Genomic DNA, 56701 nt, shown 5'->3' on the forward strand with positions numbered 1-56701 from the left:
CTCCCCCACCGCCGCCGGAGAAGCTGCTGCCGCTGCTGCTGCTACTGCTCGACGACGACGCCTGCGAGGCGGTGTAGGCGCTGATCGACGAGGACAGGGCGGACTCGAAGCTGTCGAAGCCGCCGCCGGAATCACTGGACGAGCCATCCGCCCACGGCGTCGACGACTCGTACCACGTCGGTTGCGGCGCAGGCATTCCCACCGCCATCGCGTACTTCTTCGCCCACAGCGCCGCGACGCCCGCGGCCACCGCGAACGGCAGGTACGCGGTGTAGAGGTCCTTGCGGGCGGCGAAGTCGAACCGCGCCTCGGCCGAATCGGTGGCCAACATCCGGTGGAACCCGCCGATCTGTGACCACAGTCGCCTGCCGGATTCGGTGCGCCGCGTGCCCAGACCGGAGAACCACGACACGAGCGTGACGAGGAAGAACGCGACGAACGGCAGCGCGGCGAGCGTGCTCGCGAACCCCCACCCGACGAACGCGCAGACGGCGAGGATCGCGGCCAGCACGTTGGCGACCTGCAGCCAGCCCTCCCGTTTCCGGTCGACGATCAACCCCTCGTCGCGGGCCCACTTCTTCACCGCCGCCGCCATGTCCACTCGGGCCTTGTTCAGCTTCTCACCGGATTTCACGGTGTGCTTCGCCTCGAACTCCATCCCGGTGCCGATGATCTTCAGCGCCGATCCCACCGCGACGGCAACCGGGTCGACGTCGACCCACCGGCTCTTACCCGCGGTGCCGCGCACCTGCCACTGCTTGGAGTTGATCTGCCGCAGAGTGATCAAGTCCAGTTCGGCGAGGTGGAACAGTGTGGCGGTGACGCCGTGGCGGGTGATCTTCTCGGTGCGGATGTACTCGGCCTGCACCGGCCCGATCCCGGGCGGCGGGGCGTACTGGAGCGGGAACGCCGGCGGCCGTTCGACCACCCGCCAGACCCACAGGTATCCGGCGAGGACGGCGAGCAGCGTCAGCCCGGCCTTCCAGAGCACGCCGTCGACGTCGCTGCCGAGGATGCGGTCCCACCGCTGGGTCCATGGCAGTTCGGCGCGCGGTGGGGGCGGCATGTCCACGCCGGCGCGGACGGTGACCGGGGTGCGCGGCGCGAGGCCCGTCGCCTCGATGCGGACGGTGTTCCCGTTGGTGGTCAGGCCGCAGGCGCGTCCAACGCCGGTGCCGATGCTGCACTGCGCGCCGGTGACGGCGGCGGGCAGCGTCACCGTGATGTCCGCGCGGTCGATGCGGTTGTTCCACGACGGTGCGATGACGTTCCAGAAGAACGCCGACGGCGCCTCGGGATCGCCGGTGCCGGTGGCGAATCGGCGGTCGGCGCCGGTCTGGCCGGGGTCGAGCACCCCCGGGATGCGGTAGCGGATCTCGAAGACGTGGGTGGCGGGGGTGAGCGTGACGTCGGCCGACCCGACCTTCGCGACGCGGAAGCGGACCCCGTTCTCCCACAACAGTTCGTAGGGTTCGGCACGGCCGTCGCGGGTGATGGATTCGATCTCGGGGCGCTGGCGGATCTTCGGGTTGTTGGGGTTGGCGACGTCCCAGTACCGGAAGATGCCGTGCCGGTCGGACGGGAACTCACCGGTGATGGTCTCGACCGCGGTCAACTCTCCTGCCGCGTCGACGCTGTAGCTGGCGCGGTAGTCCCGGATCACCATCGGGTCGTCGGCCACGCCACCGCCCCCGGATCCGCCGCCGGACAGCAGCGGCCACAGCACGCCGATCGCGGTGAGCCCCAGGGTGATCGCCCAGGCGAGCAGCCGTGCCATGGGCCTCACCCTATGTGCAACGGGTCGATCTGCACGCGAACCGGCTCGGAGTCGTGCCGCGCGCTGAGCACGCCGGTCCCCCGCCGCAGCGCCGCGGCCAACGCCAGGCCGCGGTCGCGGGGCACCCGCACCAGCATGCGGTTCACCGGCGCGTCCGGTGCCATACCCGGCGGCCGGCGCGCACCGACGGGCAGATCGACGGGGCCGAGGGGTTCGGCGTCCTCGGGCAGCCCCGCGACGTCGAGCAGCGCGGTCACCGCCGCGGGGGCGCCGTCGAGTGCGGCGATGTGCACCGCGGGCGGGAACCCCACCTCCGCTCGGGAGTCGAGCTCGATCTCCGCGTGGCCCACCGGGTCCCAGCGGATGAGCGCCTGCACCGTCGGGATCGCCGACTCCGCGATGACGGCGACCACACCCCCGTCGGCGCGGGGGCGGACCAGCGTCGCCGCCGCCATCCAGCGCCGCAGGGTGTCCTCGGCGGCGCGCAGATCCTGCCTGCCGAGCAGCGCCCACGCGTCGAGCAGCAGGGCTGCGCCGTAGCCAGCGGCGGGTTGGGGTTCGGCGCCCGGGGTGGCGACCACGAGTGCGGGTTCGTCGGCGACCTGCGCGACCATCGCCTCACCGCTGGAGGTGACGACGGGGGTACCCGCGAATGCCCGGCCGAGTTCTTCGGCGGTGCGCCGCGCACCGACGGCGACCGCCCGCACGGCTTCGGAACCGCAGACGCTGCACCGCAATCCGAGATCCTCACGGCCGCACCACCGGCACTTCGCCGCGCCGCCGCGTTCGAGCAGCGACAGCGGGCCCGTGCAGTGCCTGCAGCGGGCGATGGCGCGGCATCGCGCACACGCCAGCGCGGGCAGGTAACCCCGTCGCGGCACCTGCACCAGCACCGGCCGGCCGGCCTGCAGCGCGGCGCGGGCGGCGCGCAAAGCCATCGACGGCAACCGTGCGGTGTGCGCGGCCGGATCGCGTTCCTGTTCGAATCCGCTGTCCTCCAGGGCGACCACCCGCGGGGAAGCGGTCCGTACCGCGGGCCGCGGCGCCACCAGGTCGTGGGCCCACCTACTGCGGACCAGGGCCTGGGCCTCCGCGGTGCGCGCGTAGCCGCCGATCATCGCCGCGCACCGCAACTGGTGTGCGCGCAGCATCGCGACCTCACGCGCATGCGGATACGGGGCGCGGGGTTCGGACAGGCTGTCGTCGCCGTCGTCCCACACGATCACCAGCCCGAGGTCGGACACGGGTGCGAAAACCGCGCTGCGCGTGCCGATGACGAACCGGGCACCGCCGCGCAACACCGACAGCCATCGCCGGTACCGCTGCGAAGGCCCCAGCCCGGCCGACAGCGCCACCACCCGCTCGGGGGCAAGCTGCTTCACCGCGGCCGCATGCAGGGTGTCGATGTCGCGCTGATCCGGCACGATCGCCAGCACGCCGCGCCCGCCCGCCACGGTCAGCGCCGCAGCCTCCGCGAGGCGGGTCGCCCAGTCCTCACCGGGCAGTGCCTGCCACACCGCGCGGGCGGCGCGCCCCTGGCCGACGGCGTCGAGGAACGGTTCGGCACGCGGATAGGCCCGCCACCCGGTGAAGTCGACCGGCGCGACCTCGACCGGCGCCAGTTCCTCGGCGGGTTTCTTCTCGACGTTGGCGTGCCGCGGCGGGACCGCCAGACGCAGCACGTCCGGACGGGTCCCCGAGTAGCGCGCGGCCACCGCGTCGACCAGGCGGCGCACCTCGGGGGTCAGCACCTGCTCCGGCGAGACGACCCGGTCCAGGTAGCCGAGCTGGCCCGGGTGGTCGGTCTCCGAACGCCGCTCGAGCAGGAACGCGTCGACGAGACGGCCGTGGAAGCGCACCCGCACCCGCACCCCGGGCTGCGCGTCGTCGGAGCATTCCGCGGGCACGAGATAGTCGAATTCCCGGTCGAGGTGGGGCACCGTCAGCATCGGCAGCACACGCGCGATCGGCTCGTGTTCGGCCGGCTGCCGGGTTTTGGTCACCGCACACCTCTAGCAGACGGCGCGGACAGGCCGGCTACAGGGTGAAGTGCTCCTTGTGGATCTGCCCGTGCACGCCGACGGTCCGGTCGACCACCTGGGAGATCGTGAAGTCGCCCGCGGCCGACAGGTAGGCGTAGGCGGTCGCGCGGTCCATCCCGCGGTCGTGTTCGAGGTAGTCCAGTGCGTTGACCACGGCGCGGCGCATCGCGACGTCGAGGTCGCTGGTCTGCCCGCCGACCGCGCCGTCGGGGTCGGAGAGCCCGATCGGGATCCACGCCTGCTCGGTCTCGGCGAACGGATACCGGTAGGCGACGCCGGGCGCGTCGCCGGACCCGGGTTTGCACACCGTGAGCCGGAACGTGCCGCGCAGCGACCCCTCCATCGCGGTGAGCGCCACCTCGCCGTCGCCCATCGCCATGTGCGGATCCCCGACGTAGAACAGCGCGCCTGGCGCGAACACGGGAAGGTACAGGGTGGACCCGGAGCCCAGCAGTTTGATGTCGATGTTCCCGCCGCCGATCGTGGGCGGGATCGAGTTGGCGTTGGGGGCGTTGAGGCCTTCATCCTGGGCGAACGCGACACCCATCACGCCCATGAACGGGTTGAGCGGGAACCGCACCGACCCGTCCGCGCCGACGGGCATGACACCGCGGCCCTGCTCCACCGGCGTGAACACCGACACGCCGCCCCATTTCATGGGGTCGGGGTCGGCGCGGCCGTCTGTCGCCACCGGCGGCATCACCTCGGCCATGGAGATCCCGGCCGGGGCGGCCTTGTCCGACGTCAGCGCGAGCGCCCCCTTGCCGTGGCGGCTCGACACCACCCCGTAGGGCACCCGCGGCGTCGTCTCGAGCGTCTCGATCTTCAGCACGTCGCCGGGTTCGGCGCCCTCGACGAAGATCGGGCCCGTGATGATGTGCGGACCGTCCTTGGCGAAATCGCGTGGCGTCCGGTTGTATTCGGCAGCAATGACTTTCGCATCGTCGAGCACGTCGGCTTCGGCGACGCCGAGGCCGCCGAAGTACTCGACCGGGTCGCGGCCCTGGTCTTCGAGGATCCCCTCGTGGGAGACGGTGTCGATCGTGATGGTCTGCCCTGACCGCATCCGCAGCACCGGGGTGGCGTGCACGGTGGGGACGTATCCCCACAGCACCTGATCGGGGAGCGACGCCAGATAGTGGTCGCCGCTGCGGTCGCCCTGTCCCGGCTGCAGCACCGGGATCGACGAGTACGGCGGTTCGGCGGCGGCGTCGGCCGACGGGGTGTTCCTGCCGCACCCCGCAACCACCGCGCCCGCCCCGACACCGACCATTGCTGTCTGCAGGAAACTCCTGCGTCCAATGCCCATGAGCGCGACGTTAGCCACGCTACGTTTCGGTGCGGTTAGCTGGAGTTTCCGCACGGATTACCGCGGCCGAAGAACAGTCCGGCGGTGATCAGCAGCAGCGACGCGGCGTACACCCACCAGATGGGCACCGCGAGCGCCTCGTTCCCCAGGACGAACCGGCCGATGCCGATCATCGCGTCCGACACCGCGAAGCACACCGCCCCGAGCGCGGTCCACGGCGTGGGCAGCCGCGCCAGCAGTGCGGCACACACCATCCCGCCGAGCACGGTGATGTACGCGGTGACCGGAACGGCCATCCCGTCGGCGACCAGTCGCGGCCAGAACCACACGAGCAGCGCCGCACACGCCAAGAAGGTGACGGCGACGGCGACGAGCCGACCCGGGGTGCGGGTCGCCAGCGGGATCAGCGCGCCCAGGAAGCAGAGGTGCGCGACGAGGAAGGAGGCGAGCCCCAGCACGAACGACGGCTCCCACCACGGGATGGCGAGCAGGAAGTCCCCGCACGCGGAGAACACCAGCGCGGGGACCAGCCAGCGGCGCTCCCGGCGGATCGAGTGCCCGGAGGCCGCGACCGCGAGCAGCACGGCGGCCAGCGCCTTCACCGCGGGCTGGGCGGGGAACTGTCCGGTGAGCTCCGCACCGGCGGGTGACCGCAGCGCGGCGACGATCAGGAAGACCCCGTAGATCGCCGCGACCACGGCGGCGGCGATCCACAGGCGGGGTGTCCGCCGATGTGCGTACGGTGAGGTCGTGTCTGTCGCTGACGAGAAGCCGCCTATCGACGCCATTCTGAGAAAGGTACTGGACGCCGTGCCGTTCCAGCTGTCGGTCGACGAGGGTGTGGAGGTGGCGCGGCAGCGGCTGCGGGACCTCCCGCGGCGCGAGGTCCATCCCGAGGTCGACACAGCGGACCGGCGAATTCCCGGCCCCGCGGGCGACATCGCGATTCGGGTGTACCGCCCCGAGACGGCGGAGTCGGCGCCCCCGGTCGTCGTGTTCTTCCACGGCGGCGGGTTCGCGCTCGGCGATCTCGACACCCACGACGGGGAGTGCCGGCGGCACGCCGCGGCGGCCGAGGCGGTCGTCGTGTCGGTCGACTACCGGTTGGCGCCCGAACATCCGTACCCGGCCGCGGTCGAGGATGCGTGGACGGCGCTGCAGTGGGTCGCGGCCCACGGCGCCGACCTCGACGCGGACACCGCACGGCTGGCGGTGGCCGGCGATTCCGCGGGCGGCAACCTGGCCGCGGTGGTGGCCCAGCGCGCCCGCGACCACGGCGGCCCGCCGATCGCGTTCCAGCTGCTCTGGTATCCGGTGACGATGTGGGATCTGTCGCTGCCGTCGGTGAGCGAGAACGCCGAGGCGCCGATCCTGGACCGCGCCGCGATCACCGGGCTGTCGCGCTGGTACGCCGCCGACCTGACCGATCCCTCCCCCGACATGGCGCCCGGCCGGGCCGACGACCTGCGCGGCCTGCCGCCGGCCTACATCGCCGTCGCGGGTCACGACCCGCTGCGCGACGACGGCATCCGGTACGCCGAACTGCTCACCGCCGCAGGGGTTCCCGTCGAACTGCACCACGCGGAGACGTTGGTGCACGGCTACCTCGGCTACGCCGGTGTCGTGCCCGCGGTGACGGACACCGTCGACCGTGGGCTGGCCGCCCTGCACGCGGCGCTGCGGAGCACCCGATGACGCCCGACCACCACACCCTCATCGTCGGGGCCGGGTTCGGTGGCATCGGCGCGGCGATCGCACTGGACCGGGCCGGGTTCGGCGACTACCGCATCATCGAGGCCGGTGCCGAACCCGGCGGCACCTGGTACTGGAACCGCTACCCCGGCATCGGCGTCGACATCCCGTCGTTCTCCTACCAATTCTCGTTCGAGCAGAGCGCCGACTGGTCGCGCACCTACGCACCGGGCGACGAACTGCGCGCCTACGCCGCACACTGCGTCACCAAATACGGTCTGCGCGAACGCATCCGGTTCGGCACCGAGGTGCTCGCCGCCGCCTTCGACGACACCGCACAGCTGTGGCGGGTGCGCCTGGACAGCGGTGACGTCCTCACCTCGCGGTTCCTGATCAACGCCAGCGGTGTGCTGACGGTCCCGAACCTGCCCGACATCCCCGGCGTCGACTCGTTCGCCGGTCCGACCATGCACACCGCGCGGTGGGATCCCGAGGTGGACCTGCGCGGTAAGCGGGTCGCGATCATCGGCACCGGCGCCTCCGCGGTGCAGGTGATCCCCGAGATCGCCCCGATCGTCGAACGGCTCGACGTCTTCCAGCGCACCCCGATCTGGTGCTTCCCGAAGTTCGACGTGCCCCTGCCGCACGCCCTGCGCCGCGCGATGCGGCTGCCCGGCGGCAAGGCCGTGCAGCGGCTGCTCAGCCAGGCCTACGTGGAGCTCACGTTCCCGCTGGCCGCCCAGTACTTCACGATGAACCCACTGGCGAAGCGGATGGATGCGATGGGCAAGTCGTATCTGCGTCAGCAGGTGCGCGATCCGGAGACCCGCGAGAAGCTGACGCCGAACTACGCGGTGGGCTGCAAACGCCCCGGCTTCCACAACACGTATCTGGCGACGTTCAACCGCGACAACGTCCGGCTGATCACCGAACCGATCGACAAGATCACCGGTTCGGGCGTGAGCACCGCCGACGGGGACAGCCACGACGTCGACGTGCTGATCCTGGCCACCGGGTTCAAGGTCGCCGACAGCGACGCCCAGACCTTCGCGATCCACGGCTCCGGCGGCATGTCGCTGGCACAGTTCTGGGAGACCCACCGGCTGCAGGCCTACGAAGGGGTCAGCGTGCCGGGGTTCCCGAACCTGTTCTCGGTGAGCGGGCCGTACGGCTACGTCGGGTCGTCCTACTTCGCGCTGATCGAGACCCAGACCCGCCACATCGTGCGGTGCCTGCGCGAGGCCCGGCACCGCTCCGCCCTCCGCGTCGAGGTCAGCCAGGCCGCCAACGACCGCTACTTCGACGAGATGATGCGCAAGCGGCACCGGCAGATCTTCTGGCAGGACAGCTGCCGCAACGCGCGCAGCTACTACTTCGACCGCAACGGGGACGTCCCGCTGCGGCCGGCGAGCACACTCGAGGCGTCCTGGCGCAGCAGGCGCTTCCCGCTCGACGACTACGAGTACTCGGCGTAGCACCGCGCCGAGAATGCGCTGAGGGTCGTGATCCCGATGGAATCACGACCCTCAGTGCAATCTTTGCGGTCCTAGACGGCGGTCTTGAGCGCGTCGGCCTTGTCGGTGCGCTCCCACGGCAGATCGATGTCGGTGCGGCCGAAGTGGCCGTACGCGGCGGTCGGCGCGTAGATCGGGCGCAGCAGGTCCAGATCGCGCACGATCGCGCCGGGGCGCAGATCGAACACCGTGGTGATGGCCTTCTCGATCTTGGCCGGGTCGACGGTCTCGGTGCCGAAGGTCTCGACGAACAGCCCGACGGGGGCGGCCTTGCCGATCGCGTAGGCGACCTGGACCTCGACGCGCTCCGCGAGCCCTGCGGCGACGACGTTCTTGGCCACCCAGCGCATCGCGTACGCGGCCGAACGGTCCACCTTTGACGGATCCTTGCCGGAGAAGGCGCCGCCGCCGTGGCGGGCCCAGCCGCCGTAGGTGTCGACGATGATCTTGCGGCCGGTCAGGCCGGCGTCACCCATCGGACCGCCGAGCACGAACTTGCCGGTCGGGTTGACCAGCAGGCGGAAGTCGGAGGTGTCCATGGTGTCGTGGTTCAGGTCCGACAGGACGGTGTTGACGACCTTCTCCCGGATGTCCGGGGTGAGGGTGCCCTCGAGGTCGATGCCTTCGGCGTGCTGGGTGGACAGCACGACGGTGTCCAGGCGGACCGGCTTCACACCGTCGTACTGCACGGTGACCTGCGTCTTGCCGTCGGGCCGCAGGTAGTCCAGGACGCCGTTCTTGCGGACCTCGGTCAGCCGGCGCGACAGGCGGTGGGCCAACGCGATGGGCAAGGGCATCAGCTCGGGGGTGTCCTTGATGGCGTAGCCGAACATCAGGCCCTGGTCGCCGGCGCCCTGCAGGTCCAGCGGGTCGCCCTTGCCCTCGACGCGAGTCTCGTGCGCGGTGTCGACGCCCATGGCGATGTCGGGCGACTGGGCGCCGATCCCGATGTTCACGCCGCAGGTGGTGCCGTCGAAACCCTTCTCCGACGAGTCGTAGCCGACCTCGAGGATGCGGTGCCGCACGGTGTTGGTGATGTCGGCGAACGCCTCTTTGGCGGTGGTGGTCACCTCACCGACGACGTGCACCTGTCCGGTGGTCACGAGGGTCTCGACCGCCACGCGCGACCGGGGATCCTGCGCGAGCAGCGAGTCGAGTACCGAGTCGCTGATGGCGTCACAGATCTTGTCGGGGTGGCCCTCGGTCACCGACTCACTGGTAAACAGCCGACCATTACTCACGTGTGATCCTCACTTGTCGAACTCATGCCTCTTGATTAGGCCGTCAAATTGTATCGATGCCCTGTTGCACCCAAGCGTGTCCCCGAGCGGCGCGCAACCCTTTGATGCAGCCGATTCCCCCCGCGGTCACCCGTTGCTGCTGTGCAGGAAGGCGCCGATCGCGTCCACGATACGGCTGGCCATCAGAGTTTTCGAACCGTGCTCCAGTGCGGACTCCGTTCCGTCGGCCGCCAGCAGCCAGCCGTCGTTGTTGTCCACCTCGAACGCGCGGTTCTCCCCCACCGCGTTGACCACGAGAAGGTCGCACCCCTTGCGCTTGAATTTGGCGCGCGCGTGGAACAGCACATCGCCGTTGGCGTCGCCGGTCTCGGCGGCGAAACCCACGATCGCGCGCATGTTCGGCAGCTGACCGTCGGCGCGGGCGCGGACCGCCCCGGCGAGGATGTCGTCGGTGCGGGTCAGGTCGATGGTCGGCGCGTCGACGTTGGGATCGGCCGATTTCTTGATCTTGCTGGTGGCGGCCGTGACGGGGCGGAAGTCGGCGACCGCCGCGGCCATCACCAGGACGTGGGCTTCCGGGGCGTGTTTGGACACCGCGTCGCGCAGCTGGGCGGCCGAACCGATGTGGACGACCTCGACGCCGGCGGGGTCGACGAGGCCTGCGGTGTTGCCTGCGATCAGCGTGACGTCGGCACCGCGCTGGGCGAGCACCCGCGCCATCGCGTAGCCCTGTTTCCCGGAGCTGCGGTTGCCGATGAACCGGACCGGGTCGATGGGTTCCCGCGTTCCGCCCGCGGTCACCAGCACCTTGATCCCGGCAAGGTCGTAGGGCAGGGCGTCGCCGCGGACCAGCAGCAGTTGCGCGAGGGTCGCGATCTCCTCGGCCTCGGGCAGCCGGCCCGCACCGCTGTCGGCGCCGGTGAGCCGCCCGGATGCGGGTTCGAGCACGACGGCACCGCGGCTTCGCAGCGTCGCGACGTTGTCGACGGTCGCGGGGTGGAACCACATCTCGGTGTGCATCGCCGGGGCGAACAGCACCGGACACCGCGCGGTCAGCAGCGTGGCGGTCAGCAGATCGTCGGCCCGGCCTGCGACCGCGCGGGCCAGCAGGTCGGCGGTGGCGGGGGCGACGACCACCAGGTCGGCCTCCTGGCCGATCCGCACGTGCGGCACCTCGTGGACGTCATCCCAGACGCCGGTGTGGACGGGGTGGCCGGACAGCGCCTCGAACGTGGCGGCGCCGACGAACCGCAGCGCCGACTCGGTCGGCAGGACGCGGACGTCGTGGCCGGCTTCGGTCAGCTGGCGGACCAGCGTGCACGCCTTGTATGCGGCGATGCCTCCGGCGACGCCGACGATGATCCGCTTGCGGTCCACGGGAGGGTGCTTACTCGCCCTCGGTGTGCTCGAGCAGGTCTTCGTGGATCTCGCGGAGCGCGATCGACAGCGGCTTCTCCTGCAGGCCGGGCTCGACCAGTGGGCCGACGTACTCGAGGATGCCGTCGCCGAGCTGGTTGTAGTAGTCGTTGATCTGGCGGGCGCGTTTGGCGGCGTAGATCACCAGCGCGTACTTGCTCGACGCCCGGTCCAGCAACTCGTCGATGGGCGGGTTGGTGATGCCCAACGGCGTGTCGTAGGCGCCGGCGGCGGCCGCATCGATGGTGAGGTCGGCGGTCAACTGCGCGTCGGCGTGCGGGGTGCTCACGTAAAGAATCTCCTGGCGATGTGCGGAAGGTGAGAGGTTCACCTCTGCTTGGGGCGGGATCAGGCCGGATTCGTGCCGGCCGGCGTATGGCCCACCAGCAAGGATACCAATTCTGAGCAGGCAGATTCCAACTGACTATTGACGACCACGACATCGAAGTCGCTCTGCGCGGCCAATTCGGTGCGCGCGGTGGCCAGCCGTCGGCTCATCACCTCCGGCGTTTCGGTGCCGCGGCCCACCAGCCGGCGCTCCAGCACCTCCCAGCTGGGTGGCGCGAGGAACACCGAGAGGACCTCCGGCATCGCGCGTTTGACCGCTCGCGCGCCGGCCAGATCGACCTCGATCAACACCGGCCGGCCTGCGGCGGTCGCCTCGCGCACCGGCTGCGCGGGGGTTCCGGAGCGGTGCAGGCCGCCGTGGATCTCGGCCCACTCCAGCAGCGCGCCGTCGTCGATGAGCTGCTCGAACGCCTCCGGGGTGACGAAGGAGTAGTCGACGCCGTCCACCTCGCCGGGCCGCGGGGCCCGCGTAGTGGCGGAGACGCTGAAGTACAGGTCGGGAATCTTCTCGCGCAGACAGCGCACGACGGTGGACTTCCCGACAGCGGAGGGGCCGGACAGGACTACAACCCGTCCGACCCCTCGGCCGGTGTTCAAAGCGTGCGTCCTAGGACTGATCGAACTTCTCGAGCAGAGCCTTGCGCTGACGGTCGCCGAGACCGCGCAGGCGGCGGGTCGGGGCGATCTCGAGTTCGGTCATGATCTCCTGCGCCTTGACCTTGCCGACCTTCGGCAACGCCTCCAGCAGCGCGGAGACCTTCATCTTGCCCAAGACCTCGTCGGTCTCGGCGTCCTTGAGCACCTGCTTGAGGTTGGTGCCGCCGCGCTTCAGCCGATCTTTGAGCTCGGCACGCGCTCGACGTGCGGCAGCAGCCTTCTCCAACGCTGCCGCGCGCTGTTCGTCGGTCAACTGGGGAAGGGCCACGGGGTTCCTCCGTCTCTGGCGATAACTTCGGCCATCTGTTTCTGTCTCGGCTGGTAGAACCAGCCAGCGACGACGACCGTACCCACGCATGCCGACGAAAGCGAACCCCACCCCCGCGTTTCTCAGACAAAAGCCCAGCGTGTAGTGGTGCCGGCCGGTCGGACGAATCGGCGCGTCGCGGCGTGGGACACCCGGGGTGAGCCGCCGATCTGCCTGTCCAACAGGGGTTTTGCGATTTCGGTGGCCGCCGGGGCCCCGCCAGGCGGGTCTGAAGTGCAGGTCGAGAGTTCAGCGGCCGCCGGTGTGAACTTAAATTTTCGCTGGTCACGGCGTGTCGGGCGTGTCGGGACACCGGTGTGAGCCGACGCCGCCCAGTCGACACTCAAGCTCCGTACAGCCAGCGCTTAAGTAGTCGGCCTAACGTTCGCGGTTTGGGTCGGGGGTCGTCGAAAGGGAGTGCCATGTCCATCACTCGTCGGATCGCCACCTCGGCCGTCGCCCTCGCGCTCGGCGTGTCCGCGGTCGGGGTCGTCCCCGCGATCGTCGGACCGGCCGTCGCGGGCGCGCAGCCAGGAGGAGGACCCGGACATCCGGGCGGACCGGGCGGACCAGGCGGTCCCGGTGCGCCGGGTCACCCCGGTGGTCCGGGCGGGCCCGGTGGCCCGGGTCCGGGTCGGTGGAACGCACCGCCGCCACCGCCGCCAGGGCAAGCGTGGCGCGGCATCGACCAGGGCCGGTTCGACCACCAGCCGTTCAACTACCGCGGCGCCTGGGTGACACCGATCTTCCGCCCCGATGTCCGCAGCTGGGGCTTCTGGTTCCTGGGGCTCTGGATCCCGCTGTAACTCACACAGCCGGGACATACGTCGACCACAGAGCGATCCCACGTCCGCTCCATACCGTCGGTGACGTGAGACGAATTCCCGTCTCACACAATGAGATCGGAGTGACCGGATGAATCTCAAGCGGACTGTCGGATCGACCGCGCTCGCTGCGGGCATCGGCGTGGCGACGCTGTTCGGGTCGGGACTCGGCACCGCGGGAGCCGATCCCGGCCCGGGCTGCGGCGGGCCGGGCAGCCCCGGATGCGCGCAGCAGGCGGCGCCGAACGACTGGCAGCGGCGCGGACCGGATCAGGCCCGGCAGGATCACCGGCCGTTCAACTGGAACGGCCACCAGGTGATGCCGATGCGGGCCGCCAACGGCGACGGCTGGGGGTTCTGGTTCCTGGGCCGCTGGATCCGGCTGTAGGGGGCAGTCGACGGCCGCGTCAGCGTTTGATCTCGACCAGCAGCACCCAGGAGTTGGCGCTGGCCGACACGAACGCCGCGACCACACCCGCGGTCATCCAGTACAGGCCCCCGCCGCGCTCGACGGCCAAAGACACCCCCGCGACGACGAACAGCAGCGACGGGACGAGCAGGAACGCCAGCGTGTAGACCCGGAAGACCGTCGAGCGGCCCTTGCCCTGGTGCCGTCCCGCCCACATCGAGCCGGCCGTCATCGCCGCGCCGAGCGCGCCGATCTCCGCGCCGAGCACCGCCGGCGTCTGGCCCGGTGTGGCGAGGAAGACCGTGACCAGCAGGATCGCGATCGTCAGCGACAGCGTGGCGGCCGCCCTGGCGGGGACCCCGGGATGCCGCAGAACGTCCGAGAGGTTCAGCGAGAGCCCGACGAACAGCAGCCCGGCCAATGCGGCGGCGCCGCCGGACACGGTCTGCGCGAAGTCCGACCAGGCCGCGACGTCGTAGGCCGTCACGCGAGGTAGGCCACCGCGTCGCGCAGCCGTTCGGCGGCGGCGCGCAGTGCGCCCACCTCGGGTCCGGCGCGCAGGACCTCCCGCGACACGGTCGGCAGCAGTTGGCCGGGCCGCGCCCCGCCCAGCCCGCCGAGCGCCTCGGGACGGCCGCCCTGGGCGCCGACACCGGGTACCAGCACCGGGCCCCCGAGCGCGCTCACGTCGGGCGGTTCGGTCACCGTCGCACCGACCACCACGCCGACCGAGCCGGGCCCGCCGGCCGCCCGGTTCACCGCGGCCGCCGCGTCGACGACCGACTGGGCCACCGTGCGTCCGTCGGCGTCGGCGCGCTGCACACTCGCACCTTCCGGGTTGGACGTCGCGGCGAGCACGAACACCCCGCGGCCGTGCGCGGCGGCGGTGTCCAGCAGGGGTGTGAGCGACCCGAAGCCCAGATACGGCGATGCGGTGACCGCGTCGGCCGCCAGTGGCGACTCCCCCGCCCACGCCTGGGCGTAGGCCGCCATGGTCGAACCGATGTCACCCCGTTTCGCGTCCGCCAGCACCAGCACGCCGTGCGAGCGCAACGCGGCGATCGTGCGTTCGAGCACCGCGAACCCCGCCGAGCCGTACGCCTCGAAGAAGGCGACCTGCGGTTTGACGATCGCGAACCCCGCGAATGCCTCGACACACGCGTCGCAGAACCGGCTCAGCCCGTCGGCGTCGACCGACAGCCCCCATGCGGTCAGCAGCTCCGGATGGGGGTCGATGCCCGGGCACAGCGGGCCGCGGCTCGAGACCGCCTCGGCGAGCCGCTGCCCGAACACCGTCAGTGCTCCAGCTCGCTGTGCAACTCCTGCAGGCTCATCACGCCGATGTCGCCGCGCAGGCTGGCCTCGATGCCCTGCACCGCGGCCGAGGCGCCCTGCACCGTCGTGATGCACGGGATGTTCATCGACACCGCGGCCGAGCGGATCTCGTAGCCGTCGATGCGGGGACCGGAGTTGCCGTACGGGGTGTTGATCACCATCGCCACATCCCCGGCGCGGATCGCCTCCACCGCCGAGCGCTCCGGGCGCCCCTCGCCGGGCTCCTCGAAATGCTTGCGCACCTCGTCGCACGGAATCCCGTTGCGGCGCAACATCTCCGCGGTGCCCTCGGTGGCCAGCACGGTGAAGCCGAGGTCGGCCAGCCGTTTGACCGGGAACACCAGCGACCGCTTGTCGCGGTTGGCCACCGAAACGAACACCGTGCCCGACGCGGGCAGCGACCCGTAGGCGGCGGTCTGGCTCTTGGCGAAGGCACTGCCGAAGTCGTGGTCGATGCCCATGACCTCGCCGGTGGACTTCATCTCCGGTCCGAGCAGCGAGTCGATCTGCGAGCCGTCGGCCTTGCGGAACCGGTGGAACGGCAGCACCGCCTCCTTGACCGCGACGGGCGCGTTGCGTGCCGTGGTGGCGCCGTCGCCGTCGGAGACCAGCACACCCTCCTCGCGGAGCTGGGAGATGGTGGCGCCCAGCATGATCCGCGCGCAGGCCTTGGCCAGCGGGATCGAGGTGGCCTTGGACACGAACGGCACCGTGCGGCTGGCGCGCGGGTTGGCCTCGAGGACGTAGAGCACGTCGTCCTTGAGCGCGTACTGCACGTTGAGCAGCCCGACGACGCCGACACCGTGGGCGATCGCCTCGGTGGCCCGGCGGACCGATTCGATGTCGCTGCGGCCCAACGTCACCGGCGGCAACGCGCACGCCGAGTCGCCGGAGTGGATACCGGCCTCCTCGATGTGCTCCATGATCCCGCCGATGTAGACCTCGGTGCCGTCGCACAGCGCGTCGACGTCGATCTCGATCGCGTCCTCGAGGAACCGGTCCACCAGCACGGGGTGTTCCGGGGACAGCTGGGTGGCGCGGGTGATGTAACCCTCGAGCGTCTGCTCGTCGTAGACGATCTCCATGCCGCGCCCGCCGAGCACGTACGACGGTCGCACCAGCACCGGGTAGCCGATGTCGGCGGCGATCAGGCGGGCCTGGTCGAAGCTGGTCGCCATCCCGAATCGCGGGGCGGGCAGGCCGGCCCGGCGCAGGACCTCACCGAATTCGCCGCGGTCCTCGGCCAGGTCGATGGCCTTGGGGCTGGTGCCGACGATGGGCACCCCGGCCTTCTCGAGGCGTTCGGCGAGCCCGAGCGGGGTCTGCCCGCCGAGTTGCACAATCACCCCGACCACACCGGGACCGCCTGCCCCGGAAGCGGATTCGGCGTAGTAGATCTCGAGTACGTCTTCGAAGGTGAGCGGTTCGAAGTACAACCGGTCGGCGGTGTCGTAGTCCGTGGACACCGTCTCGGGGTTGCAGTTGATCATCACCGTCTCGAAACCGGCCTCGCTCAGCGTGGTCGCGGCGTGCACACAGCTGTAGTCGAATTCGATGCCCTGCCCGATGCGGTTGGGCCCGGACCCCAGGATCAGCACCTTGGGCTTCTCGGCCTGCGGGGCCACCTCGGATTCGGCGGCGGGGTCGAGTTCGTAGCTGCTGTAGTGGTACGGCGTCTTGGCCTCGAACTCCGCGGCGCAGGTGTCGACGGTCTTGAACACCGGATGGATTCCGAGGCGCTGACGCAGCGCCCGCACCCCGACCTCACCGGCGAGTTCGGGTCGCAGCGCGGCGATCTGGCGGTCCGACAGCCCGTTGTTCTTGGCCCGCCGCAGCAGCGCGCCGTCGAGCACCGGGGCCTCGAGGATCTCGCCGCGCAGGGCGACCAGCCCGGCGATCTGGTCGACGAACCAGGGGTCGACGCCGGAGGCCTCGGCGACCTGTTCGACCGTGCCGCCCAGGCGCAGCGCGAACTCGATGTCGTAGAGCCGGCCGTCGGTCGCGGTGCGCAGCCCGTCGAGCACCTCGTCGAGGGTCGCGACCGGATCCGGGGCCGTCCAGAACCCGGCGCGGCCGCCCTCCAGCGAGCGCATCACCTTGCCGAGCGCCTCGATGAAGTTGCGGCCCAACGACATCGCCTCACCGACCGACTTCATGGTGGTGGTCAGGGTGGCGTCGGCGCCGGGGAACTTCTCGAACGCGAACCGCGGCGCCTTGACGACGACGTAGTCCAGCGTCGGCTCGAAGCAGGCCGGCGTCTCCTTGGTGATGTCGTTGAGGATCTCGTCGAGGGTGTAGCCGATCGCGAGTTTGGCCGCGATCTTGGCGATCGGGAAGCCGGTGGCCTTCGACGCCAGCGCGCTCGAACGGGAGACGCGCGGGTTCATCTCGATGACGATGAGCCGTCCGTCTTTCGGGTTCACCGCGAACTGGATGTTGCAGCCGCCGGTGGCCACGCCGACCTCGCGCAGGATCGCGATGCCGAGGTTGCGCATGGTCTGGTACTCGCGGTCGGTCAGCGTCATGGCCGGGGCCACGGTCACCGAATCGCCGGTGTGCACGCCCATCGGGTCGAAGTTCTCGATCGAGCACACCACCACCACGTTGTCGTGGCGGTCGCGCATCAGCTCGAGCTCGTATTCCTTCCAGCCGTAGATCGATTCCTCGATCAGCACGTTGGCGCTCGGCGATGCGGCCAGCCCGTGTCCGGCCATCCGCTCGACGTCCTCGGCAGAGTACGCCATCCCGGAGCCGAGCCCACCCATCGTGAACGACGGCCGCACGACGACGGGCAGACCCAGTTCGGCGACGGTGTCGCGAACCTCGTCCATGGTGAAACAGACGCGGGACTTCGCCGACTCCCCACCGACTTTGGTGACGATGTCCTTGAACCGCTGCCGGTCCTCACCACGTTGGATCGCCTCGAAGTCGGCGCCGATCAGCTCGACGTCGTAGCGTTCGAGCACGCCGTTCTCCGACAGCGCGACCGCGGTGTTGAGCGCGGTCTGCCCGCCGAGGGTGGCCAGCAGCGCGTCGATCTTGTTGCCGCGCTCGGCCTGTTGGGCGATCACCCGCTCCACGAAGTCGGGGGTGATCGGTTCGACGTAGGTGTAGTCGGCGTACTCGGGGTCGGTCATGATCGTCGCCGGGTTGGAGTTGATCAGCGTGACCGTGAGGCCCTCGGCGCGCAGTACGCGGCAGGCCTGGGTGCCCGAGTAGTCGAATTCGGCGGCCTGGCCGATCAGGATCGGCCCGGAGCCGATGACCAGGACGTGGCGGAGGTCAGTCCGACGCGGCATTACTTCTCCTCTGCCATCTGGTCGACGAACTGGTCGAACAGGTAGTTGGCGTCGTGCGGGCCCGCGGCGGCCTCGGGGTGGTACTGCACCGAGAACGCGCGCCCGTTGACGAGTTTGACGCCTTCGACGACCCCGTCGTTGGCGCAGGTGTGACTGACGACGGCCTCGCCGAACGGGGTGTCGAAGGTCTCCCCGGCCTCGCCCTCGAGCGCGAAACCGTGGTTCTGCGCGGTGATCGCGACGCGGCCGGTCGCGTGGTCCATCACCGGTACGTTGATGCCGCGGTGGCCGAACACCATCTTGTAGGTGTCGCGCCCGAGCGCCCGGCCGAGGATCTGGTTACCGAAGCAGATGCCGAACAGCGGGATCCCCGCGCCCAAAACCTCACGGGTGACCTCGACGACGTGGTCGGCGGCCGCCGGATCGCCGGGCCCGTTGGACAGGAACACCCCGTCCGGCTTCAGGTCGGCGATCTGGTCGAACGTCGCGGTCACCGGCAGCACGTGGCTGCGGATGCCGCGCTTGGCGAAGTTGCGCGGGGTGTTGGTCTTGATGCCGAGGTCGATCGCGGCCACCGTGAAGCGGTGTCCGCCTTCGGGTTCCACGACGTAGACGGAGTCGGTGCTGACCTTCTCGGCCAGGCTCGCGCCGAGCATCCCGGGCTGGTTGCGGACCCGCTCGAGCAGCTCCTCGGTGGCGGCCAGCGCGTCCCCGCTGAAAATGCCCGCCTTCATCGCGCCGCGGGTGCGCAAGTGGCGCACCAGCGCGCGGGTGTCGATCCCGGCGATGCCGACGATGCCCTGGCGGGTCAGTTCGTCGTCGAGGGTGCCGGTGGCACGCCAGTTCGAGGCGCGCGGCGACGGGTCGCGCACGGCGTAGCCGGCAACCCAGATCTTGTCGCCGCGGCTCTCGGCGTCCTCGTCGTTCCAGCCCGTGTTGCCGATCTGCGGCGCGGTGGCGACCACGATCTGGCCGTAGTAACTCGGGTCGGTGAGGGTCTCCTGGTATCCCGACATCCCGGTCGAGAACACCGCCTCACCCAGTGTCTGCCCGACGGCGCCGAACGGCACCCCGGTGAAGACCCGTCCGTCCTCCAGGACGAGAACGGCCTGGCTCCCGTCGATGCGCGATCCGCTTCGCTTCTCGCTAGTCACGCTTTTTCCTCCAGCCAGCGGTCGTAATCAGTGCGGTCGTCGCCGCGAAAACCGGTGTCGATCTCAGTGCCCGACGGCAGCCGCCACCTGATCGCCAGAATCCCGTCGTGGGTGAGCGCCTTGCCCACCATGCCGCGTTCGGTGCGGATCGCCGTCACCGATTCGGCGGGGATCCAGATCGGGTGCGCGCCGCTGCGCTGCACCATGATCCCTTCGGGATAACGGGTCAGCACCGCCTTCGTGCGGTAACCGAGGTCGCCTACAACGATACGGTCGTGCCAGTTCGGCGCGAACGTGCTGCCCACATAGAGACCCTTGAGCGGCGGCAGGTCCGCCTGCCCGACGGTGTCCGGCAGCGGCGGCAGCTTGCCGATGAGCTCGACCTGTCGCTGCGCCTTCCCGCGCCAGCCCCGCATCATGGCGCGGATCAGCAGGCCGATCACCACGACCAGGATCGCCGCGACGATCAGCGATGCGACGAGCGTGCCGGTGTTCACAGGACCGATCCCCCGGTCGCTTCGCTCCTGCCCGCCGATACCGGGCTCTTCCCGTCGCGTGCGGTCACCTTGCCCCGCAACATGGTCAGCGTGACCACCCCGGGCAACGTCATCTCCTCGTACGGGGTGTTGTCCGAACGGCTGGCCAGCGCGGCGCCGCTGACCGTCCAGGTCGCGTCGGGGTCGACGACGGTCAGGTTGGCCGGCTCCCCCACCTCCAGCGGGCGGCCCTGATCGGGCAGCCCGACGATGCGGGCCGGTGCCTCGCTCATCACGCGGGCGACGTCGCGCCAGGTCAGCAGGCCCGGCGCGACCATCGTCTCCACGACCACCGATAGCGCCGTCTGCAGCCCGAGCATGCCGGGGCGGGCGGAGGCGAACTCGCACATCTTCTCGTGTTCGGCGTGCGGGGCGTGGTCGGTGGCCACACAGTCGATCACCCCGTCGGCCAGCGCCCGGCGCAGTGCCTCGGCGTCGGAGGCCTCGCGCAGCGGCGGGTTGACCCGGTTACGGCCGTCGTAGCTGGCCAGACGGGTGTCGTCGAGCAGCAGGTGGTGCGGGGTGACCTCGGCGGTGATCGCGATGCCGTGATCCTTCGCCCACGTGAGCAGTTCGACGGTGCCCGCGGTGGAGGCGTGGCAGATGTGTACGCGCGCGCCGGCGTCGCGGGCCAGCAGGGCGTCGCGAATCACGATCGACTCCTCGGCGGCGCGCGGCCAGCCGGCCAGACCGAGGCGCGCGGCGTTGGGTCCCTCGTGCGCGACGGCGCCGACCGTCAGCCGGGGTTCCTCGGCATGCTGGGCGATCAGCACCCCGAGCCCGGAGGCGTATTCGAGGGCGCGCCGCATGACCAGCGGATCGTCGACGCAGACCCCGTCGTCGGAGAACATCCGCACCTGCCCGGCGCCGGCGGCCATCATGCCCATCTCGGTGAGCTGTTTGCCCTCCAGGCCCATGGTGATGGCGCCGACCGGGTGCACGTCGACCAATCCGACCTGTTGACCGCGGTGCCACACGTGGTCGGTGACCACCGGGCTGTCGGCCACCGGGGTGGTGTTGGCCATCGCGAACACGGCGGTGTAGCCACCGAGAGCCGCTGCGGCAGAACCGGTCTCGATGTCCTCGGCGTACTCGCGGCCGGGTTCGCGCAGGTGGGTGTGCAGGTCGACGAAACCGGGCAGGAGGATCTGACCGTGGGCGTCGACGGCGTCCGCGTCCTCGGGCAGCTCGAGCCCTAAGCCGATGGCGGCGATCTGACCATCCTCGACCAGCACGTCGACGGGGTCGCCCTCGCCGTAGGGGCGGACGCCCCGGATCACGACGCTCATGCGCTGATCGCCTCCTGTTCGGCACCGACGAGCAGATGGAACAGCACCGCCATGCGGACGTGCACACCATTCGAAACCTGTTGCAGCACAGCTGATTGCGGGGAGTCGGCCACGGAGAACGAGATCTCCATACCGCGCACCATCGGACCGGGGTGCAGCACCACCGCCGAATCCGACAGCAGCGCCTGCCGCTTCTCCGACAGGCCGTAGCGCACCGAGTACTCCCGCGCCGACGGGAAGAACGCGCCGTTCATCCGCTCGGCCTGTACCCGCAGCATCAGCACGGCGTCGGCCGCGGGCAACTCGGCGTCGAGTTCGTGCGACACCGTCACCGGCCACTGCTGCACCCCCACCGGGAGCAGCGTCGGCGGCGCCACCAGCACCACCTCCGCGCCCAGGGTGTGCAGCAGATGCACGTTCGAGCGCGCGACGCGGCTGTGCAGCACGTCGCCGACGATCACCACGCGGCGGCCCTCGATCCCGCCGAGCCGCTGACGCAGGGTGAGCGCGTCGAGCAGCGCCTGGGTCGGGTGCTCGTGGGCGCCGTCACCGGCGTTGATCACGGAAGGTCCGCCCTCGTCGGTGGCCGTCCACTGCGCGAGCTGCTGGGCGGCCCCCGACGCCGGGTGCCGGATGATCAGCGCGTCGGCGCCCGCCGCGCGCAGGGTCAGCGCGGTGTCGCGCAGCGATTCTCCTTTGGAGACAGATGATCCCGATGCGCTGACGTTGATCACGTCGGCGCTCATCCACTTGCCCGCCACCTCGAAGGACACCCGGGTGCGGGTCGAGTTCTCGTAGAACATCGTGATCACCGTGCGGCCGCGCAGCGTCGGCAGCTTCTTGACCTCACGCCCCAGCAGCGCCTGGCGGAACCGGTCGGCGTCGTCGAGGATCGCGGTCGCCTCGTCTCGCGTCAGATCGGCCGCGCTCAGCAGATGTCGAGTCATCGCTTCGGCCCTCCGTACGGTGCGATCCAAATGCCTTCCACCTCGTCGGTCTCGGCGAGCCGCACCTTGACGTTCTCACTGCGCGACGTCGGTACGTTCTTGCCGACGTAATCGGCGCGCAACGGCAGTTCGCGGTGACCGCGGTCGACGAGCACCGCGAGTTGGACGGCGGCCGGACGGCCGAGGTCGCGCAGCGCATCAAGTGCGGCACGTACCGACCGGCCGGTGTACAGCACGTCGTCGACGAGGATCACCAGCGCGTTGTCGATGCCGCCCGCGGGGATCGAGGTGTCCGCCAGCGGCCGTGGCGGTTTGGTGCCCAGATCGTCGCGGTAGAGCGTGATGTCGAGCCCACCGTGCGGAACCGTCACATCCGAGAAGGTCTTGATCCGCTCGGCGAGCCGGGTCGCCAGGGTGACCCCGCGCGTCGGGATGCCGAGCAGCACCACCCGCGGTGCGTCGGCCTCGCCGTCGAGTGCGGTCTTCTCGATGATCTGGTGCGCGATGCGGGAAATGGTGCGGCCCACGTCCGCCGCGGTCATCAATTCCCGGTCAGGGTTGTCAGGACTGCCCACGCGCGATCCAGACCTCCTTCTCCGCCTCGCCGGACGGATCGTTAAAGGATGCCAAACTGCGCAAAGCCTACCAGTCGAGCGACCACGTCCCCGCAGTGGTTAGCCTGGCTTGATGAACCCGGCAGGCAATCTGAATGGCAATCAGGCCTCCATCCGTGAGGCCATCGACGCCGGACTGCTCTCCGGCGCCGTCACGCTGGTCTGGCAGGGCGGGCGCGTGGTGCAGGTGAACGAACTCGGACACCGGGATGTCACCGCGCAGCTGCCGATGCAGCGCGACACGATCTTCCGCATCGCCTCGATGACCAAACCGATCACGGTCGCCGCGGCGATGACGCTGCTCGAGCAGGGGCGCTTGGCGCTCACCGATCCAGTGACGCGGTGGCTGCCCGAACTGGCCGACATGCAGGTGCTCGACGCCCCGGGGGGCCCGTTGGACAAAACCCACCGCGCACGCCGGGACATCACCGTCGACGACCTAATGACCCACCGCAGCGGGCTCGCCTACTTCTTCTCCGTCGCCGGACCGCTGGCCAAGGCATACGGGCGGATCTCGGCACGGCAGAACCCCGATTCGTGGCTCGCGGAGATCGGGGCGCTGCCGCTACAGCACCAGCCGGGTGACCGGCTCACCTACAGCAACGCCACCGATGTGCTGGGCATCCTGCTCGAGCGCATCGAGGGCAGGTCGCTGCAGGAGGTGCTCACCGAACGCGTGCTCGGCCCACTGGGCATGGCCGACACCGCGTTCTACGTGGCGCCGCAGAACCGCGCCCGCGTCGCCACCATGTACAAGCTCATGGACGACAACACGCTCAGCCACGACGCGATGGGGCCGCCGGCCACCACACCGCCGCCGTTCTGCATGGGCGGGGCGAACCTGTTCTCCACCGCCGACGACTACCTGCGCTTCGCGCGGATGCTGCTGGCCGGCGGCGAACTCGACGGGGTGCGCGTGCTGTCGGAGGACTCGGTGCGATCGATGCGCACCGACCGGTTGACCCCCGAGCAGAAGCAGCACCCGTTCCTCGGCATGCCGTTCTGGCTGGGCCGCGGATTCGGCCTGAACCTGTCGGTGGTGACGGACCCGTCGCGGTCGCGTCAGCTGTTCGGGCCCGGCGGGCTCGGCACGTTCAGCTGGCCCGGCGCGTACGGCACCTGGTGGCAGGCCGATCCCAGCGCCGACCTGATCGTGCTCTACCTCATCCAGAACCTGCCCAACTTCGGCGCCGACGCCGCCGCGGCGGTCGCGGGCAACACCTCGTTGATGAAGCTGCAGTCGGTGCAGCCGAAGTTCCTGCGACGCACCTACTCCGCACTCGGAATCTGACGTCACTGCCGCGTCCGCGCGGTTAGCCTGTCGCCATGTCAGCACCGACCGTCCTGATCAGCGGCGCCGGGATCGCCGGACCCGGCCTCGGATTGTGGTTGACCCGCAACGGGTTTCGTGTCGTCATCGCGGAGATCGCCGATGGCATCCGGCCCGGCGGGCAGACCGTCGACCTGCGCGGCGCGGGCGCCGACGTGGTCGAGCGGATGGGACTGCTCGGCGAGATGAAGCGCCGCGCGTTGTTCCAGCGCGGGATCGCGTGGGTGCGGTCGGACGGGCGCCGCCGCTCCGAGATGCCGGTGACGGCGTTCGACGGCAACGGGCCGGTGTCGAAGCTGGAGATCCTGCGCGGCGACCTCGTCGAGGTGCTGTACGAGGCGACCAAGGACAGCTGCGAATACCGGTTCGGCACCCGGATCGCCGCGCTGGCCGAACACGACGCGGGTGTGGACGTCACGTTCGAGGACGGCTCCGAGATGCAAGCCGACCTCGTCGTCGGCGCGGACGGACCGCATTCGGCGGTGCGCCGACTCGTGTTCGGCCCCGAGGAGCGGTTCGTCACCCCGCTCGGCGGCTACAACGCGTGGTTCTCCGCACCCGACACGGTCGGCCTGGACGGCTGGTACCTGATGTACCAGGCGCCGGGCGGGCTCAACGCATCGATGCGGCCGTCGCACGATCCGTCGATGGTCAAGGCCAGCCTGTCGTTCCGGTCGGAGCCGATCACCTACGACCGCCGCGATCTCGCCGAGCAGCGCAAGATCCTGCGGGACCGCTTCGCCGGCGCGGGCTGGCAGTGCGACGCGCTGGTGGCCGCCGCCGAGGAGGCCTCTGACTTCTACTTCGACTCGTTCACCCAGGTGAAGATGGGGGCGTGGTCCAGTGACCGGGTCACGCTGGTCGGTGACGCCGGATATTGCGCGTCCCCGCTGAGCGGGATGGGCACCAGCCTGGCCCTGGTCGGCGGGTACCTGCTGGCCGGCGAATTGGGTCCGGGGACAACCGATTTGACCGTGGACCGGCTGCGGGCGACGTTTCGTCGGTACGACGCCGTCATGCGGCCCTACGTGGACCGCTGCCAGAAACTGAACAACACCCTCGACCGGTACGCGCCGCTGACGGAGAAGGCGATCAATGAGAACGCCGCGGCGATGAAGTGGATGCAACGCTGGCCGCTGCGCCCCGTCGCGTCGCGGCTTTGGTTCCGCACCGCCGACGCGATCACCCTGCCGGATTACGCGCACTCGATGAGCGGGCGGTGACGGCGGCTCAGCCCTCGGTCGACCCCTGCGCCGACTCCCGCACCGCCTGCGAGGCCGCCCGGATCTGCGGCGTCACCAGCATCACCTGGCCCAGCACGCCGTTCACAAAACCGGGCGACTCATCGGTCGACAGCTGCTTGGCCAGCTCGACCGCCTCGTCGACCGCGACGGGTTCGGGAACGTCGCTGGCGTGCAGCAGTTCCCACACCGCGACCCGCAGGATGGCGCGGTCGACGGCGGGCAGCCGGTCGAGCGTCCAGCCCTGCAGGTGCGCGGAGATGAGGTCGTCGATATGGGCTCGGTGGTCGGTCACCCCACGCGCAACGGTCACGGTGTACGGGTTCAGCGAAGTCACGTCGGGCTGGGTTCCGGCCAGTTTGTTGCGCGCGGTCGCCACCTCGGCGGCGGTCAACCCGCGTGCCTCCGCCTCGAACAGCAGGTCGACGGCGCGTTTACGGGCCTGATGTCGGCCCCGGTCGGGCCTGCGGTCAGACATGGTCAGCTGTTGACGCGGCCGAGGTAGCTGCCGTCGCGCGAATCGACCTTCAGCTTGTCCCCGGTGTTGATGAACAGCGGCACCTGGATCTCGGCGCCGGTCTCCATGGTCGCCGGCTTGGTGCCCGCGCTGGACCGGTCACCCTGCAGGCCGGGCTCGGTGTGGGTGACCAGGAGTTCGACGGTCACCGGCAGTTCCAGGTACAGCGGCACGCCGTCGTGGAAGGCGATCTGCACCGGCATGCTCTCGAGCAGGAAGTCCGCGGCGCGGCCGACCAGCGCCTCCGGCAGCGGGTGCTGCTCGTAGTCCTCGGAGTCCATGAACACGAAGTCGGACCCGTCGCGGTACAGGTAGGTCGCGTCGCGGCGGTCGACGGTGGCGGTCTCCACCTTCACGCCGGCGTTGTAGGTCTTGTCGACGACCTTGCCGGACACCACGTTCTTGAGCTTCGTGCGCACGAACGCCGGGCCCTTACCGGGCTTCACGTGCTGGAATTCGACGATCTGCCACAGCTGGCCGTCGATCTGCAGGACGAGCCCATTCTTGAAGTCGGCGGTCGATGCCACGGTCGGTAGATCTCCTAGCTCTCTGTGTCAGAGGATGGCCAGTTCCTTGGGGAACCGGGTGAGTAAGTCGGGGGTGCCTGATCCTGTCCCCGTATCGGGGCCGACGACCAGCGTGTCCTCGATGCGGACACCGCCCCGGTCGGGCAGATAGACACCGGGCTCCACGGTCACCACGGAGCCAGCAAGCAGTGTACCGGCGGCGGCGGAGTTGATTCCCGGCGCTTCGTGGATCTGCAGTCCGACCCCGTGGCCGAGGCCGTGGCCGAAGTGTTCGGCGTGGCCCGCGTCGGCGATGACCTGGCGCGATGCGGCGTCCACATCAGACAACCGCACCCCCGCGGCCAGCGCATCGGTGCCCGCCCGCTGCGCGGTGGCGACCAGGTCGTAGATCTCGCGCTGCCAATCCTCGGCGCGGGCCAGCACGAACGTGCGCGTCATATCGGAGTGGTAGCCGCTGACCAGTGCCCCGAAGTCGATCTTGACGAAGTCGCCCTCGGCCAGCACGGCGTCGGTGGGCCGGTGGTGTGGGATCGCGGAGTTCGCCCCGGTCGCGACGATGGTCTCGAACGACGGACCGTCGGCGCCGTGGTCGAGCATCCGGGACTCCAGATCGCGGCGCACCTCCTTCTCGGTGCGTCCCGGCCGCAGCCCGCCTGCGTCGATGAGATCCCGCAGCGCGGCGTCGGCGGCCTCGCACGCCAACCGCAGCAGCGTGACCTCGCCGGCGTCCTTGACCTCCCGCAGCGCCTCGACGGTGCCCGCGGCGCGGACGAGTTCGGCCTCGCCCGCCGCGTCGAGCAGCCTGCGGTGCGCGTCGACGGTGACGACGTGGCTCTCGAAGCCGACGCGGCGCAACCCGTCGGCGGCGGCCCGGCCGGCCAGGTACGGCCCGCACGCCCGCTCGATGACCACCTCCGCGTCCGGGGACTGCTTGGCGGCCTGGGTGCGGTACCGGCCGTCGGTCGTCAGCACCGGGGTGGCATCGGACACGCGGACGAGCAACGCGGCGTTCGACCCGGTGAATCCGGACAGGTACCGGACGTTGTCCAGGTCTGTGACCAGCATCGCATCGAGGTCCGCGGCGGCCAGCCGGTCGCGCAGCCGGTCTCTACGCTGGGAAAGAGTCACAGCCGCTGACGGTACTCGCTACGCTGTTGCGCCATGAGCAAGTGGTTACTGCGCGGACTGGTGTTCGCGGCCCTGATGGTGATCGTCCGGTTGCTGCAGGGAGCGATGATCAACGCGTGGGAGACCAAGGCGGCGACGATCAGCCTGGTGCTGGTGGCGTTGTACGCGATCGTGGCGTTCCTGTGGGGCCTGTCAGACGGCCGTGGCGACGCCCGCCGCAACCCCGACCCGGACCGGCGTTCGGATCTGGCGATGACCTGGCTGCTGGCCGGTCTGTTCGCCGGGATCGTCAGCGGCTTCGTCGCGTGGCTGATCGGGGTGTTCTACAAGAACCTCTACGTCGAGGGCCTGCTGAACGAGGTCACCACGTTCGCGGCGTTCACCGCGCTGCTGACGTTCGTGCTGGCGATCATCGGCGTGGCGCTGGGCCGCTGGCTCGTCGACCGCAAGACGCCCGATCAGCCGCGCCGCAAAGAGGGTGAGGACGACGACCGCGCCGACACCGACGTGTTCGCCGCGGTGCGCCCCGACGGGCGCGACGACTCGGCGACCACCGAACAGCAGCAGCGCGCTTAACTGTCGGCGAGGTAGCGCAGCGCGAGCAGGTAGCCGCGCACGCCGAGGCCGACGATCACGCCGGTCGCGACCCCGCTCAGGTACGAGTGGTGCCGGAACTCCTCGCGCCGGTGCACGTTCGAGATGTGCACCTCGATCAGCGGCGCGCTCAGTTCGGCGCACGCATCGCGCAGCGCGACCGAGGTGTGGGTGAGCCCGCCGGCGTTGAGGATCACCGGTTCGCCGGCGTCGGCGGCCGCGTGGATCCAGCCGATGAGTTCGGCTTCGCTGTCGCTCTGGCGCACCGAGACTTTCAGCCCGAGGTCGGCGGCCTCCCGCTCGATCATCGCGACGAGGTCGGCGTGGGTGGTGCTGCCGTAGACGGCGGGTTCCCGACGGCCCAGGCGGCCGAGGTTGGGGCCGTTGATGACGTTGACTCTGCTCGTCGGCGCGCTCACTGGCTTCCGCCTACCACCGAGTACGCCGCGGCGAGCAGCGCCGGGTCGGGGCCTTCCAGGCGCCCCGGTTTGGCCAGCCCGTCGAGCACTACGAAGCGCAGCACCCCGGACCGGTTCTTCTTGTCACCGGCCATGTACTCCAACAGCTTCGGCAGCGCGTCGGGGTCGTAGCTCACCGGCAGCCCGAGCGCGGTGAGCACCGACCGGTGCCGGTCGGCGGTCTCGTCGTCGAGGCGGCCGGCCAGGCGCCCGAGTTCGGCGGCGAACACCAGACCCACCGACACCGCCGCGCCGTGGCGCCACTGGTAGCGCTCGCGGCGCTCGATCGCATGCGCCAGCGTGTGGCCGTAATTGAGGATCTCCCGCAGCGCCGACTCTTTCTCGTCGGCGGCCACCACCTCGGCCTTGACGGCGACCGACCGCCGGATCAGCTCGGGCAGAACGTCTTTGGTGGGGTCGACGGCGGACTCGGGGTCGGCTTCGATGAGGTCGAGGATCTGCGGGTCGGCGATGAAGCCGGCCTTCACGATCTCGGCCATCCCCGCGACGACCTCGTTGCGCGGCAACGTCTCCAGGGTCGCGAGGTCGACCAGCACCGCGGCGGGCTGATGAAACGCCCCGACGAGGTTCTTACCCGCGTCGGTGTTGATCCCGGTCTTCCCGCCGACCGCGGCGTCGACCATGCCGAGCAGGGTGGTCGGGACGTGCACGATGTCCACACCGCGCAGCCAGGTCGCGGCCACGAAACCCGCGACGTCGGTGGCCGCTCCCCCGCCGAGGCTGACGATCGCGTCTTTGCGGCCGACGCCGATCCGGCCGAGCACCTCCCAGACGTAGCCGACCACCGGCAGGTCCTTACCGGCCTCGGCGTCGGGGATCTCGATGCGGTGGGCGTCGATTCCCTTGTCGGCCAAATGGCTTCGTACCGCCTCGGCGGACACCGAGAGCGTCGGCTGGTGCAGGATCGCCACCTTGTGCCTGCCCTCGAGCAACCGGCCCAGGTCGCCGAGCAGCCCGGTGCCGATGATCACCGGGTAGGGCGGGTCGACCAGGACGTCGACGGTCACCGGCTCACTCACGTGTTCTTCTCCAGAGTCGTGTCGGGGTCCGGCGTCGGCGGCGTCCTGCGGGGCGCCATCATCGCCGGGGTGGGCGGACTGTCGGGGTCGCGCGGTTCCTTGGCCGCATCCCTGCGCCACGGCGGGCGGCGCCTGCGTCGTGGCCGCTTCGGGGCGGGTTTCACGGATTCCGTTGTCGCGTCGGCCTTTTCGCGACCGTGATCGGCCTTCTCGAGTCGGGTGACGATGTGGCGCACCACCGCGCCGGGGTTGCGGCGGTTGGTGTTGACGCGCAGGGTGGCCACCCGCCGGTACAGCGGGACGCGGGCCTCCATCAGCGATTTGTACTTCTCGGCGCGGTCGGGTCCAGCCAGCAGGGGTCGCACGGTGCTGCCGCCGGTGCGGCGCACCCCTTCGGCGGCGCTGATCTCCAGGTAGATCACGGTGTGCCCGGCCAGCGCCTCGCGCACGCCCGGCGTCGTGACGGCGCCACCGCCGAGGGACAGCACCCCGTCGTGGGTCTGCAGCGCCGAGCGGATGACCTCTTCCTCGATGCGCCGGAACTCCGCCTCACCGTCGGTGGCGAAGATGTCGGCGATCGTGCGGCCGGTGGTCTCCTCGATGGCGGCATCGGTGTCGAGCAGGGTCAGCCCCAGCGCCTTGGCGAGGCGTCGGCCGATGGTCGACTTGCCCGAGCCGGGCAGGCCGACCAGAACCGCCCGCGGCGCCATCAGCCCGACGCCTGCGCCCGCTGCGCCGTGGCCGGTTCGCGCTCGGCGACGGCCCGCAGATAGGACCGCACGTTGGACTGGGTTTCGGCGAGCGAGTCGCCGCCGAACTTGCGCAGCGCCGCACGGGCCACCACCAGCGCCACCATGGTCTCGACGACGACACCGGCGGCGGGCACCGCGCAGACATCGGAGCGCTGGTGGATGGCGACGGCCTCGTCACCGGTGGACATGTCCACGGTGGCCAGGGCGCGCGGCACGGTCGAGATGGGCTTCATCGCGGCGCGCACTCGCAGCGGCTGGCCGTTGGTCATACCGCCCTCGAGTCCGCCTGCCCGGTTGGTCGACCGTGTCACACCGTCGGGGCCGGGGTAGATCTCGTCATGCGCGACGCTGCCGCGGCGCCGGGCGGTCTCGAATCCGTCGCCGATCTCCACACCCTTGATGGCCTGAATACCCATCACGGCGGCGGCCAGCTGGCTGTCGAGGCGGTCGTCGCCGCTGGTGAACGAGCCGAGGCCGACCGGGAGTCCGGACACGACGACCTCGACGACCCCGCCCAGGGTGTCGCCGTCGCGTTTGGCGGCCTCGATCTCGGCGATCATCGACTTCTCGGCGGCCTCGTCGAAGGCGCGCACCGGGCTGTCGTCGATCGCGGCGAGGTCGGCCGGCGACGGCGGCGGACCGTCGTACGGGGTGGACGCGCCGATGGAGATGACGTGCGAGACGACCTCCACGCCGAGCGCCTGGCGCAGGAAGCTGCGCGCGACGGTGCCCACCGCGACGCGGGCGGCGGTCTCGCGGGCGCTGGCCCGTTCGAGCACCGGGCGCGCGTCGTCGAACCCGTACTTGAGCATGCCCGCGTAGTCGGCGTGGCCGGGCCGCGGCCGGGTCAACGGTGCGTTGCGGGCGATCTCGGCGAGTTCGGCGGGGTCCACCGGATCGGCGGCCATCACGGTCTCCCACTTCGGCCACTCGGTGTTGCCGATCTCGATCGCGATCGGCCCGCCGAGGGTGACGCCGTGCCGGACGCCGCCCAACATGGTGATCTCGTCCTGTTCGAACTTCATGCGGGCGCCGCGGCCGTAGCCGAGCCGCCTGCGCTTCAGCTGGGCGCCGATTTCCTCGGTCGTCAGCGAAACGCCCGCGACCATGCCCTCGAGCACGGCCACGAGCGCGCGGCCATGGGATTCACCGGCAGTGGTCCAACGCAACACGCGTGCCATCTTCCCATGACGTGCGGTTCCCGACTAAATCCGCCGATGCGCGCGGAACATCGAGCGCGGGGCCTCGGTTGTGCGTCGCATGAAAGCGATCACCTATGCCCGAACGGGCGACAGCTCCGTGCTCGAACTCCACGACCGTCCGGTGCCCGAGCCCGGCGACGGTGAGGTGCGGATCCGCGTCGTGTTCTCCGGGGTGAATCCCACCGACTGGAAGCACCGCCAGGGCGCGGGGCCGGGCGGCGCGCTCGAGTTCCCTGAGATCGTGCCGCACCACGACGGGGCCGGGGTGGTCGACGCGGTCGGCGCCGGGGTCACCGGGCTTGCGGGCGGTGACCGGGTGTGGGTGTACATGGCCCAGCATCAGCGCGCCGACGGCACCGCACAGGAGTACGTCGTGCTGCCCGCCGCCGCGGTGGTCCCGCTGCCCGAGGGCGTGGACTTGGAGGTCGGGGCGAGTCTCGGGGTGCCCGCGATCACCGCGCACCGCGCGCTCACGGTCGCCGAAGGGTGGCCGTCGCGGTTGCAGCCCGGCGCGCTGGAGGGTGCGACGGTGCTCGTCGCCGGTGGTGCGGGCGCGGTCGGACATGCCGCCATCCAGCTGGCCCGGTGGGCGGGCGCCCGGGTGATCACGACCGTGAGCACCCCGGAGAAGGAGGCGCTCGCAGCCGCGGCGGGTGCCCACCATGTCGTGAACTACAAGGCGGGTGACACCGCGAAGGCGATCCGGGAGATCGTCCCCGAAGGTGTCGACATCGTGGTCGAGGTGGCGCCCGCACCGAACGCCGCACTCGACGCGGCCGTGGTCAAGAACCGGGCGACGATCTCGATCTACGCCAACGACGGCGGGTCCAGCGTCGAACTCGACATCATCCCGAACATGTGGGTCAACGCCCGCTACCAGTTCCTGGTGCTCTACACCCTCGGCGAGGACGCGATGACCAACGCCCGCGACGACGTGGCGGCCGCGGTCCGCGACGGCGCGCTCGGCGTCGGGGAGAGCAACGGGCTGCCGCTGCACTACTTCCCCCTCGCCGAGACGGCGGCCGCCCACGACGCGGTCGAGCGCGGGGTGACCGGCAAGGTGCTGGTGCGGGTCAGCGACTGACCCTTCACGCCGACCGCACGGTTGTTGACGGGGTCTCTCGGGCGATGCGTACAACAACCGTGCGGTCGGTGTGTCAGAACAGCGTCAACGCGACCGCGGCGGCGCTGGCCACACACATCGAGGGCCCGTGCGGCACCGTGCGCACCCGGCGCGACAGCGCGGCCAGTGCGATCACGGCGGTGAGCAGCGGCGCGGCGAGGGCGGCCAGCAGCCAGACGTCGGGTCCGAAGGCGCCGGTCAACCCGCCGACTCCGAGCGCGAGCTTCGCATCACCGGCACCCATCGCGGCGGGGGCCAGCAGATGCGTGACGGCGTAGACCGTGAACAGCGCCGCGGCGCCGAGTACGGCGGGTGTCCCGCGCCCCGTCAGTGCGGCGCCGACGAGTATCGCCGCGGCGCCGGGCAGGGTCAGCCAGTTCGGGAGGCGCCGCCATCGGAGGTCGTACACGCTCAGCGCGCTGAGCCACGCCGCGACGCACCCGACCACCACTCGTCGAGGCTAAGCGGAATCCAGCGCCGCTCTCATCGCCTCTTTCGGGGCGGGCCTGCCGGTGAACTGTTCCACCTGCGCGTAGGCCTGGTTGAGCAGCATCTGCAGCCCGCTGACCACCCGTCCGCCCGCGGCCTGCACCGCCGCCGCCAGCGGGGTGGGCCACGGATCGTAGATGGCGTCGAGCAGGACCGGGGTGCGCGCGAGGGTCTCGGCGTACTGCGCGGCCACGTCCGCCGGAATGGTGCTCACGACGGCGCCGGCCGCGGCGGCCCGGTCGGCCAGGTCGGCGTCGTCGAGACCGCACCAGCGTGCGGGGGCACCGAGCCGCTGCGCGAGTTCCACCAGGGGCGCCGCCTTGTCGGGGTTGCGGGCGGCGACGGTGATCTCGGTCGCGCCGAGTTCGGCCAGCGCGACGACGGCGGCGGGGGCGGTGCCGCCGGAGCCGACCACGATCGCGGCCCCGTCGATCGCGCCGAGCGCACCGGTGACGCCGTCGACGTCGGTGTTGTCGGCCCGCCAGCCGTCCGGGGTGCGGACCAGCGTGTTGGCCGAGCCGACGGATTCCGCGCGCTCGGTGCGGTGGTCGGCGAAGCGCAGCGCCGCGAACTTGCCGGGCATCGTCACCGACACCCCGATCCACTCCGGGCCGAACCCGCCGACCAGGCCGGGCAGTTGTTCGGCGGTGCACTCGATGCGCTCGTAGGTCCAGTCGTGCAGGCCCAGTGCTCGGTAGGCCGCCAGATGCAGTTGCGGTGAGCGGGAGTGCGCGATCGGGGAGCCCAACACTGCGGCCTTGCGCGGGCTACCGGACACGGTCAGCGGGCACTGTCGAGGACACCGTTGCGCAGTGCCAGCTCGATGTTCGCCAGGTGCTCGTTGTAGTCGCGGGTGAACAGCGTGGTGCCCTGCAGGTCGATGGTCACGAAGTACAACCAGTCCCCATCGGCGGGCTGTTCGGCCGCGACCAGCGCGGGCTTGCTCGGTGAGCAGATCGGCGTGGCGGGTAGCCCGGGCCGCACGTAGGTGTTCCACGGCGTCATCTGACCGCGGTCGCCGTCGGTGGTGGCGACCTCGATGCGGTCCAGCGGGTAGTTCACCGTCGAGTCGAACTCCAGCGTGCGGTTCTCGGCGAGCCGGTTGTAGATGACGCGGGCGACCTTCGCGAAGTCCTCCGGTTTGGACTCCCTCTGCACCAGCGACGCGACCGTCAGCACCTCGTACGGCGAGAGGTTCATCGCGTTGGCGGTCTCCAAGAGACCGCTCTGCGCGTACTGGTTACCGCTCGACCGGATCAGGTTCGCGAGGATTTCCTGCGGTTCCGCCGACGGGTCGATGTTCCAGGTACCCGGCGCGATCAGGCCCTCGAGGCGGCGGTGGTCGTCGCCCATCGCGCGCACCGGCGGCATCGCCCACTCGGGCACGGCCAGCACCGAGAGGTTGGCGTTCCCGGCGACCTGTTTGAGTTCCTCGGCCGAGACGCACTGCTGTTGGCCGTCGAGGTCGACACACGTCGCCTTCGAGATCAGCGTGAAGATGCCCTCGGTGACGTCGTTGGTCTTGACGTCGGACACGTCGTCGAGTTGACGGCCCTCCGGGATCACCAGCTTGCCGACCCGGCTCTGCGGATCGATGAGCCGGTCGACGGCGTTGGCGGCGGGGATCTCGGTGCGCACCTTGTAGAAGCCGGGCTGGATCGCCGAGATGCCGGAGTTGCCCTCCGCGGCGTCGACGAACGCCTTGACCGTCGCGACGACGTTGTTGTCGTGCAGGGTCTGGCCGATCGCGGTCGTCGAGTCGCCGTCGTGCACCTGGATCACCACGTCGGTGACGCCGTCACCGGTGAAGTCGGTGTCGTTGCCGCCGAACATGCTGTGCCACAGCCTCGAGCCGAGGAACACCGCGCCGACCACGACCGCGATCAGCAGCCCCAGCGAGACGAAGCCGGCGATCCGGCGCTTCCTGCGGCCGCGTTCGGCCCGCATCCGGTCCGAACGGCTCATCGCCCGCCGCGGCGGGCCCACCGCCACCGGTTCCGCACGGTCGTGACGCCAGTCCTCAGCCATGCTCGCCCTCTCCTGGCGCGGCCAGTGCCGCACGTCGCTGGTCCAGCCAGCTCTGCAAGATCCCCACCGCCGCGACCTGGTCGATCATCGCCCGCTGCCCCTTGGCGCGGACGCCCGCCTCGCGCAGCGAACGCTGCGCGGACACGGTGGTGAGTCGTTCGTCGGCCATCCGCACCGGTACCGGCGCGATCCGCCGGGCGAGTGCCTCGGCGACGTCGATCGCATCGTGTGCGGCGGGTCCGGTGCGGTCAGCCAGGGTGCGCGGCAACCCGACGACGACCTCGACGGCCTCCAGTTCGGCCACCAGTTGCGCGAGCCGCCGGACGTGTCTGCCGGAGCGTTCCCGTCGCACGGTCTCGACCGGTGTGGCCAGCACCCCGTCGGGGTCGCTGGAGGCGACGCCGATCCGCACGCTGCCGACGTCCACTCCGAGACGCCTGCCGCGGCCCGGGTCGCCCTCCCCGGGGCGGTCCGGGAGGCGGTGGTCGCTGTCGGTCACGGAGGTCAGCTCCTGTCGATCTCGGCACGCAGCGCAGCCAATGCTGCGTCGATGCCCGCCGCCCCCTTACCGGAACCCTGCGCCAGATCCACCTTGCCGCCCCCACGGCCGTTCACCGCCGCGCCGAACTGTTTGACCAATTCGTTGGCGCGTAAACCCAAGTCCTGGGCGGCCGGATTGACGGCCACCACGAAGGGCACGGTGTCGTTCTCACCTTCGGCGATCAACGCCACGACCGCGGGCTCGGAGCCCAGCTTGCCGCGGATGTCGCCGACGAGTGTGCGGAGATCGCCCGCCGACATACCTGCCGCCATGCGCTGTGCGACCAGCCGGACACCGCCGACCTGTTCGGCGCCGGCGATGGCGTTGACGGCCGCCGCCCGCGCGTTCGCCAGCCGCATCTTGTCGATTTCCTTCTCCGCGGCGCGAAGTCGTTCGACGAGGCTCGCCACCCGGGCGGGCACCTCCTCCGACGGCACCTTCAGCGTCGAGGCCAATCCGGCCATCAGCGCCCGCTCCTTGGCGAGGTGGCGGAACGAATCGAGCCCGACGTAGGCCTCGACGCGGCGCACGCCGGAGCCGACCGACGATTCGCCGAGGATCGTGACCGGGCCGATCTGCGCGGAGCTGCGCACATGGGTGCCGCCGCAGAGTTCGAGCGAGAACGGGCCACCGATCTCGACCACCCGCACTTTGTCCGGGTAGGCCTCGCCGAACAGCGCCATCGCGCCCATCGACTTGGCCTTCTCGAGGTCGGTGGTGAAGCTGTGCACTTCGAAGTCGGCCTCGACGGCCTGGTTGGTGACCTCTTCGATTTGTGAACGCTGGTCGTCGCTGAGCGCACCCTGCCAGTTGAAGTCGAACCGCAGGTACCCGGGCCGGTTGAGCGAACCGGCCTGGACCGCGTTCGGGCCGAGGACCTGGCGCAGCGCCGCGTGCACCATGTGCGTGCCGGAGTGGCCCTGGGTGGCGCCGTGCCGCCAGCGCGGATCCACGGCGGCGACGACGGTGTCGCCCTCGACGAACTCGCCGGAGTCGATCGTCACGCGGTGCACCCACAGCGTCTTGGCGATCTTCTGCACATCGGAGACGGCGGCGCGGGCGGTCTCCGAGGAGCCGGTGCCCGAGATGGTGCCCTCGTCGGCGATCTGGCCGCCGGACTCGGCGTAGAACGGGCTGCGGTCGAGGACCAACTCGATGCGGTTCTCGGCGGTGACGGTGTCGTGCCCGGCGACCGGGACCCGGCGGCCGTCGACGAAGATCCCGAGGATCTGCGCCTCGGTGCTCAGCTCGTCGAAGCCGGTGAACTCGGTCGGATGCGCGTCGACCAGATCGCGGTAGGCGGTCAGATCGGTGTGCGCCTGCTTGCGGGCGGCGGCGTCGGCCTTGGCGCGCCTGCGCTGTTCGGCCATCAGCCCGCGGAAGCCCTCCTCGTCGACCTGCAGTCCGGCCTCCGCGGCCATCTCGAGGGTCAGCTCCAGCGGGAAGCCGTAGGTGTCGTGCAGGGTGAACGCGTCGCTGCCGGACAGCACCGTGGTGCCTGCGGCCCGGGTGGCGCTGGCCGCCTCCTCGAACAGCCGCGAACCCGAGGCCAGGGTGCGGTTGAACGCGGTCTCCTCGGCCACCGCGATGCGCTGGATGCGGTCGAAGTCGCTGACCAGTTCGGGGTAGGACGGGCCCATCGCGTCGCGCACGGTGGCCATCAGCTCGCCGACGACCGGGTCGTCGATGCCGAGTAGTTTGGCCGAGCGGATCACCCGGCGCAGCAGCCGGCGCAGCACGTAGCCGCGGCCGTCGTTACCGGGGCTGACCCCGTCGCCGATCAGGATCGCCGCGGTCCGGCAATGGTCGGCGATGATGCGGTACCGGACGTCGTCGGCGTGGTTGCCCTGGCCGTAGCCGCGAGGGGCGCGCGCGGCGACGACGTCGATGACGGGGCGCAGGAGATCGGTCTCGTAGACGTTGTCGACGCCCTGCAGCAGACACGCCACGCGCTCGATACCCATACCGGTGTCGATGTTCTTGCGCGGCAGCGGGCCGAGGATCTCGAAGTCCGACTTACCGGTCCCTTCGCCCCGCTCGTTCTGCATGAACACGAGGTTCCAGATCTCGATGTAGCGGTCCTCGTTGGCCTCGGGTCCGCCCTCGACGCCGTACTCCGGCCCGCGATCGACGTAGATCTCCGAGGACGGGCCGCAGGGGCCGGGGATACCCATCGACCAGTAGTTGTCGGCCATGCCGCGGCGCTGGATGCGCTCGAGCGGCAGCCCGGCCACCTCCTGCCAGAGCTCGATCGCCTCGTCGTCGTCGAGATAGACCGTCGCCCAGAGGGTTTCGGGGTCAAACCCGTAGCCGCCCTCGGCGACCGGGTTCGTCAGCAGCGTCCAGGCGAACTCGATGGCGCCCTTCTTGAAGTAGTCGCCGAACGAGAAGTTGCCGGCCATCTGGAAGAAGGTGTTGTGCCGGGTCGTGATCCCGACCTCGTCGATGTCCGGTGTGCGGATGCACTTCTGGATGCTGGTCGCCCGGTTCCACGGCGGCGTGCGCTGCCCGAGGAAGTAGGGGACGAACTGCACCATGCCGGCGTTGACGAACAGCAGGTTGGGGTCGTCGAGGATCACCGAGGCGCTCGGCACCTCGGTGTGGCCCGCTTTCACGAAGTGATCGAGGAAGCGCTTCCTGATCTCGTGTGTCTGCACGTCTGAGGCATCCTTAATCGGCTCGGGTGATTCGACCGATCCACAGTACCCGCCGCCTGCTGACGGCTGTCAGGTCGACGACTCGCTGATGTCTCGGCTCATGCCCCGAGGAAGCTCAACCGCACGTTGCGGTGCGGATTGTCGCTGTTGAGGTCGACGAGCACCACGCTCTGCCATGTGCCGAGCAGCGGCTCGCCCGCCTGCACCGGCAGCGTCACCGACGGGGAGATCAGCGCGGGCAGCACATGGTCGGCGCCGTGGCCGGGAGAGCCGTGCGCGTGCCGGTAGCGGTCGTCGCGCGGCAGCAGCCGCTCGAGCGTGTCGAGCAGGTCGTCGTCGGACCCGGATCCGGTCTCGATGAGCGCCACCCCCGCCGTGGCGTGCGGGACGAAGACGTTGCACAGGCCGTCCCGGCGCGATCGACAGAACGACCGGACGGCGTCGGTGAGGTCGACGAGCCGCCGCCGCGAGGTGTCGACGTCGAGCAGATCGGTGTCCATGTGGCCAGCCTACGAGCGGACGCGCCGGACCATTGCCTGGCCACGGCGGGCGGAGGACAGTGAGGTGTACCGGTGGCGCCACCGGGGCGCTGCCCCGACACCCGAGGGGGTGTGCAGTGTTCGCACGCTCAACCACCATCGACGCCCGCCCGGACGCCGTCGACGCCGGAATCGCCCATGTGCGCGACCACGTGGTGCCCGCCGTCGGCGAGATCGACGGCTGCGTGGGGCTGTCGCTGATCGCCCACCGCGAATCGGGCCGCTGCATCGTCACCTCGGCCTGGGAGTCGCAGGAAGCGATGCGGGCCTCGGCCGAGCGGGTGCGCCCGCTACGCGACGGGGCGGCCGCGACGTTCGGCGGGATTCCCATGGTCGACGAGTGGGAGATCGCGGTGCTGCACCGCGACCACAGCTCGCACGACGGAGCCGCGGTGCGGGCGACGTGGCTGCGGGCCCGGCCCGATCAGTTCGACCGGGCGGTCGACTTCTACCGCAGCGAGGTGCTGCCCGCTCTCGAACAGCTCGAGGGGTTCTGCAGTGCCAGCCTGATGATCGATCGGGCCACCGGGCGGGCGGTGTCGTCGACGTCATTCGCCGACATGGCCGCCATGGAGCGGACCCGCGATGCGGCCCGGTCGCTGCGCACGGCCCGGCTGCGCGATCTCGGCGCCGACCAGCTCGACGTCGGCGAGTTCGAACTGGCGATCTCGGGCCTGCGCGTGCCCGAAATGGTCTGAGTCATTTGACGGAATCGTTTATTACGTCTTTCTCACGGGTATCTCCGCTGCACCCACACCTCTTGGAGGAGCCATGACAGTCACCGGACTTATCAGCGCAATACTCATCGGCATCGTCGTCGGTGTGCTCGCCCGCCTGCTGCTGCCCGGCAAGCAGAACATCGGCATGATCGTGACGATTTTGGTCGGCATCGTGTCGGCACTCATCGGCACCGCCGTCGCGCGCGCGCTCGGCCTGCCGACCGCCACCCGCGGCGTCGACTGGATCGAACTGCTGGTCCAGGTGGTCGTTGCCATGATCGGTGTGGGCCTGGTGGCCTCACTGATGGGCCGCCGCCGCGGCGGGATGATGGGGGGCCGCCGGCGCACGATGATGCGCTAGTACTCGATCGAACAGACCCCGGCGAGCCCGGCTGACATCCGTCAGCCGGGCTCTCGGGGTAACAGGGGTCCCAGTGGGCCGAGGTCGATGTTGAGATCCTCTGGGGTGAGCCCGAAATGCTCCCGCAACTCCTCCATCTTCTCCTCGAGCAGCATGAGCGTGGTGCCGATGCGTTCGATCTGCTCGTCGGTGAGGTCCCCGTTGTCGACCCGTCGGATCGCCTGCCGTTCCATCAGCTGACGCAGCAGTTCGACCAGGGTGAGCACCAGGCTGACGAGCCCGCGCTCCACGCTCTCCGGATCGGAGTTGATGCGTTGGCGGGGCGCCGGTTCCGGCTGCGTCATTCGGAGCCCAGCAGGGTGCCGACCGAGGAGATCAACGTGCGCAGCGAGATCACGACCATGTCGACGTCGGCGATCGACAGCGTGATGTCGCCGCTGATCACCACCCCGCCCGCGAGTACCCGGTCCAGCAGGTCGACCAGGGCGACCTCCCGGGTGTCGTCGGCGGGCACCACCTCGTTCATCCGCTCACCACGTCCCCGGCGAACGAGTACGGCGGCCATGGCCCGGTGATCTCCAGCTCGATGCCCGCGGTGTCGCGGGCGAGTTCGTCGACGAGCGCCCGGAATTCCGCGACCCGAACGTCGTCGACCAGGTAGGTGCCGTTGAGCACGGTCCACCCTGCGCGCTCCGACAACCTGTTGTCGGCCACCGGTTTCCGTTTGCCGTCTGTCGCGCAGCGCAGCAGCAGGGTGTGGATGCGCTCGGCGGCGGCAGCCGCCGCACCGTGGGCGAGCTCCCGGTGCTCGAGGGCCCGTTTGCGCCGCAACAGGTACGCCGTGCCGGACCGTTCGGTCACCGGATCCTCCTGCGGTACCAGCGCATTCGCGTCGGCGCACGCCCGCACACCGAGCTCCACCCGCCCGCTGACGCGCGCCAGGGCCGCGTGGAACTCCGCGCGCCGCCCGGTGAGCAGGTCGCCGACGCGGTCGTGGGTGAGGTAGACCGTCGTCATCCGCACCGGGATCACGGGGCCGGAGCGGGCGACGGCGGTGATCACGGCGTCGTGGGCCCGCGCCTTGGCGGCCAGCCAGTCGAGGTCTTCGAGGTTGCGGCGCAACGCGTCCTGGCCGAAGTCGGCGAGCGGGACGGTGCCGACGACCGCGGCGAGGTCACCGCCCTCGACCGCGCGGACGGGTTCGTCGGCGACGCCGCGCAGCCCGCGGACACGTTCGTCCGCGCCGTCGCCGACGACGATCGCGTACAACCAGACGCCCGTCGCCTCAGAGCTCATCCTCGGTCTCCGCGTATTGCGCGGCGACGGCGCGGCGTTCACCGTTACCCGCCTCGAGCGCCTCGATCCGTTCGCGCAGCCGGTCGTTCTCCACCTGCAGGTTCGACGCCTTGCTGGACAGCCACGGATCGCTCTCCCACCAGTCGATGCCGACCTCGCGTGCGGTGTCGAGTGAGGCGATCACGAGACGCAGCTTGATCGTGAGCAGTTCGATGTCGAGGAGGTTGACCCGGATGTCGCCGGCGATCACGATGCCCTTGTCGAGCACGCGTTCCAGGATGTCGCCGAGGTTGGTCGACGACTGCGAGGCGCCGAGACCGCGTGGGGCCGGCGCGAATGAGTCGTCACCCGCCAGCGTCACCCGAGACCACCCCCGTTGGTCTCGGTGGTCTGGCCGCGCATGTACCGGCGGGTCCGCCGGTAGGTGAGCAGTTCGCCGTCGACGTCGAGTTCGACCTCGTAGAGCGCGAGGATGTCCGACGAGGACGGGATGCGGTGATCCTCCACCACTTCGATCTCGACGACCCAACCGCCGCTCTCGGTCGGGGCCACCGACGTGGTCTGCACCGCGTCGCGTCCCGTCATGTCGGTGATGTGCTCACGAGCCAGATCCACCGCTTCCCGCGCGGTCAGCGGCGGTGGTTCGGTGTCACTCGGCCGCGTGCGCGTGCGTTCTGCCATTCACCTCACCCGTCTTCCGGGGTCGTCGTCTCCGGCGCCTTCGGGGTCAGCCGCTCTTGGAGGATCTCGCGCTGAGCGGCCTTCTCCTCCTCGGCGGAGATCTCGCCGCTCTCCCGGGCCTCCTCGAGCGCTTCGAGTTGACGACGCGTCCGCGCCGGATCGTTGAGTTCCTGTTCGACCTGACGCTGGATGACCTCGGCCAGCGAGATCACCCCGCGGACCGGCAGCAGCGGGGCCAGCGCGATCGCCGAGAACAGACCCATCGCTCACCCCGCCGGTTGGGCGGTGACGACGAAGTCGTACGGCGCCATCGGACCGAGGAGTTTCACATCGACGCGGCCCTCGGCGTTTCCGGCCAGCTCGTCGACGACGGCTTCCAGGTCGGCCTGCGACTTCACCTCGGCCAGCACGGCGACGTTGATCGCATCCCACTCGTGGGTGGGTTCGCGGACGTTGACCGTCAGGCCTGCGGCCTCGAGCGCCTGAACGGCCGTCGCGGTGTCGGCCTGCCGTTTGGCCTCGATCGTGTTGGCGATCAGCTCGCCGAGCGCCATCCGCGAATCGCGGGTCGCCTCTTCGGGTTTGGCTTTGATGTCATCGCGTAACGCCCGCGCCTGGTCGCTCTCCTCGAGGAGGTCGCGCAGGAACGTGTCCTCGTCGTAGCGGCCCTTGACCATGTACTGCGCGTGCCCCTCGAGTTTGTCGAGAGTGCCGCGGAACTCGTCGTGGTGTTCGCGCAGCAGTTCGGCGGCGACGGCGTCGGCATCGGTCACGACCGCACCGAAACGCAGCGGGAGCACCGGCGCGACGGCGGCGGTACCGTCCAGCAGGTTCGCGTGCGCGCGCAGATCGTCCGGGGTGCCGAGTGGATGATCCGTCGGGATCGGGCTGACCAGCGCGGCGATGTCGCCTTCGCGGACGACTTCCACCTTCGCCGGCGGATCGCCGACCCCGACGGCGTCCTCCTCGGCCTCCACGTCACCGGGGACGATGCCGTACACGTAGATCGCTTGTTCCGGCGTGCTCATCGGTCCTCCCTCCGGCTGCGCACCTTCGTCGCCTTGCGTGGCTCGTCGGGGTTCAACAAGCCGCCCAGCTTCTCCCCCGCCGCGTCCAGCACCCCCTGGGTCTTGCCCTTGGCCACGCCGCTGGTGGCGCCTTCGGCGACGTCGCCGACCAGGCTGCCGAGGTCGGATTTGGGGTCCTCGTTGGCGATGTCGAGGCGGTTGACCGCCTCGGCGAAGCGCAGGTAGGTGTCCACGCTGGCGACCACCACGCGGGCGTCGATGGTCAGGATCTCGATGCCGACGATGGAGACCCGCACGTACGCGTCGAGCACCAGCCCCTTGTCGAGGATCGTGTCGATCACGTCGGCGAGGCCGCTGGAGCTCGAGCCGCCGCCCGCGCCTCCGGCCGGCTGTATCGCGGTGGTCATGCCCGGCTCCGTTCTGTTCGCGCTCGGCGTCGCGTCGGGGACGCGCCGCGGCTGCCCACGCGTCGGCGCTTCGGGGGCGGCTGTGTCTCGTCTTCGATGTCCTCCTCGTCGGTGGTGTCCTCGCTCGTGTCTTCCTCGCTCGTGTCTTCGGGCTGTTCGCTGCCGTCCGAGGTGACCTCCCCGTCGTGGATCTCGCCCGGCCAGCCCTGGATCTCCTCGGCGTTGAGGACGGCGTGCGCCATCACGTGCCGCTGGAAGTGCTTGAGTTCCAACCGGACCCGGCGGCCCTGGGCGCGCCACAGATTCCCGGTGCGCTCGAACAGGCCCTGGGGGTGGTATTCCAGCACGACGATGACGCGGGTCAGGTTCGGCGCGAGCTCGTGGAAGGTGATCGCCCCGTCGACGTAGCCCTTGTCGCCCTTGGAGCGCCACACGATGCGATCGTTGGGCACCTGCTCGGTGATCGTGGACTCCCAGCTGCGGTGGGACAGGAAGATCTGCGCCTTCCAGGTCAGCTTCTCGTCCGAGACCTGCTCGACCTGCTCGACCTTCTTCATGAACTTCGGGAAGTCGGCGAACTGCGTCCACTGGCGGTAGGCGAGGTCGACCGGCACCCCGACGTCGATCTGCTCGACGATGTTGGTGACCTTGAGCCCCTTGCCGCCGCCCTTGCCCTTACCGGTGATGGCCCCGGTGACGTTCTGCAGCGTCTCCTTGACCTTCTCCTTGGCGCCCGCGACGCCGCCGGCCACCGCCGACTTCACCGGCGAATCACCCGAGAGCAGTTTGTCGGCGCCGGTGGCCGCGGCGATCAGGCTGCCGCTGCCGCCGCTCTGGGCGTAGTCGCTCAGCCGCTGCGTGGTACCGCTGAGGCGGTTGGACATCGACGTCGCCGCGCGGTTGGCGAACGTGCCCGCCAGCGCCTGCAACGACTCCTGCAACGGCCCCGACTGCTTGGGCGTGTCCTGGACTTTCTGCGCCATCGGTCTCACCGCCCGCGCCGGACCGGAGCCCGCTTGGTGGCCGAACGTCCGTGCCGGGCAGCCGAAGTCGCCGGCTCATCGGAGGCCGTCGCCCGTGCGGACCTGCGCATCGCCGCCTTCGCGGCGGTGGGTTGCCTGCTGGCACGTCGGCGCCGGGGCGGCTCGGGCTCGGGCTCCTCGTCGAGATCGAGATCGTCCTCGTCGGTGTCCTCGTCGAGGTCGAGTTCATCGGTCTCGTCGTACTCGTCGACGTCCTCGACGGGTTCCGGCTCGGCCCGGCGACCGCGGCGCCGGCTCAGTCCCGTCACTCCGCCGAGGGTTTCGCCCACCCCGCCGACATTTTCGCCGACGTCGTCGAGTACCTCGTCGGTGTCGACGACCGAGGTGACGTCCTGAAGGCGGTCGTTGAGCGCATTGACGCGTTGCGTCGCAGCTGCCAATGCGGCGGCCCGTGCGGCGCCCAGCAGCTCACCGCGCAACTGTTCGGTCAGCTGCGTGACGTCTGCGGACGCGCCGAGGGATTTCAGACCCTGTGCGGCGAGTTCGGTCGGTCCGGACGGGAACTTCCCGGTGAGCCCCGCGCCTGCGAGCATCAGCGCCAGCCGCATCTTGCGTGTCCGCCCGAGGAAGTACCCCGCGCCGACCGCCACTGCCACCTTCATTCCGTTGGCCATGGTGTCCTCCTCGAATCCGACATGCCGCCATTCGGGTCGGACCACATCGAACGGTCTGTGAAATTGTTCCAATGAAATCAAACTACCCCGATCACCGAAATCGAATCACCGGAAAAGCCATTCGGCCGAGAACCCGTCAGCTTTGCCGTTGTCGCGCAGCCACGTACCGACACCGACCTCGCCGTCGAAAATACGCAGTTCAGCGCTCATTTGTGCAGGTCCCGTCGCCCTCACCGCCAACCGGCGCGACAACCGACAGACACGCGCTCGCTGCTCATGTATTTGCCATTCTCACGGTGCTGCGTTTCTTTCCATGGCGGGTGCGCTTATTTGCGGCAAATTGCGATGATCATGACGACCTTCAGAATTGTATGCTTTTCGATTGCCGACCGCTGATCACCACGGATTCCAATTCGAAATACAGGCGGAATGGCGGTCACTGTGGCCACATAACGCACGCTCACCATTAACCTGCGCGAGGCCCGATACGGCGCGCCCGGCCCCGCCTCCTGGCGGCCCCCTTGTTCCGTTGCGCTGCAACGACTTCCGTGAACCCGTCAACGCAGGGTTCGCAAGAAGTCCAACAAAGCCCCGCTATCGACTTCGCCCGCATACCGCTGGACCACCACGACGCGAGTCGGCCGCCGCACCGCCGGGAAGCACAGTCAGTGACCCAGATCACACGGACCGCGACGCGATCCCGTCCTCGGGAGCGGCCCGTCTGAGCCCTTTGCGGGACGACCGGCCCGTTTTTGACGTCACCGTCTATTCGACTGCGTGTTTGCCCTCACTCGAACCGCAGTCAGCATAGGCTCGCCTATCTCGGCGTTGTAGTGTGCGGACGTGACGCACACGACCACCTCCGCCAACGCGACTCAGTGCGCTGGCCGCCGCCCCTGCCGCCGGGGTCCGCGATGAACTCCCTTGCATCGGCGCTGACGGCGTCGATGGGCGGCACCGCCACCGACCTCGTCGTCCTGGATCGCGACAGCGGCACGTGGCGGCGGCACCCGTGGCAGGAGGTGCTGGATCGGTCGCGCAACGTCGCGGAGCGGATCGGTGAGGCGAACGCATCCGCAGTCGGACTGGTCGGCGAACCGACCGTCGAGTTCATCGCCGCGATCGTCGGAGCGTTCCTCGCCGGGCGGGGTGTGTCGGTGCTGCCCGGCCCGGTGCGCGGCGCCGCGGCCGATCGGTGGGCGCACAGCACGCTGGCGCGGTTCAGCGGCGTCGGGGTCAGCCATGTCCTGACCCATGGCGCCCACCTGGACGAATTGCGCAGTGCAGGTGCGCCGCTCGCGATCGAGGATGTGACGGCGCTCGCCCACCCCGTCCGCTCAGGATCGTTCGAGGCCCCGCCACCCAGCGGTGACGTGGCGATCCTGCAGGGCACCGCTGGATCCACCGGCACCCCGCGCACGGTGCGGTTGTCGCCGGATGCGGTGTTGGCCAACCTCACCGGGCTCAACACCCGTACGGCGGTGCAGTCGACCGACGTCGGGTGTTCGTGGCTGCCGCTGTACCACGACATGGGGCTGAGCTTCCTGCTCTCCGGTGCGCTCGCCGGCGCCGAGACGTGGCAGGCACCCACCCAGGCGTTCCAGGCGTCGCCGTTCCGCTGGCTGAACTGGCTCGACGAGAGCCGGGCGAGTTTCACCGCGGCGCCCAACATGGCGTTCGGGATGATCGGCAAGTACGCCCGCCGCGTCACCGACGTCGACCTGTCCTCCCTCCGGTTCGCGCTCAACGGCGGCGAACCCGTCGACTGCGAACTGACCGGCCTGTTCGCCACCGCGATGGCGCGGTTCGGGTTCTCCGCAGGCGCGCTCGCCCCGTCCTACGGGCTCGCGGAGGCGACGTGCGCGGTCACCGTTCCCGTGCCCGGCGACGGTCTGCAGGTCGACGAGGTGGCCTCGGAGAACGGGGCCGGCGGGCGCCGACACGCCGTGCTGGGGCACGCCATCCCCGGTATGGAGGTGCGGATCGCGCCCAGCGACAACGCGTCGAAGGTCGCCGGCCGCGAGGTCGGTGAGGTGGAGATCCGCGGGTCGTCGATGTTGACCGGCTATGTCGGCGACGCGCCGCGGGATCCGCAGAGTTGGTTCCCCACCGGGGATCTGGGCTACTTCGTCGGCGGTGGGCTGGTGGTGTGCGGTCGGGCCAAGGAGCTCATCACCGTCGCGGGCCGCAACATCTTCCCCGCAGAGGTCGAACGGGTCGCCGCCCAGGTGGCGGGGGTGCGGGAGGGGGCGGTGGTGGCCGTCGGCACCGGTGAGGGGTCGATCCGGCCGGGTCTGGTGATCACCGCGGAGTTCCGCGGCCGCGACGAGGCCGCGGCGCGCACCGAGGTCGTCGAGCAGGTCGCGTCGCAGTGCGGTGTGGTGCCGTCGGATGTGGTGTTCGTCAAACCCGGTGCGCTGCCCCGCACGTCGTCGGGCAAGCTGCGCAGGCTCGCGGTCAAGCAGGATCTGGAAGCGGGGTCTCGCTGAGGCCGACCCGGTGCTGCAGGCGCACGAGTGGTCGCGGTGCCCACCAGTTCCAGCGGCCGAGCACCCGCATGAACGCGGGCACCAGGATCATCCGCACCAGTGTCGCGTCGGCGAGGACGGCCAGGCTCAGGCCGAGACCGAACATCCGCATGAACGACACGTTCGCCGCAATGAGCGCCGCGAAGCTGATCGTCATCACCAACGCCGCAGCGGTGACGACCCGCCCCGTGCGGGCCAGGCCCCGTGCGACGCTCTCGGTCACGTCCGCGGCCGTTCGGCCGGAGGCCAGCCAGAATTCGCGGATCCGCGACATCAGGAACACCTCGTAGTCCATCGACAACCCGAAGGCGATGCAGAACAGCAGCACCGGGATGTTGGCCACCAGGGTCCCGGTCGACGTCGTGCCGAGCGCGCCGAGGTGGCCCTCCTGGAAGATCCAGACCATCGCGCCGAACGCCGCGCTCAGCGACAACACATTGAGCACCAACGCCTTCAACGGGAGCACCACGCTGGCGGTCAGCAGGAACAGCAGACAGAACGTGGACACCGCGATCAGGCCGAGCACCAGCGGCAGCCGGGAGGTGATCGCGGTGACACTGTCCCGGTTGCTCGGCGCGACTCCGGCAAGTTCGACCGAGCGACCGGCGGGCCCGGACACGTCGTGCAGCCGGTCGAGTTGGGTGTTCGACCGGTCCGAGAACAACGGTGCCTCGGTCGCGACGGTGAGCAGCGCGCTGCCGTCGCGGATGCCGGTGGCCTGCGACGGCGGCCCGACCCGCTGCCCGGCGCGGTAGGTCCCCGACGGCGCCGACACCGACGCCACGTCCGCGACGCGGGACAGGTTGGCGGCATAGTCGCTGAGCTGCGCCTCGGTCAGGCCGCGGGCATCGGGGATCACCACCGAGACGGCCGTTGCCGGGTCGGCGGCGAACTCGGTGCGGAGCTGGTCACCGACCTCGTGCGCCGAGGCACTCTGCGGCAACACCCGGTCGTCGGGCAGTCCCCAGCGCACCCCGAGGAAGGGCAGCCCGAGCAGGACCAGCACTGCGATGCCGGCCAGACCGATCGGCACCGCGCGGCGCATCACGAATTTCGTTGAGCGATACCAGAACTGACGCTCCACCGGGATCGGCACGGGTTCGGGGCGGTGCAGCACGCGCCGGCCCAGTCGCCGCATGTCGAGCGCGTCGATGCGGGGGCCGAGCACGATGATCGCGGCCGGGGTGAGCAGCAGGGCCGCGGTGGCCGCGAACACCACCGTCGCGACGCCGGCGTAGGCGAACGACTTGAGGAAGTACATCGGGAACAGCACCATCGTGAGCATCGGCAGCGCCACAGTCGTCGCGGAGAACAGCACCGTGCGTCCGGCGGTGACCATCATGCGGGTCACGGCGCGGTGGCGGTCGGCGCCGGCGGCCAGTTCGTCGCGGTAGCGGCTGATCATCAGCAGCGTGTAGTCGATGGCCAGCGCGAGCCCCATCGCCATGCACAGGTTGAGCGCGAAGATCGACACGTCGGTGACGAAGGTGATGAGGTGCAGCACCGCGAGCGATCCCAGGATCGCCACGACGCCGACACCCACCGGGACCGCCGCGGCGAGCAGTCCGCCGAACACCCACACCAGGACCAGGAAGCTCACCGGGATCGCGATCGACTCCATGAGCAAGAGGTCGTGCTGGGTCTGGGCGGTGACCTGACTGTTGACCATCGCGACACCGCCCGCCCGCACGGTCACCCCGTCGCGTTCGAAGCGTTCCCCGCCGATCGCGCGGACCAGGTCCTCGGCGTTGCCCGCGGCGTGCGCGTCGCCGCCGGTGACCCCGGCGACCACCAGACCCGTGCGGCCGTCCGCACTGATCAACGCATCGGCGGCGGGCCCGCGCGCGGTCCACGCCGAGGTCACCGACGCGACGTGCGGTGAGCGGCCCAGCGCGTCGGCGATGCCGGTGCCGACCGCCCGGGCCGGGCCGGCCGTCGCCCCCTCCGGGGAGGTGACGGTGAACAGCAACTCGAGGTCGCCCCGGTCGAACCGCTGCGCGAGCAGTGCTGCGGCGCGGGAGGATTCGCTGGCCGGATCGTCGAAGCCGCCGGCGGAGAGCTTACCCGCGACCGGGATGCCGAAGATCGCGGCGGCCACCGCGACCAGCATCGCCACCGCGATGATCCGCCGCGGTGCGGCGATCGCCACGGTGGCGAGGCGGGCAAGTACGCCGCGCTCGGGCACGACGCCATCGTCCCTCATCACGTACGCACGTGCTGGCCTACCGGTCGGTTCACATACCCCAGCGCGACGTTCTCGGCCCGGATCCGCACCCGGAGGACCAGTGCGTTGGCGACGGTGAAGACGATCGCGGTGATCCACGCCGAGTGGACCAGCGGCAGTGCTGCCACCTCAGCGGCCACCGCGGTGTAGTTGGGGTGGTGAATCCAGCGGTAGGGCCCCCGTTGAACCGGGGTGACACCGGGGATCACGATGAGCCGCGGGTTCCAGCGCTTGCCGAGTATGGACACACACCACCAACGCACGACGGTGCTGGCGACCACGACGCCGACCATCGCCCAGCCGAGCCACGGGATGAACGGCCGGTGCGCCCACCACACCTCGGCGATGCACGACACCAGCAGCAGGGTGTGCATGGTCACGATGACCGGATAGTGCCGTTGCCCGAATTCTCTGCCGCCGTTGGCGAACGACCATCGCGCGTTGCGGCGGGCGACGACGAGTTCGATCAGCCGCTCGACGCCGATCGCGAGGATGAAGAGGTAGTACACGGGGATCACCAGCTCAGCAGCAGCAGTTCGAAGCTGAACCCGGGACCCATCGCCAGCATGACGCCGAGCGATCCGGGGGTGGGTGGCTGAGCGACGGTGCGGTTGAGCACGTCGAGCACCGATGCCGATGAGATGTTGCCGTTGTCCCGCATGGAGTCCCAGCTGTGGCGCAACGCCGACGCGGGCATACCGACCGCTTCGTGGATCGCCTCGAGCACCTTGGGACCACCCGGGTGGCAGACCCATGTCGAGATGTCGGCTCTGGTCAGACCCTGGTCGGCGAGGAAGCGGTCGACTTCCGGCCCGAGGTGGTGTTCGGCCATCACGGGCACGTCCCGCGACATCACGAGCTGGAATCCGCTGGACCGGACGTTCCAGCCCATCACGTCGGCGGTGCCCGGAAAGAGCCGGCTCCGGGTGGCGAGCACCCGTGGGGTCGAACCGCCCTGTGCCAGTTGGTGTTGCGCGCCGGTGGCGACCACCGCGGCCGCGCCGTCCCCGAACAGGCACAGTCCGATCAGCGCCGGGATCGACGTGTCGTCGCGCTGCAGTGTCAGCGAACACAACTCCACCGAGAGCAGGACGGCGACGTGGTCGGGGTAGCCGCGCAGATAGTCGTGCACGCGGGACATCCCTGCGGCGCCCGCGACGCAGCCGAGGCCGAACAGTGGGATGCGTTTGACGTCGGGTCGGAACCCGAGGTGCGAGCAGATGGTGGCGTCGATGGTGGGCACGGCCACGCCGGTGCTCGACACCGCCACGATGGCGTCGACCTGGTCGGGTTGCAGGTGGGCGGCGTCGAGCGCCGATCGGACGGCGCGCTCGCCGAGTTCGATCGCGACCTCGGCGTAGGCGGCGTTGGCCTCGGTGAAACCGCTCAGTTTGGGATAGCGGTCCAAAGGCAGTGCGAGGTTGCGGTATTCGACGCCACTGGTGCGCGCGAAGCGGGCGAAGGCGGGGTCGGCGAACTCGGTGAGGGCCTGGGCCACCTCGTCCTGCGTGTGTCGGTTGGTGGTGAACGCCGTCGCCGTGCCCGCGATGCGGGGAGCACCGAGGTGGGCGGTGGCGGCGGTGTTCAAGGGGGTGAGAACTGCGTTATCGGTCATGCGCGGTGTAACGGAGATCAAGCGCGTCGCATACCCGGATGTCCGCGTTCGTGAAATACCGGACAATGGCGGGAAATACGTCAGCGAGAAGTGTATAACAGCAGTTCAGAGGACGTTTTCTGGGAAATTGCGTACTTTCTGACAATGCCAACGCTGCGGTTGTCAGGAATGGCGACTCGGCTGTGTCGCGGATGGGGGAACGCTGTGTGAACTCCGAGCGATTTGTGCACGATTTCGAGCGGTGAGCGCGCGAAACCGTGCACAAATCGCCGCGTCACAGCGACGGCAGCAGCGCGTCGAGGCGTTCGTAACCCTCGGTCATCCCGCGTTCCATCCCCGAGGACAGCAGTCCGTCGCGCGCTTCGGTGTTCGGGCAGATCGACCGGCCTCGCAGCCTGCTGCGCCGGTCCCCCACCGCCTCGAACCACAGGTACTCGATGTTGACCATGTCCGGAGCGCCCTCGAATTCGAAGGTCTGGATCACCAGATCGTCACGCACGGTGTGGAAGACGCCGCGGAACGTATAGCTGCCGCCGGCGTCGGAGTGCACGTAGCGGTAGCCGCCACCGGTGCGGAAATCCCAGTGCTCGATGGACATGTCGAGGCCGCGCGGTCCGAGCCACTGGCGCACCAGGTCGGGTTCGGCATGCGCACGGAACAGCGCGGCGACGGGTGCGTCGAACTCGCGGGTGAAGTCCATGGCCAGTGTGTCCACCGGTGCGACGAGGTCGAGTGCGTTGGTCATGATGATCCCTTCGTGTCGGTGCCCCGTGCCAGCAGGGCGTCCAGTCGGCGGTAGTTGCGTTCGGCGTCGAGGCGGTAGCGGTCGATCCATCCGGTCAGCCGTTCGAGGGCGGCGGCGTCGAGGTGCACCGGCCTGCGCTGCGCGTCGCGGGTGCGGGTCACCAGTCCGGCCTGTTCGAGCACCGCGATGTGCCGCGACACCGCCTGTTTGGTGATGTCGAACGGTTCGGCCAGTTCGTTGACGGTGGCCGGGCCGCGGCTGAGCCGCGCGACGATGGCCCGCCGCACCGGGTCGGCCAGCGCCATGAACGCCCGGTCGAGCCCGTCGTCGACCTCACCACTGCCCATTAGTCAACTATATCCTTGATCAACACTTTTGTTGACTACGACGGTAGGCCGGAGCGCCGTGGGGTGTCAAGACCCGGTCAGCGTCGCTTGCGGATGATCGCGCGCAACCGCTCGAGGCGGCCGCCGATCTCGCGTTCAACGCCCCGCCCGGTCGGCCGGTAGTAGTCCACACCGACCAGCTCGTCGGGCGGATACTGTTGCGGCACAACACCATCGGGATGGTCGTGGGCGTAGACGTAGCCGACGGCGTTGCCGAGTTTCGCCGCCCCGGAGTAGTGGCCGTCGCGCAGGTGCGCGGGCACCTGACCGGCCTTACCGTTGCGGACGTCGTTCATCGCCGCACCCAGCGCGGTGGTGACGGCGTTGGACTTCGCGGCCGTGGCCAGGTGGACGGTGGCGTGCGCCAGCGTCAGCTGGGCCTCGGGCATCCCGATCAGCTGGACGGTCTGCGCGGCCGCGACCGCGGTCGGCAGTGCGGTCGGATCGGCCATCCCGATGTCCTCACTCGCCAGGATCATCAGCCGGCGCGCGATGAAGCGCGGGTCCTCCCCCGCGACCAGCATCCGCGCCAGGTAGTGCAGTGCCGCGTCCACGTCCGAGCCGCGGACCGATTTGATGAACGCGCTGACGACGTCGTAGTGCTGGTCGCCGTCGCGGTCGTAGCGCACCGCGGCCTTGTCCAGTGACTGCTCGACGATGTCGACCGTCACCGCGCCACCGGCCGCCTCGGCGGATTCGGCGGCGACCTCGAGCGCGGTCAGCGCGCGGCGGGCATCACCGGCGGAGAGCTGGACGATCAGGTCGACGGCGTCGTCGCCGACCTCGACGCTGCCGCCCAGCCCGCGCGGATCGGCGACCGCGCGCCGGACCACCTCGGCGATGCTCTCCGGGGTCAACGGCTGCAGCTGCAGGATCAGCGAGCGCGACAGCAGCGGCGCCACCACCGAGAACGACGGGTTCTCCGTGGTCGCCGCCACCAGCAGCACGACCCGGTTCTCGACCGCGGCCAACAGCGCGTCCTGCTGGGTCTTGGAAAACCGGTGCACCTCGTCGATGAACAGCACGGTCTGCTGTCCGCGCAGCAGGCCTTGGCGGGCGGTCTCGATCACCGCCCGCACCTCTTTGACCCCCGCCGACAGCGCCGAGAGCGCCTCGAACCGGCGGCCGGTCGCATGGGAGATCAGCGAGGCCAGCGTGGTCTTCCCGGTTCCCGGCGGACCGTAGAGGATCACCGACGCGGCGCCGGAGCCCTCCACCAGACGGCGCAGCGGTGAATTCGGTTTGAGCAGGTGCTCCTGGCCGACCACCTCGTCGAGGCCGGCGGGGCGCATCCGCACCGCCAGCGGCGCCGTCGCGGGTGCGCCTGCCACCGGACCCGTCCCCGGACCGGGCCCCTCACCCGGCAGATCGAACAGCGAGTCGGACACGTCTTGTGCTTACCACGTCACGGCGACGCGGGCGCCGTCACGAAATCGATGAGCTCCTCGACCCGGCCGATGAGCTCGGGCTCCAGATCCGTCCAGTTCCGGACGCGGCCGCGGATGTGCTGCCATGCCCGTGCGATGTCGGCCTGGTCCGCGTGCGGCCAGCCCAGCGCCGCGCACACCCCGTGTTTCCAGTCCGTGCCGCGCGGCACCCGCGGCCATGCCGCGATCCCGAGGCGGGCGGGTTTCACCGCCTCCCAGATGTCGATGTAGGGGTGGCCGACCACCAGCGTGTGCGCCCCGAAGCGGCCGCGCGCGACGGCCTCGGCGATGCGGGACTCCTTGGAGCCGGCGACGAGATGGTCGACGAGCACGCCCAGCCGGCGGCCGGGTCCGGGCTGGAACTCCTCGACGATCGCGGCGAGGTCGTCGACACCCCCGAGGTACTCGACCACCACGCCCTCGATGCGCAGATCCTCACCCCAGACCTGTTCGACGAGTTCGGCGTCGTGGCGGCCCTCGACGTAGATCCGGCTGGCCAGCGCCACCTTCGCGCGGACGCCGGCCACCGCGACCGAACCCGAGGCGGTGCGGGCGGCCGGGCCGGGAGCCTGCCGCGGCGGGGTCAGGATGACGGGTTTGCCCTCCAGCAGGAAGCCCGGACCCAGCGGGAAGACCCGGACGCGGCCGTTGCGGTCCTCGAGTTCGACGCGGCCCTTCTCGACGCGCACCACCGCACCGACGTAGCCGGACTGGGCGTCCTCCACCACCATGCCCGCCTCGACGGGCTGTTCGACAGAACGCGCGCGTTGGGGCGCATGCGGGTTGCGGGCCAGTACGTCGCGGCCGTAGCGATCGGTCACCGGGTGATCGTAGGGACGGCGACGGCGTTCGCGGCCGAACGTCAGCCCCGCGTGTTGCTCACTGCCCCTGCTGGTGCTGCTGCGACGACGCGCTCGCCAGTTTGGTGGGGTCGGCGGTCACCTCGTCGATGACGTTGTGGATGAACCGCATCTTCTCGAGCACCGGCGGCGGGAGCACGAAGGGGTACAGATCGTCCTTGCCCATCGACCGGTTGATCATGTTCTGCGCCCACGACAGCGGCAGCCACATCTCGATGATCGTGTCGAACCCGCTCGGGCCGAGTACGCGACGCTCGAAAGTCGCTCCCGCAGGGGCGAATCCGAACGCCGCGGCGGTGTCGAGCGTGTCGCGGATGTGCAGGTAGTGGGCGAACGTCTCGGCCCAGTCCTCCGCGGGGTGCATGGTGGCGTAGGAGGACACGTAGTTCTCCTCCCACCCCGCCGGCGCACCCTCGCTGTAGTGGCGGTCCAGCGCCTCCTGGTAGTCGAGGTCCGGGTCGCCGAACAATTCGTTGAAGGTCTCGAGGTAAGCCGGCGACGGCCCGATGAGGCGGTAGAAGTAGTAGTGCCCGATCTCGTGGCGGAAGTGCCCGAGCAGCGTCCGGTACGGCTCGTCCATCGCAACGCGCAGCTGTTCGCGGTGGACGTCGTCGCCCTCAGCGAGGTCGAGGGTGATCACGCCGTTGGCGTGTCCGGTGAACACCTTCTCGTTCTCACTGGAGAGCAGGTCGAAGGCCAGACCGTAGTCGGGGTCCTCGTCGCGACCCACGATCGGCAGCTTGAGTTCGTGCAGTTCGGCGATGAGCCTGCGCTTGGCGCGCTCGGCGACGGCGAAGGCGGCGAGCGCCTTGGTGTCGGCGTCGTTGGGCCGAGTGCGGGTCAGCGCGCACGCCTGGCACAGCCGAGCGATCGGTCCCGTCTCGACCAGCCAGTTGCACTCGGCGAGATGCATGTTCGCGCACAACTGGTACTGGCGTTCGGACACCGCGCCCGCGTGTTCACTCTCCTTCGGCGGCGCGATCACCAGCAGCGCCATGTCGTCGACCGAGAACCCCAGTGCACTGCCGCAATTGAGGCACACCGAGTTCTCGAACGCCAACCGCTGGCCGCAGTTCGGGCAGTTGAAGTCCCGCATCAGCGCGCACACCCGTCCAGCGGCGCCACGTCGACGGACACCTCGATCTTGCTGCTCTCGGAGTCGGTGTAGATGATCCCCCGCAGCGGTGGCACGTCGGCGTAGTCGCGGCCGACGCCCACCACGACGTAGCGTTCGTCCTCCAGTGCGGCGTTGGTGGGATCCAGCCCGAGCCACTGGTTCTGGGGTGTCCACACCGAAGCCCAGGCGTGCGTCGCATCGATGCCGACCATGCGTTCCTTTCCGGGGGGAGGGTCCGTCGCCAGGTAACCCGAGACATAGCTGGCGGCCAGACCGTTCGCGCGCAGGCAGGCGATCGCCAGCCGAGCGAAGTCCTGACATACCCCCTCGCGCGCCGTCAAAACCTCGTTGACCTTGGTCGACACCGTGGTGGACCCGGACCGGTAGGTGAAGTCGCGGTTGATCCGCGTGTTCAGGTCGTGCAGCACCTCGATCAGCGGCCGGCCGGGGGTGAAACTCGGTGCGGCGTAATCACGTACGGCCGCGGTGATCTCCGGCGGACTGAGGTCGAGGGTGAATTCGGTGGCCAGTGCGCCGTCGGCTCCGACCGGCCGGGCCAATTCCCACGGCGCCCGGGCGGATCCGCCGCTGTAGAGCGACTCCGGTGGCGGATCGACCTCGACGACCGAACTGCTGGTGATGCTGAGCACCCGGTGACGGTCGGTGACGTGAAAGTACGAGCTCGCGTTGCCGTAGGCGTCGCGGCTGGTGGAGCTGTCGGCGGGTTCGGGATCGATGGTCAGCTCGTGGGTCAGGCACCGCTGCCGGTCGGAG

Annotated in this window: 59 protein-coding genes and 1 pseudogene (1 of these 60 cut by a window edge); 11 read left to right on the top strand and 49 right to left on the bottom strand. The window is 70.0% G+C overall.

Annotated features, from left to right (window positions below):
* The 4 genes from AU194_RS13545 to AU194_RS13560 all read right to left on the bottom strand — a co-directional run.
* On the bottom strand, window positions 1-1777 hold a 1777-nt coding region (locus AU194_RS13545; protein WP_059089777.1), incomplete at its 3' end, for a DUF2207 domain-containing protein.
* Window positions 1778-1782: 5 nt separating this feature from the next.
* Complete coding sequence (locus tag AU194_RS13550) at window positions 1783-3780, bottom strand: primosomal protein N' (protein ID WP_059089778.1); 1998 nt, start codon at window positions 3778-3780, stop codon at window positions 1783-1785.
* A gap of 34 nt (window positions 3781-3814) precedes the next feature.
* Entirely contained in the window at window positions 3815-5128 is a 1314-nt protein-coding gene (locus AU194_RS13555; RefSeq protein ID WP_059089779.1) for an acetamidase/formamidase family protein, read from the bottom strand.
* A 35-nt stretch (window positions 5129-5163) separates the two neighbouring features.
* Window positions 5164-5916, bottom strand: coding sequence for a lysoplasmalogenase (locus tag AU194_RS13560; RefSeq protein WP_082698641.1), 753 nt, complete (start codon window positions 5914-5916; stop codon window positions 5164-5166).
* On the opposite strand from AU194_RS13560, the gene AU194_RS13565 reads away from it, so the two are divergent.
* Both AU194_RS13565 and AU194_RS13570 read left to right on the top strand, forming a co-directional pair.
* The gene (locus tag AU194_RS13565; RefSeq protein ID WP_197417616.1) at window positions 5879-6823 is read left to right on the top strand and encodes an alpha/beta hydrolase; all 945 of its coding nucleotides are present in this window, start codon (window positions 5879-5881) and stop codon (window positions 6821-6823) included. The genes AU194_RS13560 and AU194_RS13565 overlap by 38 nt on opposite strands.
* On the top strand, window positions 6820-8295 hold the full coding sequence (locus AU194_RS13570) for an NAD(P)/FAD-dependent oxidoreductase (protein ID WP_059089781.1): 1476 nt from the start codon (window positions 6820-6822) through the stop codon (window positions 8293-8295). The genes AU194_RS13565 and AU194_RS13570 overlap by 4 nt, the downstream gene beginning before the upstream one ends.
* A 71-nt stretch (window positions 8296-8366) precedes the next feature.
* Here the strand turns inward: AU194_RS13570 and metK are convergent, their stop codons facing one another.
* The 5 genes from metK to mihF form a co-directional block, all read right to left on the bottom strand.
* Window positions 8367-9575, bottom strand: coding sequence for a methionine adenosyltransferase (gene metK, locus AU194_RS13575; protein ID WP_059089782.1), 1209 nt, complete (start codon window positions 9573-9575; stop codon window positions 8367-8369).
* Between the two features lie 126 nt (window positions 9576-9701).
* Window positions 9702-10952 (bottom strand): bifunctional phosphopantothenoylcysteine decarboxylase/phosphopantothenate--cysteine ligase CoaBC, encoded by a 1251-nt coding sequence (gene coaBC / locus AU194_RS13580; protein WP_059089783.1) that lies wholly within the window; start codon window positions 10950-10952, stop codon window positions 9702-9704.
* 10 nt (window positions 10953-10962) lie between these two features.
* Window positions 10963-11280: a DNA-directed RNA polymerase subunit omega gene (rpoZ, locus tag AU194_RS13585; RefSeq protein WP_059089784.1), complete on the bottom strand. Its 318-nt coding sequence runs from the start codon at window positions 11278-11280 to the stop codon at window positions 10963-10965.
* Between the two features lie 59 nt (window positions 11281-11339).
* Window positions 11340-11936 (bottom strand): guanylate kinase, encoded by a 597-nt coding sequence (gmk, locus tag AU194_RS13590; RefSeq protein ID WP_059089785.1) that lies wholly within the window; start codon window positions 11934-11936, stop codon window positions 11340-11342.
* Window positions 11937-11946: 10 nt separating this feature from the next.
* Window positions 11947-12264, bottom strand: a complete 318-nt coding sequence (mihF, locus tag AU194_RS13595; protein ID WP_003889986.1) for an integration host factor, actinobacterial type — start codon at window positions 12262-12264, stop codon at window positions 11947-11949.
* Window positions 12265-12725: 461 nt separating this feature from the next.
* On the opposite strand from mihF, the gene AU194_RS13600 reads away from it, so the two are divergent.
* A complete protein-coding gene (locus AU194_RS13600; RefSeq protein WP_059089786.1) occupies window positions 12726-13109 on the top strand; it encodes a hypothetical protein in 384 nt (127 codons plus the stop codon).
* A 109-nt stretch (window positions 13110-13218) separates the two neighbouring features.
* Complete coding sequence (locus tag AU194_RS13605; RefSeq protein ID WP_059089787.1) at window positions 13219-13515, top strand: hypothetical protein; 297 nt, start codon at window positions 13219-13221, stop codon at window positions 13513-13515.
* A gap of 19 nt (window positions 13516-13534) precedes the next feature.
* On the opposite strand, the gene AU194_RS13610 is transcribed toward AU194_RS13605, so the two are convergent.
* The 8 genes from AU194_RS13610 to pyrR are packed head-to-tail and all read right to left on the bottom strand — an operon-like array spanning window position 13535 to window position 22671.
* The gene (locus tag AU194_RS13610) at window positions 13535-14023 is read right to left on the bottom strand and encodes a hypothetical protein (protein WP_059089788.1); all 489 of its coding nucleotides are present in this window, start codon (window positions 14021-14023) and stop codon (window positions 13535-13537) included.
* Entirely contained in the window at window positions 14020-14835 is an 816-nt protein-coding gene (gene pyrF, locus AU194_RS13615; RefSeq protein ID WP_059089855.1) for an orotidine-5'-phosphate decarboxylase, read from the bottom strand. The genes AU194_RS13610 and pyrF overlap by 4 nt, the downstream gene beginning before the upstream one ends.
* Entirely contained in the window at window positions 14832-18170 is a 3339-nt protein-coding gene (carB, locus tag AU194_RS13620) for a carbamoyl-phosphate synthase large subunit (protein WP_059089789.1), read from the bottom strand. The genes pyrF and carB overlap by 4 nt, the downstream gene beginning before the upstream one ends.
* Window positions 18170-19294, bottom strand: coding sequence for a glutamine-hydrolyzing carbamoyl-phosphate synthase small subunit (carA, locus tag AU194_RS13625; RefSeq protein WP_157576082.1), 1125 nt, complete (start codon window positions 19292-19294; stop codon window positions 18170-18172). The genes carB and carA overlap by 1 nt, the downstream gene beginning before the upstream one ends.
* Before the next feature lie 26 nt (window positions 19295-19320).
* The gene (locus AU194_RS13630; protein WP_059089791.1) at window positions 19321-19821 is read right to left on the bottom strand and encodes a hypothetical protein; all 501 of its coding nucleotides are present in this window, start codon (window positions 19819-19821) and stop codon (window positions 19321-19323) included.
* Entirely contained in the window at window positions 19818-21149 is a 1332-nt protein-coding gene (locus AU194_RS13635; RefSeq protein ID WP_059089792.1) for a dihydroorotase, read from the bottom strand. The genes AU194_RS13630 and AU194_RS13635 overlap by 4 nt, the downstream gene beginning before the upstream one ends.
* Window positions 21146-22096, bottom strand: a complete 951-nt coding sequence (locus tag AU194_RS13640) for an aspartate carbamoyltransferase catalytic subunit (protein WP_059089793.1) — start codon at window positions 22094-22096, stop codon at window positions 21146-21148. Before AU194_RS13640 ends, AU194_RS13635 begins: the two co-directional genes overlap by 4 nt.
* Window positions 22093-22671, bottom strand: coding sequence for a bifunctional pyr operon transcriptional regulator/uracil phosphoribosyltransferase PyrR (gene pyrR, locus AU194_RS13645; protein ID WP_059089794.1), 579 nt, complete (start codon window positions 22669-22671; stop codon window positions 22093-22095). Before pyrR ends, AU194_RS13640 begins: the two co-directional genes overlap by 4 nt.
* Window positions 22672-22783: 112 nt before the next feature.
* Here pyrR and AU194_RS13650 point away from each other — a divergent pair, with 112 nt between their 5' ends.
* On the top strand, window positions 22784-24001 hold the full coding sequence (locus AU194_RS13650; protein WP_059089795.1) for a serine hydrolase: 1218 nt from the start codon (window positions 22784-22786) through the stop codon (window positions 23999-24001).
* Window positions 24002-24036: 35 nt separating this feature from the next.
* Window positions 24037-25263: an FAD-dependent monooxygenase gene (locus tag AU194_RS13655; protein WP_059089796.1), complete on the top strand. Its 1227-nt coding sequence runs from the start codon at window positions 24037-24039 to the stop codon at window positions 25261-25263.
* Window positions 25264-25270: 7 nt separating this feature from the next.
* Here the strand turns inward: AU194_RS13655 and nusB are convergent, their stop codons facing one another.
* From nusB to AU194_RS13670, 3 genes are read right to left on the bottom strand one after another with little or no spacing between them, the layout of a single operon-like run.
* Window positions 25271-25759 (bottom strand): transcription antitermination factor NusB, encoded by a 489-nt coding sequence (gene nusB, locus AU194_RS13660; RefSeq protein WP_059089797.1) that lies wholly within the window; start codon window positions 25757-25759, stop codon window positions 25271-25273.
* Window positions 25760-25761: 2 nt separating this feature from the next.
* A complete protein-coding gene (gene efp / locus AU194_RS13665; RefSeq protein ID WP_059089798.1) occupies window positions 25762-26325 on the bottom strand; it encodes an elongation factor P in 564 nt (187 codons plus the stop codon).
* 27 nt (window positions 26326-26352) lie between these two features.
* Window positions 26353-27453, bottom strand: coding sequence for an aminopeptidase P family protein (locus tag AU194_RS13670; protein WP_059089799.1), 1101 nt, complete (start codon window positions 27451-27453; stop codon window positions 26353-26355).
* 33 nt (window positions 27454-27486) lie between these two features.
* Between AU194_RS13670 and AU194_RS13675 the strand changes: the two genes are divergently transcribed.
* On the top strand, window positions 27487-28029 hold the full coding sequence (locus AU194_RS13675; protein WP_059089800.1) for a B-4DMT family transporter: 543 nt from the start codon (window positions 27487-27489) through the stop codon (window positions 28027-28029).
* Here AU194_RS13675 and aroQ read toward each other — a convergent pair.
* From aroQ to aroC, 4 genes and pseudogenes are all read right to left on the bottom strand, one after another.
* Window positions 28026-28466 (bottom strand): type II 3-dehydroquinate dehydratase, encoded by a 441-nt coding sequence (aroQ, locus tag AU194_RS13680; protein ID WP_059089801.1) that lies wholly within the window; start codon window positions 28464-28466, stop codon window positions 28026-28028. The two genes, AU194_RS13675 and aroQ, sit on opposite strands and share 4 nt — an antisense overlap.
* Window positions 28463-29545 (bottom strand): 3-dehydroquinate synthase, encoded by a 1083-nt coding sequence (aroB, locus tag AU194_RS13685; RefSeq protein WP_059089802.1) that lies wholly within the window; start codon window positions 29543-29545, stop codon window positions 28463-28465. The genes aroQ and aroB overlap by 4 nt, the downstream gene beginning before the upstream one ends.
* 209 nt (window positions 29546-29754) lie before the next feature.
* Window positions 29755-30255: pseudogene (locus tag AU194_RS13690) on the bottom strand (shikimate kinase); the annotation flags it as partial.
* Entirely contained in the window at window positions 30255-31469 is a 1215-nt protein-coding gene (gene aroC / locus AU194_RS13695; RefSeq protein ID WP_059089856.1) for a chorismate synthase, read from the bottom strand. The gene aroC and the pseudogene AU194_RS13690, both read right to left, overlap by 1 nt.
* Window positions 31470-31557: 88 nt before the next feature.
* Here aroC and AU194_RS13700 point away from each other — a divergent pair, with 88 nt between their 5' ends.
* Window positions 31558-32583 (top strand): NADPH:quinone reductase, encoded by a 1026-nt coding sequence (locus AU194_RS13700; protein ID WP_059089804.1) that lies wholly within the window; start codon window positions 31558-31560, stop codon window positions 32581-32583.
* Between the two features lie 73 nt (window positions 32584-32656).
* Here the strand turns inward: AU194_RS13700 and AU194_RS13705 are convergent, their stop codons facing one another.
* From AU194_RS13705 to AU194_RS13730, 6 genes are all read right to left on the bottom strand, one after another.
* Window positions 32657-33073 (bottom strand): A24 family peptidase, encoded by a 417-nt coding sequence (locus tag AU194_RS13705; RefSeq protein WP_059089805.1) that lies wholly within the window; start codon window positions 33071-33073, stop codon window positions 32657-32659.
* Between the two features lie 9 nt (window positions 33074-33082).
* Entirely contained in the window at window positions 33083-33889 is an 807-nt protein-coding gene (locus tag AU194_RS13710; protein ID WP_059089806.1) for a shikimate dehydrogenase, read from the bottom strand.
* Between the two features lie 2 nt (window positions 33890-33891).
* The gene (mltG, locus tag AU194_RS13715) at window positions 33892-35139 is read right to left on the bottom strand and encodes an endolytic transglycosylase MltG (protein ID WP_059089807.1); all 1248 of its coding nucleotides are present in this window, start codon (window positions 35137-35139) and stop codon (window positions 33892-33894) included.
* Window positions 35132-35638 (bottom strand): Holliday junction resolvase RuvX, encoded by a 507-nt coding sequence (gene ruvX / locus AU194_RS13720; RefSeq protein WP_059089808.1) that lies wholly within the window; start codon window positions 35636-35638, stop codon window positions 35132-35134. The genes mltG and ruvX overlap by 8 nt, the downstream gene beginning before the upstream one ends.
* Before the next feature lie 5 nt (window positions 35639-35643).
* A complete protein-coding gene (alaS, locus tag AU194_RS13725; protein ID WP_059089809.1) occupies window positions 35644-38337 on the bottom strand; it encodes an alanine--tRNA ligase in 2694 nt (897 codons plus the stop codon).
* A 98-nt stretch (window positions 38338-38435) separates the two neighbouring features.
* Window positions 38436-38825, bottom strand: a complete 390-nt coding sequence (locus AU194_RS13730; protein ID WP_197417619.1) for a secondary thiamine-phosphate synthase enzyme YjbQ — start codon at window positions 38823-38825, stop codon at window positions 38436-38438.
* A gap of 128 nt (window positions 38826-38953) precedes the next feature.
* Between AU194_RS13730 and AU194_RS13735 the strand changes: the two genes are divergently transcribed.
* Window positions 38954-39574, top strand: coding sequence for an antibiotic biosynthesis monooxygenase (locus AU194_RS13735; protein WP_059089811.1), 621 nt, complete (start codon window positions 38954-38956; stop codon window positions 39572-39574).
* Between the two features lie 73 nt (window positions 39575-39647).
* Window positions 39648-39956, top strand: coding sequence for a GlsB/YeaQ/YmgE family stress response membrane protein (locus AU194_RS13740; RefSeq protein WP_059089812.1), 309 nt, complete (start codon window positions 39648-39650; stop codon window positions 39954-39956).
* A 41-nt stretch (window positions 39957-39997) separates the two neighbouring features.
* On the opposite strand, the gene AU194_RS13745 is transcribed toward AU194_RS13740, so the two are convergent.
* Genes AU194_RS13745 through AU194_RS13790 form a run of 10 tightly spaced genes read right to left on the bottom strand, consistent with a single transcriptional unit; the run spans window position 39998 to window position 45025 of the window.
* Window positions 39998-40300 carry a gas vesicle protein K gene (locus AU194_RS13745; protein WP_059089813.1) on the bottom strand — a complete coding sequence of 101 codons (303 nt, stop codon included), beginning with the start codon at window positions 40298-40300 and terminating at the stop codon, window positions 39998-40000.
* Window positions 40297-40482, bottom strand: coding sequence for a gas vesicle protein (locus AU194_RS13750; protein WP_059089814.1), 186 nt, complete (start codon window positions 40480-40482; stop codon window positions 40297-40299). The genes AU194_RS13745 and AU194_RS13750 overlap by 4 nt, the downstream gene beginning before the upstream one ends.
* Window positions 40479-41252 (bottom strand): GvpL/GvpF family gas vesicle protein, encoded by a 774-nt coding sequence (locus AU194_RS13755; RefSeq protein WP_059089815.1) that lies wholly within the window; start codon window positions 41250-41252, stop codon window positions 40479-40481. The genes AU194_RS13750 and AU194_RS13755 overlap by 4 nt, the downstream gene beginning before the upstream one ends.
* Window positions 41242-41613, bottom strand: a complete 372-nt coding sequence (locus AU194_RS13760; protein WP_059089816.1) for a gas vesicle protein — start codon at window positions 41611-41613, stop codon at window positions 41242-41244. Before AU194_RS13760 ends, AU194_RS13755 begins: the two co-directional genes overlap by 11 nt.
* On the bottom strand, window positions 41610-41933 hold the full coding sequence (gvpO, locus tag AU194_RS13765) for a gas vesicle protein GvpO (RefSeq protein ID WP_059089817.1): 324 nt from the start codon (window positions 41931-41933) through the stop codon (window positions 41610-41612). The genes AU194_RS13760 and gvpO overlap by 4 nt, the downstream gene beginning before the upstream one ends.
* A 5-nt stretch (window positions 41934-41938) precedes the next feature.
* Window positions 41939-42196: a gas vesicle protein GvpG gene (locus AU194_RS13770; protein ID WP_059089818.1), complete on the bottom strand. Its 258-nt coding sequence runs from the start codon at window positions 42194-42196 to the stop codon at window positions 41939-41941.
* 3 nt (window positions 42197-42199) lie between these two features.
* Window positions 42200-42961 (bottom strand): GvpL/GvpF family gas vesicle protein, encoded by a 762-nt coding sequence (locus tag AU194_RS13775; protein ID WP_059089819.1) that lies wholly within the window; start codon window positions 42959-42961, stop codon window positions 42200-42202.
* Complete coding sequence (gene gvpJ, locus AU194_RS13780; RefSeq protein WP_059089820.1) at window positions 42958-43368, bottom strand: gas vesicle protein GvpJ; 411 nt, start codon at window positions 43366-43368, stop codon at window positions 42958-42960. Before gvpJ ends, AU194_RS13775 begins: the two co-directional genes overlap by 4 nt.
* Window positions 43365-44351 carry an SRPBCC family protein gene (locus AU194_RS13785; RefSeq protein WP_059089821.1) on the bottom strand — a complete coding sequence of 329 codons (987 nt, stop codon included), beginning with the start codon at window positions 44349-44351 and terminating at the stop codon, window positions 43365-43367. Before AU194_RS13785 ends, gvpJ begins: the two co-directional genes overlap by 4 nt.
* 5 nt (window positions 44352-44356) lie before the next feature.
* Window positions 44357-45025 (bottom strand): hypothetical protein, encoded by a 669-nt coding sequence (locus AU194_RS13790; protein WP_059089857.1) that lies wholly within the window; start codon window positions 45023-45025, stop codon window positions 44357-44359.
* A 914-nt stretch (window positions 45026-45939) separates the two neighbouring features.
* Here AU194_RS13790 and mbtM point away from each other — a divergent pair.
* Complete coding sequence (gene mbtM, locus AU194_RS13795) at window positions 45940-47514, top strand: long-chain-fatty acid--ACP ligase MbtM (protein WP_059089822.1); 1575 nt, start codon at window positions 45940-45942, stop codon at window positions 47512-47514.
* On the opposite strand, the gene AU194_RS13800 is transcribed toward mbtM, so the two are convergent.
* The 9 genes from AU194_RS13800 to AU194_RS13840 all read right to left on the bottom strand — a co-directional run.
* Window positions 47483-49756, bottom strand: coding sequence for an MMPL family transporter (locus AU194_RS13800; RefSeq protein WP_059089823.1), 2274 nt, complete (start codon window positions 49754-49756; stop codon window positions 47483-47485). The two genes, mbtM and AU194_RS13800, sit on opposite strands and share 32 nt — an antisense overlap.
* Window positions 49756-50286 carry an isoprenylcysteine carboxyl methyltransferase family protein gene (locus tag AU194_RS13805; protein WP_231743361.1) on the bottom strand — a complete coding sequence of 177 codons (531 nt, stop codon included), beginning with the start codon at window positions 50284-50286 and terminating at the stop codon, window positions 49756-49758. The genes AU194_RS13800 and AU194_RS13805 overlap by 1 nt, the downstream gene beginning before the upstream one ends.
* Before the next feature lie 5 nt (window positions 50287-50291).
* Entirely contained in the window at window positions 50292-51392 is a 1101-nt protein-coding gene (locus AU194_RS13810; protein WP_082698644.1) for a type III polyketide synthase, read from the bottom strand.
* 274 nt (window positions 51393-51666) lie between these two features.
* Window positions 51667-52137, bottom strand: a complete 471-nt coding sequence (locus AU194_RS13815; RefSeq protein ID WP_059089825.1) for an SRPBCC family protein — start codon at window positions 52135-52137, stop codon at window positions 51667-51669.
* Window positions 52134-52484 carry a helix-turn-helix transcriptional regulator gene (locus AU194_RS13820; RefSeq protein ID WP_059089826.1) on the bottom strand — a complete coding sequence of 117 codons (351 nt, stop codon included), beginning with the start codon at window positions 52482-52484 and terminating at the stop codon, window positions 52134-52136. Before AU194_RS13820 ends, AU194_RS13815 begins: the two co-directional genes overlap by 4 nt.
* 77 nt (window positions 52485-52561) lie before the next feature.
* Window positions 52562-53911, bottom strand: a complete 1350-nt coding sequence (locus AU194_RS13825) for a replication-associated recombination protein A (protein WP_059089827.1) — start codon at window positions 53909-53911, stop codon at window positions 52562-52564.
* A 17-nt stretch (window positions 53912-53928) separates the two neighbouring features.
* A complete protein-coding gene (locus AU194_RS13830) occupies window positions 53929-54771 on the bottom strand; it encodes a DUF3097 domain-containing protein (RefSeq protein WP_059089828.1) in 843 nt (280 codons plus the stop codon).
* 58 nt (window positions 54772-54829) lie between these two features.
* Window positions 54830-55906 (bottom strand): putative zinc-binding metallopeptidase, encoded by a 1077-nt coding sequence (locus AU194_RS13835; protein WP_059089859.1) that lies wholly within the window; start codon window positions 55904-55906, stop codon window positions 54830-54832.
* Window positions 55906-56701 carry the 3' portion of a transglutaminase family protein gene (locus tag AU194_RS13840; protein ID WP_059089829.1) on the bottom strand. Its footprint extends 131 nt past the window's final position, so only the last 796 of its 927 coding nucleotides appear in the window; its start codon lies off the right edge, out of view — the gene reads right to left on this strand; it ends in the stop codon at window positions 55906-55908. Before AU194_RS13840 ends, AU194_RS13835 begins: the two co-directional genes overlap by 1 nt.

It is taken from the genome of Mycobacterium sp. GA-2829, from assembly GCF_001499965.1.
Lineage (GTDB): Bacteria > Actinomycetota > Actinomycetes > Mycobacteriales > Mycobacteriaceae > Mycobacterium.

Coding starts and splice junctions, on each gene's coding strand:
- AU194_RS13640 (WP_059089793.1), bottom strand. CDS start 22,096: ATGACTCGACATCTGCTGAGCGCGGCCGATCTGACGCGAGACGAGGCG.
- nusB (WP_059089797.1), bottom strand. CDS start 25,759: ATGTCTGACCGCAGGCCCGACCGGGGCCGACATCAGGCCCGTAAACGC.
- gvpJ (WP_059089820.1), bottom strand. CDS start 43,368: ATGACCACCGCGATACAGCCGGCCGGAGGCGCGGGCGGCGGCTCGAGC.
- AU194_RS13560 (WP_082698641.1), bottom strand. CDS start 5,916: ATGGCGTCGATAGGCGGCTTCTCGTCAGCGACAGACACGACCTCACCG.
- AU194_RS13655 (WP_059089796.1), top strand. CDS start 24,037: ATGTCAGCACCGACCGTCCTGATCAGCGGCGCCGGGATCGCCGGACCC.
- AU194_RS13635 (WP_059089792.1), bottom strand. CDS start 21,149: ATGAGCGTCGTGATCCGGGGCGTCCGCCCCTACGGCGAGGGCGACCCC.
- AU194_RS13600 (WP_059089786.1), top strand. CDS start 12,726: ATGTCCATCACTCGTCGGATCGCCACCTCGGCCGTCGCCCTCGCGCTC.
- AU194_RS13605 (WP_059089787.1), top strand. CDS start 13,219: ATGAATCTCAAGCGGACTGTCGGATCGACCGCGCTCGCTGCGGGCATC.
- AU194_RS13800 (WP_059089823.1), bottom strand. CDS start 49,756: ATGAGGGACGATGGCGTCGTGCCCGAGCGCGGCGTACTTGCCCGCCTC.
- AU194_RS13740 (WP_059089812.1), top strand. CDS start 39,648: ATGACAGTCACCGGACTTATCAGCGCAATACTCATCGGCATCGTCGTC.
- AU194_RS13750 (WP_059089814.1), bottom strand. CDS start 40,482: ATGAACGAGGTGGTGCCCGCCGACGACACCCGGGAGGTCGCCCTGGTC.
- AU194_RS13755 (WP_059089815.1), bottom strand. CDS start 41,252: ATGAGCTCTGAGGCGACGGGCGTCTGGTTGTACGCGATCGTCGTCGGC.
- AU194_RS13785 (WP_059089821.1), bottom strand. CDS start 44,351: ATGGCGCAGAAAGTCCAGGACACGCCCAAGCAGTCGGGGCCGTTGCAG.
- gvpO (WP_059089817.1), bottom strand. CDS start 41,933: ATGGCAGAACGCACGCGCACGCGGCCGAGTGACACCGAACCACCGCCG.
- AU194_RS13650 (WP_059089795.1), top strand. CDS start 22,784: ATGAACCCGGCAGGCAATCTGAATGGCAATCAGGCCTCCATCCGTGAG.
- AU194_RS13570 (WP_059089781.1), top strand. CDS start 6,820: ATGACGCCCGACCACCACACCCTCATCGTCGGGGCCGGGTTCGGTGGC.
- mltG (WP_059089807.1), bottom strand. CDS start 35,139: ATGGCTGAGGACTGGCGTCACGACCGTGCGGAACCGGTGGCGGTGGGC.
- AU194_RS13675 (WP_059089800.1), top strand. CDS start 27,487: ATGAGCAAGTGGTTACTGCGCGGACTGGTGTTCGCGGCCCTGATGGTG.
- mbtM (WP_059089822.1), top strand. CDS start 45,940: ATGAACTCCCTTGCATCGGCGCTGACGGCGTCGATGGGCGGCACCGCC.
- AU194_RS13745 (WP_059089813.1), bottom strand. CDS start 40,300: ATGACGCAGCCGGAACCGGCGCCCCGCCAACGCATCAACTCCGATCCG.
- AU194_RS13790 (WP_059089857.1), bottom strand. CDS start 45,025: ATGGCCAACGGAATGAAGGTGGCAGTGGCGGTCGGCGCGGGGTACTTC.
- AU194_RS13770 (WP_059089818.1), bottom strand. CDS start 42,196: ATGGGTCTGTTCTCGGCGATCGCGCTGGCCCCGCTGCTGCCGGTCCGC.
- AU194_RS13555 (WP_059089779.1), bottom strand. CDS start 5,128: ATGGGCATTGGACGCAGGAGTTTCCTGCAGACAGCAATGGTCGGTGTC.
- AU194_RS13815 (WP_059089825.1), bottom strand. CDS start 52,137: ATGACCAACGCACTCGACCTCGTCGCACCGGTGGACACACTGGCCATG.
- AU194_RS13700 (WP_059089804.1), top strand. CDS start 31,558: ATGAAAGCGATCACCTATGCCCGAACGGGCGACAGCTCCGTGCTCGAA.
- AU194_RS13835 (WP_059089859.1), bottom strand. CDS start 55,906: ATGCGGGACTTCAACTGCCCGAACTGCGGCCAGCGGTTGGCGTTCGAG.
- carB (WP_059089789.1), bottom strand. CDS start 18,170: ATGCCGCGTCGGACTGACCTCCGCCACGTCCTGGTCATCGGCTCCGGG.
- AU194_RS13820 (WP_059089826.1), bottom strand. CDS start 52,484: ATGGGCAGTGGTGAGGTCGACGACGGGCTCGACCGGGCGTTCATGGCG.
- AU194_RS13775 (WP_059089819.1), bottom strand. CDS start 42,961: ATGAGCACGCCGGAACAAGCGATCTACGTGTACGGCATCGTCCCCGGT.
- AU194_RS13810 (WP_082698644.1), bottom strand. CDS start 51,392: ATGACCGATAACGCAGTTCTCACCCCCTTGAACACCGCCGCCACCGCC.